Here is a 57,671-nt window from a genome sequence, read left to right on the forward strand (position 1 = left end):
AAAGCATGTCCTCTATGCGACAGGCACGACAGGAAATCTCATTCAACGCGCGACCGGCATGGATGTCAACGCCATGCTTAGCGGTCCAATGGGCGGCGATCAGCAGGTCGGCGCACTGATCTCTGAAGGGAAAATTGATGTGCTGATCTTCTTCTGGGATCCACTCAACGCCGTGCCTCATGATCCGGATGTTAAAGCCCTTCTGCGCCTGGCCACAGTTTGGAATATTCCGGTTGCCACCAACGTATCTACCGCCGATTTTATTATCCAGTCGCCAAACTTCAACGATGCAACGGACATCCTGATCCCGGATTACGCCCGTTATCTGGCAGAGCGCCTCAAATAATCGCCAGACAGGCGGCCGCCGTCGCCGCCTGTTCTTCAGGGTTTTCTCGCTACCTGGACATCCAGTTGTTTTAGTTCATCAACAAAACAGGATGGCGCGTCTTTATTAAACAGCAACCACACCCGATGCCGGGCACGGGTAAGTGCCACGTAGAGCAACCTTCTCTCTTCTGCATCCGGAAAATCCTCGACCATTGGCAGTAATGCTTCTTCCATAATCGACTCACGGGCCGGGGCCGGAAAACCATCGTTGCCATCATGAAGCCCAACGACAATGACATAATCCGCCTGCTGTCCTTTACTGGCATGAATAGTCATAAAGTCCAGCTGTAGTTTGGGCCAGCGGGTCGCTGCTTTCTCAAGACTGGCAGGTTTGAGGTGGTGATATCGCGCCAGCACCAGTATGCGTTCTTCTGCTTTCGCAAAGCCGGATAGCTTATCCAACAGCGCATCCAGCTGACTTTCATCGAGCAGAGTGACGGCTTTCCTGTCGCCTGCTGTCAGGCTATTGAGCGGTTTTTTAAGCTGATGCGGGTTTTGCTGGATAAACCGATTGGCTATTTCGCCAATACGACTATTAAAACGGTATGTCGTATCCAGATCGCAGCGATCGCCCTCACCAAAGTGTTGCCGGAAGGCGGTAGTTAACGAAAGTTGTGCACCACTGAAACGGTAAATGGCCTGCCAGTCATCCCCTACGGCAAATAGCGTGGTCTGTGAGTTTTGCTTGCGCAATGCGGCTAACAGGGCGGCGCGCTGTGGGGAGATATCCTGAAATTCATCAACCAGGATATGCTTCCAGGGGCTGATAAAGCGTCCCTTCTCCAGAATGACAATCGCCTGATGGATCAATCCAGAAAAATCGACGGCATTCTCTTCTTTCAGAGCACTCTTCCAGGCCTTGAGTAACGGCGCCATCAGCTTTATACGTTTGCTGAACAGGTCGCGGATCGCCTCAGGCGCATTGGCGATCATCTCCGCCTGTGCTCCACCATGCATACGCATCAGGCTAACCCAGCGATCCAGACGTGAGGCCAGGCGACGTTGTAATTTTTCATCGTCCCAAAAATTGCCTTCTGGCACGGACCACTGCATCTCTTCTTCCAGCCACTGTCGCCAGCCTTTAGCCTGGGCTTTTTTCTCGCTGCACTGCTGACGCCATGTGGCGATAAAAAGCTTATTTCTGGCGGCAGTATCATTTTCGAGTTTGCTGACTGTCGGAACTTTTTTGCTACCCTGTTGAATAATATGCAACGCCAGTGAATGAAACGTCCGCGCGGTGACGTCTTGCGTATTCAGTCGTTCGCGAATGCGCTCATCCATTTCCTGAGCGGCTTTGCGACCAAACGCCAGCAGCAAGATTTGTTCAGCGGCCGCTTCTCCCCGCGCCAGCAACCAGCCCGCACGCGCAACCAGAACGGATGTTTTGCCACTTCCTGCCCCCGCAAGCACCAATAGCGACTGCTCGCCATTCACCACCGCACGAGCCTGGGCTGGATTCAGCGGTGAAGACTCAATCTTCTGGAAAAACTCGGTATGCTCCGCCAGCATCGCATCGGTGTATGCCTGATTGTGCTGTAAGCGACAGGCTTCAATGTCCTTCAACCATGCCTGGCATTGGTGCAACGCCTCACGGCAATTATCAAATTCTTCCAGTCGGTTGATCGGGAGCGGGAGCGCGGCAAAGGCACGGCGGATCTGCTGCTGCAGCCCTGACGTTTGTTCGCGCGTCAGCCATTTGTTATCACTGGTACGCGCCGCAATCGCATCCAGCTGTTGCTGTAAAACTCCCGCAGCGACGTCGCTCATCTCCTGGCTCCACTGCTGCCAGAGGATGTTCAGATGATGGTGGAAACGTTGGGTTTCCGCCCATTCAGTGCCGTGAAGGCGTACAACTTTATCATCAGAAAGCACAAATTCCAGCTCACCCCATACCAGGCCCCTTTTACAATGGATAGCCAGTAACTGATTGAATGGAATAAGATACTCATGACGGTCGCCAGAGACTTTAATGCCGGCATTGAGAATAACGGCCCGATCGTAAGGGTGTTGCGCCAGACGTTTTCCCAGAGAAGTTGCTTTCAGTTCCATAAGACTTACGCGGATCCACACGAAGAGGTTTGCTTATCAGTGTAACCGCCAGAGAAAACGTGCTCCAGCCCAAAAAAACGTTACAATTGCCAAACTCACAGAAAACCAGAGTTAACCGAGGGTTTATGCGTACTGTTCTGAATATTTTAAATTTTGTGCTTGGGGGATTCGCCACCACCTTAGCCTGGTTACTGGCGACGTTAGTCAGTATCGTGCTTATCTTCACACTACCCTTGACCCGCTCCTGCTGGGAAATCACACGCTTGTCGCTGTTCCCCTACGGTAATGAGGCGATTCACGTTGATGAACTCAACCCGGCGGGTAAAAACGTGCTTCTGAATACCGGCGGTACGCTGCTCAACATTTTCTGGCTGATTTTCTTCGGCTGGTGGCTGTGCCTGATGCATATTGTTTCCGGTATTGCCCAGTGCATTACGATTATTGGTATTCCGGTTGGTATTGCGAACTTTAAAATCGCCGCAATTGCACTCTGGCCCGTTGGTCGTCGCGTGGTTTCAGTCGAAGTTGCCCGTGCCGCACGCGAAGCCAACGCGCGTCGTCGCTTTGAATAATCGGAACTGATGGCCTTTATGTTAAGTCCACTGCTTAAACGCTATACCTGGAACAGCACCTGGCTGTACTACGTGCGGATTTTTATCGCGCTCTGCGGCACTACGGCGCTGCCGTGGTGGCTGGGTGACGTCAAACTGACCATCCCGCTCACGCTGGGCATGGTTGCTGCCGCGCTGACCGATCTGGACGATCGGCTCGCGGGTCGTCTGCGCAATTTGATCATTACGCTGATCTGCTTTTTTATTGCCTCGGCCTCCGTCGAATTGCTCTTCCCATGGCCATGGCTTTTCGCAATTGGATTAACGCTTTCCACCAGCGGCTTTATACTACTGGGAGGCTTAGGCCAGCGTTATGCGACCATCGCCTTTGGTGCATTACTGATCGCCATTTACACCATGCTGGGAACATCACTGTACGACCAGTGGTATCAGCAACCGATCCTGCTGCTTGCAGGCGCCATCTGGTATAACCTTCTGACGCTCATCGGTCACCTTCTGTTCCCGATTCGTCCACTGCAGGACAATCTGGCACGCAGCTACGAACAGTTGGCACACTACCTGGAGCTGAAATCCCGCCTTTTTGATCCCGACATTGAAGATGAAAGTCAGGCCCCCTTGTATGAGTTAGCGCTGGCCAATGGGCAACTGATGGCGACGCTGAACCAAACAAAAGTATCATTACTGACCCGTCTGCGCGGTGACCGCGGACAGCGAGGAACCCGCCGCACACTGCATTACTATTTTGTCGCGCAGGATATTCACGAACGCGCAAGTTCCTCACATATTCAGTACCAGACGCTACGCGACCATTTCCGTCACAGCGATGTGATGTTTCGTTTCCAACGACTAATGTCGATGCAGGGACAAGCCTGTACGCAACTGTCTCGCTGCATTTTGCTACGCACCCCTTACCAGCACGATCCACACTTTGAGCGAGTCTTTACACATATAGATGCTGCCCTTGAGCGCATGCGTGCAAGCGGTGCTCCTGCAGATCTGCTCAATACGCTGGGATTCTTACTATCGAACCTGCGGGCTATCGATGCGCAACTGGCCACCATTGAGTCTGAACAGGCTCAGGTACTCTCGCGCAATGAGTCAGAAAATCAGCTTGCCGATGACAGTCCGCACGGATTCAGTGATATCTGGCTGCGTCTGAGTCGCAATTTTACGCCAGAGTCGGCGCTGTTTCGCCACGCGGTTCGCATGTCTCTGGTGCTCTGCGTCGGGTACGCCATTATCCAGATAACGGGCATGAACCATGGCTACTGGATCCTGCTGACCAGCCTGTTTGTCTGCCAGCCCAACTACAACGCCACACGACATCGTCTGGCGTTAAGGATTATCGGCACATTAGTCGGGATAGCGATTGGACTGCCCATCCTGTGGTTCGTCCCATCGCTGGAAGGGCAATTAATACTGCTGGTGATCACCGGCGTGCTCTTTTTTGCTTTCCGCAATGTTCAGTACGCACATGCCACAATGTTTATCACGCTGCTGGTATTGCTGTGCTTTAACCTGCTTGGTGAAGGGTTTGAAGTCGCACTGCCGCGCGTCATCGATACGCTGATTGGTTGTGCCATCGCATGGGCAGCCGTCAGTTTCATCTGGCCAGACTGGCGCTTTCGCAACCTGCCACGGGTGATTGAACGGGCGACCGATGCAAACTGTCGTTACCTTGATGCCATTCTCGAACAGTATCATCAGGGGCGAGACAATCGTCTGGCATACCGTATTGCGCGCCGCGATGCGCATAATCGTGATGCGGAGCTGGCATCCGTGGTGTCGAATATGTCGAGTGAACCGGATGTCACTGCCCAAACGCGCGAAACGGCATTCCGCTTGCTGTGCCTCAACCATACCTTTACCAGTTATATCTCAGCACTGGGCGCACACCGTGAACAGTTAACCAACCCGGACGTTCTGGCATTACTGGACGATGCCGTTTGCTATGTTGATGATGCACTTCATCACCAACCCGCTGACGAGCAACGCGTATACCAGGCGCTTGAAGGACTGAAGCAACGGATTCAGCATCTTGAACCACGCCCGGACAGTAAAGAACCACTGGTCGTACAGCAAGTTGGCCTATTGATAGCGCTACTACCAGAAATCAGACGATTACAGCAGCAAATTGCCGCATTGCCGTCTAGTACACCGGTTCAGGCGTAAGAGAACTCACCCACTCCACAAGCTCCTGGCGACGAATCGCCGGGAGCGCCGCCTCATGAATTCCCCCAATTGCGCCTTCAAGGGCATAGAGTATTTTCACCGTCAGCGCGGGATTAACCTGTCGCAGTTTCAACCAGCACATTTTTGCCCCCAACATGCGTAATGTGCTTTCATCTTTTATACCTGCTTCATTCAGCAGGGTTTCCAGATGGAATGTCATGTTCGGCAGTCCACGCAGGCGATGCTGTGCAAAACGACTTTGCTTTTCTTTTAACGCCGCATCCAGTGAATACCGTGATAGCGACACCAGTTGTTGCTGGTTTTGCCACAGCGTATCGTTCACCTGATAATAATTGAGCACCACCGGACGTCCACGTTTTATAAATGTCAGCCAGACAGGGGAATGTTTTACACAGTACTGCGCACTCTGTTCACAGGCCCGAAGATATAACTCGCCACTGGCGACCATGGCGAATACCGTGTCCTCAACCGTCAGGCTATAACCCCCAAACAGCGATCGATAACGAATAGTCCCCAATGACGCCAGATATTCTTGTGATTTATAGATCCTTGCATAAGAAAGTTTTTTCATAAAAATCCTTTTAAATCATAACGTAATAAAATGATTTGCAGTAGCGGATCCGTTAATGACGAAAATAGGCAACTTATTCGCAAGGGGCAAGATGAATTTTGTTTTTCCCGTAACAACAACCAAAAACTGCGAACCTGTTTCAGAAAATAAGGTTGATCTTTGGTGATAGCAGGGTTACTGTATATCCATACAGTAACTCACAGGGCTGGATTGATTATGTACACTTCAGGCTATGCAAATCGTTCTTCGTCGTTCTCTTCCACAGCAAGCAAAATTGCGCGCGTGTCGTCAGAGCACACTACCGCTGGGCTTATCAGTGAAGTGGTCTATCGCGAGGACCAGCCCATGATGACGCAGCTCCTGCTGCTTCCCCTGCTTCAGCAATTAGGTCAGCAGTCGCGCTGGCAGCTGTGGCTGACGCCTCAGCAAAAACTAAGCCGGGAGTGGGTGCAGTCGGCCGGGCTTCCATTGACGAAAGTCATGCAAATTAGCCAACTCTCTCCCTGCAATACGCTGGAATCTATGGTTCGTGCGCTACGCACGGGTAACTACAGCGTCGTAATTGGCTGGCTGACGGAAGAATTAACCGAAGATGAACATGCCGAGCTGGTAAAAGCAGCAGATGAAGGCAATGCGATGGGATTTATCATGCGTCCTGTACGCGCTCAGACACTTGCGGGGAGACAGCATTCCGGGCTAAAAATTCACTCGAATTTGTATCATTAAGTAAAATTAGGATTTATCCTGGAATTTTTTTTCACCCTCAAATTCGGCTTTGAGCTTTAACACCTTTTTTGTGAGAACGCCTGTGTGAAGCGGTTTCCGCGATAGTAGCTGTACAATTAATCATCCACAAATGTTAAATATTGTGTATACAAGCCTTTTTTTTTCATATGCCTGACGGACTTCACACTTGTAAGTTTTCAACTACGTTGTAGACTTTACATCGCCAGGGGTGCTCGGCGTAAGCCGCAGATATCGGTAGAGTAACTATTGAACTGGTCCCCGGGTGAAGGATTTAACCGTGTTATCTCTCTGGAGATATTCATGGCGAATTTTGGATGATAACGAGGCGCATAAAATGAAAAAGACAGCTATCGCAATTGCAGTGGCACTGGCTGGTTTCGCTACCGTGGCGCAGGCCGCTCCGAAAGATAACACCTGGTATACTGGTGCTAAACTGGGTTGGTCCCAGTTCCATGACATCGGCAACAATCAGATCAACAACAACGGACCGACCCACGAAAGCCAACTGGGTGCTGGTGCGTTCGGTGGTTACCAGGTTAACCCGTACGTTGGTTTTGAAATGGGTTACGACTGGTTAGGTCGTATGCCGTACAAAGGCAACACTGAAAATGGCGCATTCAAAGCTCAGGGCGTTCAGCTGACCGCTAAACTGGGTTACCCAATCACTGACGATCTGGACGTTTATACCCGTCTGGGTGGTATGGTTTGGCGTGCAGATGCTAAAAACAACGACGGCTTCAAAGACCACGACACTGGTGTATCCCCAGTATTCGCTGGCGGCGTAGAGTATGCAATTACTCCTGAAATCGCTACCCGTCTGGAATACCAGTGGACCAACAACATCGGTGACGCGAACACCGTTGGTGGTCGTCCAGACAACGGTCTGTTGAGCGTTGGTGTTTCTTACCGTTTCGGCCAGCAGGAAGAAGCAGCTCCGGTAGTTGCTCCGGCTCCGGCTCCGGCTCCAGAAGTACAGACCAAACACTTCACTCTGAAGTCTGACGTTCTGTTCAACTTCAACAAAGCGACTCTGAAACCAGAAGGCCAGCAGGCTCTGGATCAGATGTACAGCCAGCTGAGCAACCTGGATCCGAAAGACGGTTCCGTCGTTGTTCTGGGCTTCACTGACCGCATCGGTTCTGACGCTTACAACCAGGGTCTGTCTGAGAAACGTGCTCAGTCTGTTGTTGATTACCTGATCTCTAAAGGTATTCCTTCTGACAAAATCTCCGCACGTGGTATGGGCGAATCCAACCCGGTTACCGGCAACACCTGTGACAACGTGAAAGCTCGCGCTGCGCTGATCGACTGCCTGGCTCCGGATCGTCGTGTTGAGATCGAAGTTAAAGGCATCAAAGACGTTGTAACTCAGCCTCAGGCTTAAGTTATCGTCTTATAAAAAAACCCCGCCTGGCGGGGTTTTTTTTCACCTACATATCATGTAAAAGCACAGACACATTCCATATTGACGTTACCCGTCCCCTACTCTTTACCCAGTAACGCCTGTAGATCCTGTTTCAATGTCGACATCTTGTTCGCATACTTTTCTTTATGTTCCGCATCTTCAATCAACTGCACAATCGTTTCTGAGAGCGTTTTACCACGTCGCTGCGCAAGCCCGGCTAAACGCTGCCAGACCATAAACTCCAGATCGATCGATTTCTTACGCGTATGCTGATGTTCTGCATTAAAGTGCCGCTTACGCCTCGCCCGGATCGTTTGCTTCATACGATTGAGCAGTGCTGGGTTCATGTATTCTTCAATCCAGGCGTTGACCCGAACCGGTTCATTTTCGAGGGTTAGCAACAAATCAACGGCTTCTTTGGCAGCGCTGGCTTCCACATAGCGGGTAATCAACTCCCCCTCGCGATGCTTCTTCACCAGGTACTTCCATTTCCATCCGCTTTCAAGATTTTCAAGTTGTTGATATTTCATTGCGATCTCAATGTTACCGTGTAACTCTTATCAGAATATCAGCTTTTTCGGCATCTGAAGAAAAGAATATCCAGCCTGTGAACTGTCGCTCGTCATCACATTCGTTTAGCGGCGCTTTCCACGTGTGCAGTGCTGATGGTTACGGTATAATCTCGTTTTTTACAACAGACTAAAAAACATCAACTTTGACCATTACGAAACTTGCATGGCGTGATCTGGTTCCTGATACCGATAGCTATCAGGAAATATTTGCACAGCCGCACGTCACTGACGACACCGACACCTTACTCAGTGATACTCAGCCACGTTTACAATTCGCGCTAGAGCAACTTCTTCAGCACTGGGCTACGTCCTCGTTTATGCTGGTGAAAGCGCCCGAAGAGCTGGAGTATCTCAATCTTATTGCAACGGCTGCACGTACCTTGCATGCGGATGCCGATAAGTTAACCGGGGGGCATTACGATGTATCCGGCCACACTATTCGTTACCGCGCAGCAGAGAAAGCAGACGACAACTTTGCGACGTTAACTCAGGTGGTTAATGCTGACTGGGTTGAGGCCGAACAACTGTTTGGCTGTCTGCGCCAGTTCAATGGCGAAATTACGCTGCAACCGGGACTGGTCCATCAGGCCAACGGCGGTGTGCTGGTTATCTCATTGCGCACACTTCTGGCTCAGCCGTTGTTGTGGATGCGCCTGAAAGCCATTGTCAGCCACGAACGTTTTGACTGGGTGGCTTTTGATGAGTCTCGCCCCCTGCCAGTCTCCGTCCCTTCTATGTCGCTTAAACTGAAAGTGGTGTTGGTCGGCGAACGTGAATCGCTGGCAGACTTCCAGGAAATGGAACCAGAACTGGCAGAACAGGCTATCTACAGCGAATTTGAAGATAACTTGCAGATAGTGGATGCCGAAACCATGACACAGTGGTGTCAGTGGGTAACGCATACTGCCCGCCGCAACAATCTGCCCTATCCCGCTGCCGATGCCTGGCAGGTTCTCATCCGCGAAGCCGTTCGCTATACCGGCGAACAGGATACGCTGCCGCTTAATCCGCTATGGATCACCCGCCAGCTCAAAGAAGTGGCCCCTCTTTGCGACAGTGATACCTGCACTGCGGAGCAATTGAGCCTGATGCTTGCTCAGCGTGAATGGCGAGAAGGATTCCTCTCTGAACGGATGCAGGATGAGATCCTGCAAGAGCAGATCCTCATTGAAACGGAAGGCGAGCGTATTGGGCAAATAAACGCCCTGTCGGTGATCGAATTTCCAGGTCATCCCCGCGCATTTGGTGAACCTTCACGTATCAGTTGCGTCGTGCATATTGGCGATGGCGAATTTACCGATATTGAACGTAAAGCCGAGCTGGGCGGAAATATTCATGCCAAGGGTATGATGATTATGCAGGCGTTCCTGATGTCGGAACTCCAGCTTGAACAGCAAATACCGTTCTCTGCCTCTCTGACATTTGAGCAATCATACAGTGAAGTAGACGGTGACAGCGCCTCTATGGCAGAACTGTGTGCGCTAATAAGCGCCCTCGCTGACGTTCCCGTCAATCAAAGCATCGCGATAACCGGTTCTGTCGATCAGTTTGGTCGTGCTCAACCTGTCGGCGGTCTGAATGAGAAAATTGAAGGCTTCTTTGCCATCTGCCAGCAGCGTGAATTAACGGGGACTCAGGGTGTGATTATCCCTGCAGCCAACGTCAGACATCTGAGCCTGCCACCCGCACTGTTGCAGGCTGTTGAAGAAGAAAAATTCACTATCTGGGCAGTAGACGACGTGACCGATGCGCTGCCACTGCTATTAAATTTGGTGTGGGATGGAGAAGGTCAGACGACGCTGATGCAAACTATCCAGGAGCGTATTGCTGCGGCAACGCAACAGGAAGGCCGTCACCGTTTTCCATGGCCGCTACGTTGGCTGAATTGGATTATTCCGAACTGATCGGACTTGTTCAGCGTACACGTGTTAGCTATCCTGCGTGCTTCAATAAAATAAGGCTTACAGAGAACATGGTAGATAAACGCGAATCCTATACAAAAGAAGACCTTCTTGCCTCTGGTCGCGGTGAGCTGTTTGGTGCTAAAGGCCCACAACTGCCTGCACCAAGCATGCTGATGATGGATCGTGTCATCAAGATGACCGAAACCGGCGGCAACTTTGACAAAGGTTATGTGGAAGCTGAACTGGACATCAACCCGGACCTGTGGTTCTTCGGATGCCATTTTATCGGCGATCCGGTAATGCCAGGTTGCCTGGGTCTGGATGCCATGTGGCAGTTGGTTGGATTCTATCTCGGCTGGTTGGGCGGCGAAGGTAAAGGCCGTGCACTGGGCGTGGGCGAAGTGAAATTCACAGGTCAGGTTCTGCCGACCGCGAAGAAAGTCACTTACCGCATTCACTTCAAACGCATCGTTAACCGCCGCCTGATCATGGGTCTGGCTGATGGTGAAGTGCTGGTTGATGGTCGCCTGATCTACACCGCAAATGATCTGAAAGTGGGTCTGTTCCAGGACACCTCGGCGTTCTAATCGCAGACATCTGTAGGTCTGGCAGTGCGACATGGCCGAATGGCAGCGCACGTTATTTTGCCGGTCTACAAAAGGCGAAACCTCCGCTTAGCGGAGGTTTCTTTTATCTAAAGAGACAGAATCAGGCCATTAAAACCCTATCCCCCATGGCTTCTCGCCAGCCTCCCAGCCAGTATGACCTCTGATTCAGCGTCTGATAGGGACACATTTCTTTTGAGCGTCCGGCAATGCCGGCCTGATATCCACGTTGATGTGCCCGTTCCAGGCGATCTCGTTTTTGTCTCTTCATGCCTCGTTTCCCTCATTTTTAGGTCTGGTGGAAAAGAAAACAGTGATTACTAAGTGTGCAATCACACTAAACGAATACCCCTAAACATTAGACTCGTCAATGCGCAAAATTCACGCCAGTGTCATATTTGTGAGCTAGCCTCTAAATCATTTGTACAAAAATAGTCAGTCAGAACAGCTATCTCCACGGCTAAAAAAATAAAAAAACCGCCCCGGGCGGTGAGCCAGGGGCGGCATAATTTACAATTATTTAAGCTTATGGGATACGTTTCAGCTCTTGAGCAATGGCCGTCGCTTCCTGACTCCAGGCGTTGGCAAGAACTTTCACCATTTCATCGTAGCCATCCTGCGTCTGTACAACTTCGATATGGAACGGACGCTTGATTAATTGCCCCTGGTGATTCAGCAACCATTCACCGCTGACAATCACTTTGCCGTCGTAACGTCCGTGAAAGCCTGTCACCGTCACGTTAAGCGTATCCTGAGTGCTTCCCAACGGCTGAGAAGCGACCACCCAACCAGGAAGTTGCATACTGAGATTTGCGACAAGGGTATTACGCAGCTGCTGATCCAGTGGGCTGGCCCAGAGATTGTTATTTGCTATCACATACTTCACGTCGCTGGTCTGGTACACCACACCATTCCCCGCCAGGTAATCAGGTACTGCAACCTGTTCAACCCACAACAGGCGATTGCCCTGATTAGCTGAACTTTGTCCCCCCCCTTGCGCAATGGGGAGCTGATAATAGCTTTTACTCTCTCCGCTGGAGCTGCATGACGTCAGCCAGACCGCCATCATCACCACTAGCCACTTTTTCATTGTTTCGCCCTCTTCGGCTCTGGATCTTTTTTGTCCTTCGCTTCAAATACCAGCGCGTTGCTCTTGTCGTTCAGCGTTTTCAGTACCGGTTGCAGTTCACGTAGCACCTGATCAAGACGCTGCATATCCGCCACCATCTTGTTATAGGCCGCAGAACCCGGCTGGAAGCCCTGCATGCTGCGATTCAGTTCACGTAACGTATTCTGCATATCCGCAGGAAGTTGCTGCATCGACTGGCTGGACGTGATCTTATTCATGTTATCCAGCGTAGTTTGCAGATGCTTCATCGTGCGCTGGCTTTCCGACAGCGTATTGGTTGCCTGCTCAATCATCGGGTTCAGCGGCAGGCCATTAATCTTATCCAACGCTTCCATCAGACGTTGCTGAATCTGCGCCAGACCGCCACTCACTGTTGGGATAATTTGATAACCATTAAACTCGCGTACCCCTGTAATTGGCGGCTCTTTCGGGTAAAAGTCGAGATCGACATACAGCGCGCCGGTCACCAGGTTCCCCGTCTTCAATGAGCCTCTCAGCCCACGTTTGAGCAACTCAGCAAGATGAGCCCCCACATCGGTGTCTTCACCCAACTGCGCTTTCAGCCGTTCAGGTTCAATACGCACCAGAACAGGAATGCGGTAATCATTGTTAAATACCTGGCGCATATTTGGCGCGAAGAAAGGCACTTTACTTACTGTACCCAGGCGTATACCACGGAATTCCAACGGCGCACCCGGCTGCAGACCACGAATTGAATCCTTGAAGAACATCAGGTAATCAATGTGATCGGTATACAAGGAATCCTGAATACTTTTTTGATCGTCATACAGATTAAAAGAGGAATGCTGTTCAACCGGTTGGCCTTGCTCCAGCCCTTCCGGTACGTCAAAGCTTACCCCACCGCCAAACAGCGTCGTGAGCGAGCCCATTTCTACTCGCATACCTGCCGAAGTGAGATCGACGGCAATACCGCTGTCTTTCCAGAAACGGACATTACTGGTTACCAGTCGATCGTTTGGCGCATTGATGAAAAGCTGGTAGCTGATCGTGCGTTTTTGAGCATCAAACGTGCTGGTCTCAACCGAGCCCACGCGATATCCACGGAACAGCACCGGGTCACCCGGACTCAATTGACCGGCTTTTTTACTGTCCAGGATCACGCGGATCCCTTTCGCATCAGGCGGCGCCAGCGGTGGAGAATCGAGCAATTGGTAATTTTCCAGCTTGCTGCCTTTATTACCGGGTTGCAGCTCAATATATGCCCCGGACAACAGCGTTCCCAGGCCACTGATACCTTCACGCCCCACCTGCGGCTTCACAACCCAAAAAACAGAATCTTTATGCAGCAGCTTTTCCATACCGGAATTAAGACGCGCTTTAATCTCCACATGGGTCAGATCATCCGTCAGGGTTGCGCTCTCAACGATGCCGACGTCCACACTGCGGCTCTTAATCGTCGTTTTGCCCCCTTCAATACCTTCGGCATTGGTCGTAATCAACGTGACTTCCGGCCCCTGATGGCTGTAGTGGTAAAACAGAACCCATGCGCCAATGAGTGCAGTGACGATCGGGAATATCCACACGGGCGACCAGTTTTTTACCTTCTGCACTTTGGCTTCCCCACTTTTAGATTCCATGCTGTCAGGACTCCTCATGGCCTGGTTCTGGTTCACGGTCCCACGACAGACGCGGATCAAATGTCATCGCAGAAAACATTGTCATAATGACGACTAAAGCAAACATCAAAGCACCCATTGCAGGATAAATGTTCATTAACCCTCCCATGCGCACCAGCGCAGAGAGTACCGCAATAACAAAAACGTCGATCATTGACCAGCGACCGACAAATTCCACCACCTCATAAATCAGGTGCATACGTTCGCTGTCGCGTTTGCCATGCCCTTTGGCATCCCAACATAGCCAGGCAATGGCGATCATTTTTAAGGTCGGCACCATAATACTGGCGATAAAGATAACTGCAGCCACGGGATAAGAACCTTCGCTCCAGATTAAAACCACGCCCTCAAGAATGGTTGATGGCAGTTTTGACCCCAGCAGATCGGTGATCATAATCGGCAGAATATTGGCAGGAAGATAAAGCATGATCGACGTGAACAGTAGTGCCAGTGTCCATTGCAAACTGTTTTTACGACGCACATAGCCTTTCGTTTGACAACGCGGACACACCAGCTCATCAGCCGGAAGAATAGCCGTGCAACAGGAGCAGGAACGCAACCCTTGTCGGATACCGGGAACACCTGGCTTTAAGACCTGTTTGATAGCCGGCATCGGCGCAATATCATCCCACAGCCAGCGACGATCGACACACTGGAATGCTCGTAACTGGAGAAGACAAAAGAAGCACCACGGGATGAAACTACTGCCCACACCGATATCGCCATAGGCCATTAGTTTAACAAAGCTCACCAGCACGCCCGCAAGGAAGATTTCTGCCATTCCCCAGCTTTTTAACTGAAACAAAATGCGCGCCAGCCATGCTTTAAGCCGCTCGGGCATCTGAACCCGGTTTACCAGTAGCAGGATCGTCAGCAGACAAAAGGCCGGAACCAACTGAACGAATAAGATAAAGAAGGTGCCGAGACTGGCGTAATCTTCAGAAAAGAGCACGCTGGGAATTTGCAGCAACGTCACTTCACTACTCACCCCTGCGACGTTCATATTCACAAAGGGAAACAGGTTTGATAAAAGCAGCATGAACAATGCTGCTAACACATAGGCGGTAGGACGCTGCCGTGGCGCGTCCCACTCAACCGTTAACGTAGTGCCACATCGTGGACATGCCGCTTTCTGACCATGCTCAAGGCGAGGAAGCGCCACCAGCATGTCACACTGCGAGCACAAAATATGCTTCGCGGCATGGTGATGTTCGCACATATGTGCTCCTTTAATTATGCGCCATTCTTCAAAGACTCAAGATACTCCCAGCGCTCAAAGGCTTGCTCAAGTTCTTGTTCTGCTTCGTTCAGATTAGCTAACACCTGTTGCGTTTGCTCGTGCGGCTGACTAAAAAACGCGGCGTCAGCAACCTGAGTCTGTAAGGCTTCCAGCTTAGCTTCCAGTTCTTCAAGCAGCGCAGGAAGTTGCTCCAGTTCGCGCTGTAGTTTATAGCTTAGTTTGCTGGTGCCGCGTTTTACAATTTCTGCTTTAGGCGCAACAGTTTCCTCCGTTTTTTTCTCAACGGGTTGTTTAAACGCCACATACTGTGTTTGTTGGCCACGCGCGTCATGATAGCCGCCCACATAACGACCAATTTTGCCGCCACCTTCAAAAATCCAGCACTCGGTAACAGTATTGTCAACAAACTGACGGTCGTGGCTTACCAGCAATACGGTCCCCTGATAACCGTCAATCAACTCTTCGAGCAGTTCCAGCGTTTCGACGTCGAGATCGTTGGTGGGTTCATCGAGAATTAACAGATTGCTGGGTTTCAGGAACAAACGCGCCAACAGCAGGCGATTGCGTTCCCCGCCAGAGAGCGCACGTACTGGCGTCATCGCACGTTTCGGATGGAACAGGAAGTCCTGAAGATAGCCCAGCACATGGCGCGGCTTACCGTTCACCATCACCTCTTGCTTACCTTCAGCAAGGTTATCCATCACGGTTTTATCCGGATCCAGTTCAGCACGGTGCTGGTCGAAATAGGCAACTTCCAGTTTCGTCCCGACGTGGATGCGACCACTGTCGGCCTGTAATTGTCCCAGCATCAGCTTCAGCAGCGTTGTTTTGCCGCAGCCGTTAGGCCCAATTAAGGCAATTTTGTCGCTGCGCTGCACCTGCGCGGAGAAATCTTTCACCAGTTGCTTCCCGTCAACCTGGTAATCAACATTCTCCATTTCGAAAACAATCTTGCCTGAGCGGCTCGCTTCTTCGACCTGCATCTTCGCTGTGCCCATCACTTCACGCCGCTCGCCACGCTCGCGACGCATGGCTTTCAGCGCACGCACGCGACCTTCATTGCGGGTTCGACGCGCCTTAATACCTTGACGGATCCAGACTTCTTCCTGCGCCAGTTTGCGGTCAAATTCCGCGTTTTGTAACTCTTCTACGCGCAATGCTTCTTCTTTATCCAGCAGATACTGATCGTAGTTCCCGGGATAGGTCACCAGCTTGCCGCGGTCGAGATCGACAATGCGCGTCGCCATATTGCGAATAAATGAACGGTCGTGGGAGATGAAAATGATTGTCCCATTGAAGGTTTTCAGGAACCCTTCCAGCCAGTCGATGGTTTCAATATCCAGGTGGTTCGTCGGTTCATCCAGCAGCAGTACGCGCGGGTTACTTACTAACGCACGGCCCAGCGCCGCCTTACGTAACCAGCCGCCGGAAAGCGATGCCAGCTCCATGTCTGCTTCCAGGCCAAGCTGTTCCAGTACTTCATTAATACGGTTTTCCAGCTGCCACAGATTATGGTGATCCAGCTGTTCCTGAACCTTCGCCAGTTCCTGGAGGTTTTTATCACTCGGGTCGGTGATCACCAGATGCGAGATATCATGATAACGCTTGAGGTAAACCGCCTGTTCTGCAATCCCTTCGGCGACGAAATCGTAGACGCTACCCTGCACGTTGCGCGGCGGATCCTGCTGCAGACGCGCCACAACCAGATCCTGCTCATAAATAATACGCCCATCGTCAAGACCCTGCTCACGGTTCAGGATCTTCATCAGCGTCGATTTGCCCGCGCCGTTACGGCCTACCAGACAGACGCGTTCGTTATCCTCGATATGCAATTCTGCATTATCAAGAAGTGGCGAATCGCTGAACGACAGCCATGCGCCATGCATACTGATCAATGACATTTATTTTTCCTTTCAGGCTGCGGTAATCAGCCAGCAGTTGTGGATCTGGCGGTTACGGGCAAAGTCCTGGGAAAGCGTTTTTTGGGTAATTTCTTGTGCTTTCAATCCCAGTTCAGCCAGACCGTCGAGGTCCATACGGAATCCACGTTTGTTGTTGGAGAACATAATCGTGCCGTCTTTACGCAGCAGGCGTTTCAGATCTTTCATCAGCGCCAGATGATCGCGCTGCACATCGAACGAGTCTTCCATACGCTTAGAGTTAGAGAACGTCGGCGGATCAATGAAGATCAGATCAAACTGTTCATTGGCATCACGCAGCCAGCCCAGGCAGTCGGCCTGAATCAAGCGGTGCGCACGTCCGCTTAACCCGTTCAGTCGCAGGTTACGCTCTGCCCATTCCAGATAGGTACGCGACATATCTACCGTTGTGGTGCTGCGCGCACCGCCCAATCCCGCATGTACGCTGGCGCTGCCGGTATAGGAGAACAGGTTAAGGAAGTCTTTCCCTTTGCTCATCTGCCCCAACATGCGGCGTGCAATTCGGTGATCGAGGAACAGGCCGGTATCCAGATAATCGGTCAGGTTTACCCACAGGCGCGCGTTATACTCGCTCACCTCAATGAACTCGCCCTTCTCGTTCATTTTCTGGTATTGGTTCTTCCCTTTCTGGCGCTCACGGGTTTTCAGCACCAGTTTATTGGGCGCGATTTCCAGTACCGACAGCGTTGCGGCGATAATGTCGAACAGGCGTTGACGTGCTTTCTGCGCATCAACCGTCTTCGGCGGCGCATATTCCTGAACCACGACCCAGTCACCATAGCGGTCCACTGCAACGTTGTATTCCGGCAGGTCAGCGTCATACAGGCGATAGCATTCAATCCCTTCCTGACGTGCCCATTTTTCCAATTTCTTAATATTCTTGCGCAGGCGGTTGGCATAATCTTCCGCCACCGTTGCAGGTTTGCTGTCAGCGGTCGTTTCTGCAACGTGATAGTTCTTCTGTACGCAATCCAGCGGACCATTTTTCGCTTTAAACTGTTTATCCGCACGCAATTGCAGGCTGCTGAGCAGATCCGGCGAGGCGCTGAACAGCGACAAATTCCAGCCGCCAAACTGGTTTTTCATCGTGCGTCCCAGCAGGCTGTGCAGAGCTATCAACGCCGGTTCGCTATCCAGACGTTCGCCGTATGGCGGGTTGCTGATAACCGTCCCATACGGTCCTTTCGGCAGCGGGTTGCTCAGTTTAGCGACATCTTTAACGTCAAACGTCATCAGATCGGCAATACCGGCGCGGCGGGCATTACTGCGCGCTTTTTCAATTACCCGCGCATCGCTGTCAGATCCATAGAAGTGCGAGGTATAGTCCGCCAACCCTTTGCGTGCACGAACCTGTGCTTCGGCTTTGACTTCTTGCCAGACGACTTCATCGTGCTGCGCCCAACCGTTGAAGCCCCAGTAGCCACGGTGCAGGCCCGGCGCGCGATCGGTTGCCCACATCGCCGCTTCAATCAGCAGTGTGCCGGAACCACACATCGGATCGAGTAACGGGGTTCCCGGCTGCCAGCCAGAACGCATAACAATAGCGGCGGCCAGCGTTTCTTTAATCGGCGCCTGACCCGCGCGATCGCGATAACCACGCTGATGCAGGCCGTCACCGCTCAGATCGAGGGCGATGCTGGCGGTATCTTTGTTCAACCAGACGTTAATGCGCAGATCGGGTGATTCACGATCTACGTTCGGACGCGGCAGGTTTTTACGGGTAAAGGCATCGACAATCGCATCCTTTACTTTCAGTGCACCGTACTGACTATTACGAATCGTCTCGTTCAGGCCGCTAAAATGCACGGCAAAGGTGGCACCAGGATTAAATATCTCTGTCCAGTCGATTGCCTGAACGCCGAGGTACAGATCAAGATCGCTGTAGACCTTGCATTCTCCCATCGGCAGGATAATGCGCGAGGCCAGGCGGCTCCACATCAGGCTCTGGTAAACAAGCCGCGTGTCGCCCTTAAAATGGACCCCACCCTGAACGACCTGGCACTCCAGCGCGCCGAGGTTTTCCAGTTCAGTTTTTAACAGCTCTTCCAGCCCGCGGGCCGTACTGGCAAACAGAGAATTCATAATGTCACTTTTACTCCAAGAAAATTGCTGCGCATTATAGCTAATATGGGCTGTATGTCATAAAGTTGAAGGCTTATTTTCATTCGAGGGGCTGTACAGTGGTCACGTTAACCCGACTTTTTATCCATCCGGTTAAATCAATGCGCGGCATTGGGCTAACGCACGCCCTGGCAGATATCAGCGGCCTTGCCTTTGATCGCATATTTATGATCACTGAACCTGACGGAACGTTCATCACTGCCCGACAGTTCCCGCAAATGGTCCGCTTTACCCCTTCTCCTTTCCACGATGGACTGCATCTTACGGCGCCAGACGGCAGCAGCGCGTTAGTGCGCTTTGCCGACTTTGCCACCCAGGATGCACCAACAGAAGTGTGGGGAAACCATTTTACCGCGCGAGTAGCACCAGCGGATATCAATCGCTGGATCAGCGGTTTCTTTTCCCGTGATGTGCAGTTGCGTTGGGTTGGCCCGCAACTGACGCGCCGGGTAAAGCGCCACGATGACGTTCCCTTATCCTTCGCCGACGGTTATCCCTACCTGCTGACCAATGAAGCGTCGCTACGCGATCTGCAACAGCGCTGTCCGGCAAGCGTCAAAATGGAACAGTTTCGCCCTAATCTGGTGATTTCAGGCGCTGGCGCCTGGGAAGAAGATACCTGGAAAGTGATTCGCATCGGCGACGTCATTTTTGATGTGGCAAAACCCTGTAGCCGCTGTATTTTCACTACCGTTAGCCCGGAAAAAGGCCAGAAACATCCGTCTGGCGAGCCACTGGCAACGCTGCAAACCTTCCGCACGGCGGCGGACAACGGTGATGTCGATTTCGGCCAGAATCTCATCGCCCGTAATAGCGGCGTAATTCGTGTAGGTGATGAAGTCGAAATACTGGCGACCCGACCCGCCCGGCTGTACAGCGCGGCGGAATCTGATGATACGGCTTTGCAACAACAACCCGATGCAACAGTGATGATTGACTGGCAGGGTCAAACGTTTCGCGGAAATAATCAGCAGGTATTGTTGGAACAGCTGGAAAACCAGGGGATCCGTGTTCCCTACTCGTGTCGTGCGGGAATTTGCGGATGCTGCCGGATTCGGCTGGTAGAAGGCGAAGTCAACCCACTGAAAAAATCAGCGATTGGCGATGACGGAACGATTCTTTGCTGCAGTTGTGTACCCAAGGCAGCAATCAGGCTGGAAAGTTAGACCGCCTGCTCAAGGTTGAAACTGTCGACAATTGCCTGTGGTTTCAGTCTGTCATTCATGATTTTAATCGCATCGCCAAGTTGCATGGTGCGACCAGCAATGACCACTCCGGGCTGCGCAAGCAAACACAGTGCGGCATTTTCACCCGGCTCTACCACTAACAGATTTACCTGTTCTTCGGTATCGCTTAAATCCACACTGGCGGCGTCACCCACGGTTGGCGACCAGTTAATACCGTGCGCAACAAAGTGCCAGCTTTTTGGCATTTGCGGTTTAAGATACCGAATAGCCACCAGCGCATTTAGCACCAGTTCCGCTTTTTGTTCTTTAGCTAAATCCAGATAACGGCATTTTTCTTCGAAGGAGAAATAAAGCGCGGCGTCATCAACACAAAAACCAGATGGAGAAAAAGCATCAGGCGTGAGCATTTTACGCGCAAAACGCGAGCGGAATAACATGCCATTGGCTAAATCGAGCATCATACGATCGTGCTCTTCATCATAATACCAGCGCCAGTTATCGTCGGGTTTAATTCGCATCAGTTTCTCTCCTTTCCTTAATCATCGCCATTACGACAGTATCCTTTTGCCGCTTCGTTTATTGCCTTAATAATAAAAGCTCAGAATGTTTAAATAAGCAACAGTAAAGGAATATAAAACAACCAGGGCCAGAAATAAAGCCCTGGTTGTCGGATTAAGGCATAGATCAGATATTGCTGACGATTTCTTTAATCAACGGCGGACCTTTAAAAATAAAGCCCGAATAAATCTGTACGAGGCTTGCGCCGGCAGCCATTTTTTCCCGCGCGGCAATCACCGAGTCGATCCCGCCAACACCAATAATTGGCAACTGCCCTTTTAATTCCTGAGACAACTGGCGAATAATTTCTGTACTTTTTAATTGCAATGGTCGCCCGCTCAGACCACCCATTTGATCGCAATTTTTCATTCCCTGAACGAGCGAACGATCGAGCGTGGTGTTAGTCGCAATTACGCCATCAATATTATGCCGAACTAAACTGTCAGCAACCTGGGTCAGTTCTTCCACAGAAAGATCCGGCGCGATCTTTACCGCCACCGGCACATATTTATGGTGGATCGCTTGCAGATCGTTTTGCTTATTTTTAATAGCCGTCAGCAGATCGTCCAGAGCCTCGCCGTATTGCAGCGTACGTAATCCCGGCGTATTCGGTGAAGAGATATTAATCGCAATATAACCTGCATAAGCATAGACTTTTTCCATACAAATCAGATAGTCATCTTTGCCATTCTCTACTGGAGTATCTTTATTCTTGCCAATATTAATCCCCAGAATACCGTCAAAATGCGATTTTTTAACGTTCTCAACCAGGTTATCAACACCCAGGTTATTAAACCCCATGCGGTTGATCAAACCTTCTGCATCAACCAGACGGAACAGACGCGGTTTATCGTTACCCGGCTGAGGACGCGGCGTCACGGTACCTATTTCAATTGAGCCGAATCCCATCGCGCCAAGTGCATCAATGCACTCCCCGTCTTTATCCAGTCCGGCAGCAAGACCGAGCGGGTTTTTAAACGTCAGCCCCATACAGGTAACCGGTTTTGCAGGTACCTTCTGGCGGACAAGCGCTTCAAGCGGCGTGCCGGTAATGCGACGTAACTGCTGGAATGTCAATTCATGAGCGCGCTCTGGATCGAGCTGAAAAAGGGCTTTACGAACGAAGGGGTAGTACATGAACTCTCCTGGATTCCCGGTGTGCAAACCGGGGGCGTATTATGTGCGATCGCGAGCAAAAAGGGAATTGACCTGCGGCAATAAATAGCAATCGTTTTCCTGGCCCCTGCCTTTTTATTCAATTTCCAACTTTTCTATCCCGTATAAATCATTTCGATAAACAAAATCTCTCTGCCAGACTGCATAAATTGTTATCAATGTTAACTAAAAGCAAACAATTAGTTATAAGGAGAGGTTGAAATTATGCGCGTCATTACTCTGGCGGGAAGCCCACGCTTTCCTTCTCGCTCCAGTGCGTTACTGGAATATGCCCGAGAAAAACTGCACGGTCATGATGTCGAAGTCTTTCACTGGAGCCTGCATAACTTTGCCCCGGAAGACCTAATCTATGCCCGTTTTGACAGTCCGGCGCTGAAGACATTTATTGAACAACTGCAAGATGCTGACGGGCTGATTGTCGCCACGCCGGTCTACAAAGCCGCTTACTCTGGCGCACTGAAAACGCTGCTCGATCTGCTCCCCGAGCGGGCGCTGGAAGGAAAAGTGGTGTTGCCGCTGGCGACCGGCGGCAGCGTGGCGCATTTACTGGCCGTCGATTACGCGCTGAAACCGGTACTGAGTGCGTTAAAAGCCCAGGAGATCCTGCACGGCGTATTTGCCGATGATTCGCAGGTCATCGATTATCAGCATAAACCGCAGTTTACGCCCAACCTGCAGCAGCGCATGGATAGTGCGCTCGACACCTTCTGGCTGGCATTGCATCGTCGCGATATCCAACTCCCTCAACTGAATGCCCTGCGAGGTGCCGCCCATGCTTAATCTGCTCAAACGTCACACGTCGTGGTTCACACTGGCTGGGCTGCTGTCACTGTCAACGCTGGCGCACGCCGCAGAACCTGCGCCCGATGCTCTACGCATTGGTTATCAGAAAGGGAGCGTCAGCATGGTGTTGGCCAAAAGCCATCAGCTACTTGAGAAACGCTACCCGCAAACCAAAATCTCGTGGGTTGAGTTCCCTGCCGGGCCACAAATGCTGGAAGCGCTCAATATCGGCAGTATCGATCTCGGCAGTACGGGTGACATTCCACCCATTTTCGCCCAGGCCGCGGGGGCAGATCTGGTTTACGTGGGCGTTGAGCCCCCCAAACCGAAAGCTGAAGTGATTCTGGTGCCGAAAAATAGCCCGATCCAGAACGTCGCGCAGCTTAAAGGACATAAAGTCGCTTTCCAGAAAGGTTCCAGCGCCCACAATTTACTGCTCCGTGCACTGCAACAGGCTGGACTGAAATTTACCGATATTCAACCGACCTATCTGACGCCAGCCGATGCGCGAGCGGCCTTCCAGCAAGGAAACGTTGATGCGTGGGCTATCTGGGATCCCTACTATTCCGCCGCATTATTGCAAGGTGATGTACGCGTGCTGAAAGACGGCTCAGACCTCAAGCAAACCGGTTCGTTTTATCTCGCCGCACGTCCTTATGCCGAAAAAAATGGCGCTTTTATTCTTGGCGTACTGAATACCTTTAGCCAGGCCGATGCGTTAACCCTCAGCCAGCGGCAGCAAAGCATTGCCCTGCTGGCTAAAACCATGGGCCTGCCTGAGCCGGTAATTGCCTCTTATCTGGATCACCGCCCGCCAACCACCATTACGCCCGTCAGCGACTCTGTTGCTGCGCTACAGCAACAAACCGCGGATCTGTTTTATGACAACCGTCTGGTGCCGAAAAAAATCGATATTCGCCAGCGTATCTGGCAACCCACTCAGCAGGCAGGAGAAAAATTATGAGTCTGAACATGTTCTGGTTTTTACCCACCCACGGTGACGGTCATTATCTTGGAACGGAAGAAGGTTCGCGCCCGGTCGATCACGGATATCTGCAACAAATTGCGCAAACGGCCGACCGTCTGGGGTTTACCGGCGTGCTGATCCCCACCGGTCGCTCCTGCGAAGATGCCTGGCTGGTCGCCGCCTCGATGATCCCGGTCACCCAGCGGTTAAAATTTTTGGTCGCGCTACGCCCAAGCGTTACCTCGCCGACGGTTGCCGCGCGTCAGGCAGCAACGCTCGACAGGCTTTCTAATGGTCGGGCGCTATTTAACCTGGTGACCGGCAGCGATCCGCAGGAGTTGGCTGGCGACGGCGTGTTCCTCGATCACACCGAGCGCTATGAAGCCTCTGGCGAATTTACTCAGGTCTGGCGGCGCTTGCTGCAAGGTGAAACGGTGGATTTCAACGGCAAACATATTCATGTTCGCGGGGCAAAACTGTTCTTCCCGCCGATCCAGCGGCCACATCCTCCACTCTATTTCGGCGGCTCGTCTGACGTCGCACAAGATCTGGCCGCCGAACAGGTTGATCTCTACCTGACCTGGGGCGAACCGCCTGAACAGGTGAAAGCGAAGATTGAACAGGTGCGGGCCAAAGCAGCGGCGCTCGGGCGCAAGATCCGCTTCGGTATTCGTCTGCATGTGATCGTACGGGAGACAACGCAAGAGGCGTGGCAGGCAGCGGATCGTCTGATAGCCCATCTGGATGACGACACCATCGCCAAAGCCCAGGCCGCCTTCTCAAAAACGGATTCGGTTGGTCAGCAGCGAATGGCTGCACTGCACAACGGTAAACGCGACAAACTGGAAATTAGCCCGAACCTGTGGGCAGGGGTAGGACTGGTGCGCGGTGGCGCAGGGACCGCACTGGTCGGAGATGGTCCTACGGTCGCAGCGCGTATTAACGAGTATGCCGCGCTGGGAATCGACAGCTTTGTGCTGTCCGGGTATCCGCATCTGGAAGAGGCATACAGAGTTGGTGAGCTGCTGTTCCCGCATCTGGATGTCGCGATACCCGAAATTCCGCAACCGCAGCGCCTGCAACAGCAAGGCGAAGCGGTTGCGAACGAATTCATCCCGCGTAAAGTCGCACAAAGCTAAGGAGCGGCTAATGGCAACACAGAAAAATAGGTGGTTATTGCGCCTCGCGCCCTGGTTTTTACCGGTAGGTCTGGTGGCGCTCTGGCAGCTCGCATCATCAATGGGCTGGCTGTCCAACCGCATCCTGCCCTCACCGGAGGGCGTGGTCGAAGCTTTCTGGACGCTTTCCGCCAGCGGCGAACTTTGGCAGCATCTGGCGATCAGCGCCTGGCGCGCGCTGATCGGATTCTCTATCGGTGGATCGATTGGCCTGACGCTGGGACTGATCAGCGGTCTTTCGCGTTGGGGAGAACGCCTGCTGGATACCTCGGTGCAGATGCTGCGTAACGTACCGCATCTGGCGCTGATCCCGCTGGTGATTTTGTGGTTCGGTATTGATGAATCCGCCAGGATCTTTCTCGTCGCCCTGGGCACGCTGTTCCCGATTTACATCAACACCTGGCACGGGATACGCAATATCGACCGCGGGCTGGTTGAAATGGCGCGCAGCTATGGGTTGTCTGGTTTTTCACTGTTTATTCATGTGATCCTCCCCGGCGCCCTGCCCTCGATTATGGTTGGGGTGCGTTTCGCTCTCGGGCTGATGTGGCTGACGCTTATCGTCGCAGAAACCATTTCAGCCAATGCCGGTATTGGCTACCTGGCGATGAACGCCCGCGAATTTCTGCAAACCGATGTGGTCGTGGTGGCCATTATTCTCTACGCCCTGCTCGGCAAGCTAGCCGATGTCAGTGCCCAACTGCTGGAGCGAATCTGGCTGCGCTGGAACCCGGCTTACCATGTGAAGGAGGCTACCATATGAACACCGCTCGCCTGAACCAGGGCACACCGCTGTTGCTAAGCGCCGTAACGAAACAATACGCCGCCAATACGGTGCTCAATCAGTTAGATTTGCATATTCCGGCCGGACAGTTCGTTGCCGTGGTAGGCCGCAGTGGCGGAGGTAAAAGTACGTTGCTGCGCCTGCTGGCTGGACTGGAGTCGCCCACCTCTGGCGCATTACTCGCCGGAACCACCCCGCTGGCAGAGATTCAGGATGATACGCGAATGATGTTTCAGGATGCGCGTCTGCTGCCATGAAAGACGGTTATCGATAACGTCGGTCTGGGTCTGAAAGGTCAGTGGCGCAATGCAGCCCGAGATGCGCTGGCCGCAGTTGGGCTGGAGAATCGTGCTCAGGAGTGGCCCGCAGCGCTTTCTGGCGGACAAAAACAGCGCGTGGCTCTGGCGCGGGCATTAATTCATCGCCCCGGTCTGCTTCTGCTGGATGAACCCCTCGGCGCGCTGGATGCCTTAACCCGCCTTGAAATGCAGGAGCTGATTGTCTCTTTGTGGCAGGAACACGGCTTTACCGTACTGCTGGTCACCCATGACGTCAGCGAAGCGGTGGCAATGGCCGATCGTGTCTTGCTGATTGAGGATGGAAAAATCGGACTGGATTTAACGGTGGATATTGCGCGACCACGCCGGATTGGCTCTCTTCGTCTGGCAGAACTGGAAGCCGAGGTGTTGAATCGGGTGATGCAGCGTGGCGAGGCAGAACAATCAATCCGACTGCATGGATAAACATTCAGGACGTTGTAGGCCCGGTAAGCATGAGCGCCACCGGGCATTTTGCCGGATGACGGCGTTACCGCCTTATCCGGCCTACAAAACTACAGGTCAACGTCTCAGGCCAACGCTTTAGTAATTTTCTCGAACAGATCGCCTGACAGATTCTCCAGTCCTTTCAGCTGTTCCAGCGCCGCACGCATCTTCGCCTGACGTTTTGCATCATAGCGTTTTAAACGAATCAACGGCTCAATCAGACGTGACGCCACCTGCGGGTTACGGCTGTTGAGCTCAGTCAGCATGTCAACCAGGAACTGATAACCGCTACCATCTTCCGCATGGAATGCAGCCGGGTTGCTGCCCGCGAAGGCACCGATCAGCGAACGGATGCGGTTTGGGTTACTCATGCTAAAAGAGCGATGCTTCAACAGGCCGCGTACCGTTTCCAGCACGTTTCTAGCCGGGCTGGTGGATTGCAGGATAAACCATTTATCCATCACCAGACCGTCATGGTGCCATTTGTCGTCGTATTCCTGCATCAGCGCGTCACGACACGGCAACTGTGCTGCGACCGCCGCAGACAGCGCCGCCAGCGCATCGGTCATATTGTTCGCTTCACGGTACTGCTTGCTTACCAGCGTGTCAGCCAGATGGGTTTCGCCAAAGGCCAGGAATCGCAGGCAGGCGTTGCGCAGCGTACGTTTGCCAATATCGCCATGCTCAACGCGATACTCATCAAGATGATTAGCGTTATAGATGGCGAGGAATTCATCCGCCAGCTCGGCCGCCAGCGTGCGGGTTAACGCTTCGCGTACCTCGGCGATCGCCACCGGATCAATGATGTCGAACAGTTCGGCAATTTCATTTACTGAAGGCAGCGTCAGGATCTCTGCCGCCAGTGCCGGATCGATTTTCTCATCGAGCAGAATCGCGCGGAATGCATCGGCCACGTGGACCGGCAGCGACAGCGGTTGTCCCTGCTGATGACGGGCAACGTTGAGCTTAATATAGGTCGCCAGCAGGCTTTGCGCCGCATCCCAACGAGAGAAATCGTTACGCGCATGGCGCATCAGGAAGGTCAGTTGCTGATCGCTCCATTTATATTCCAGTTTCACCGGCGCGGAGAATTCGCACAGCAGCGCCGGAACCGGCTGGAAGTAGACGTTATCAAAGACAAACGTCTGCTCTGCCTGGGTCACGTTGAGTACGGAATTCACCGGGTGCCCGCCTTTTTGTAGCGGGATCACTTTCCCTTCGTTGTCATACAACTCAAGGGCAAAAGGAATATGCAAGGGCTGCTTTTCAGCCTGATCCGGCGTGGCTGGCGTACGCTGGCTGATAGTCAGTGTGTACTGTTCCGTTGCTGGATTGTAGTCATCTCGCACGGTCAAAATCGGCGTACCGGACTGGCTGTACCAGCGGCGGAAATGGGAGAGATCGACGTTCGACGCATCTTCCATCGCCTGCACGAAATCATCACAGGTCGCGGCGCTACCATCGTGACGCTCAAAGTACAGCTGCATCCCTTTCTGGAAGTTAGCCTCACCCAGCAGGGTGTGGATCATACGAATCACTTCCGCACCCTTCTCATATACGGTCAAGGTATAGAAGTTGTTCATTTCAATGACCATATCCGGACGGATAGGATGCGCCATCGGGCTGGCGTCCTCAGCAAACTGCAGGCCGCGCATGGTACGCACATTGCTGATGCGGTTTACCGCACGTGAGCCGAGATCGGAACTGAACTCCTGATCGCGGAACACAGTTAAACCCTCTTTCAGGCTCAACTGGAACCAGTCGCGACAGGTCACGCGGTTGCCGGTCCAGTTATGGAAATATTCGTGACCGATGACGCGCTCAATATCGAGGTAATCTTTGTCGGTGGCGGTATCGGTACGCGCCAGCACGTATTTGGAGTTAAAGATGTTCAGACCTTTATTCTCCATCGCGCCCATGTTGAAGAAATCCACGGCGACAATCATATAGATGTCGAGGTCATACTCGAGGCCAAAGCGCTCTTCATCCCATTTCATGGAGTTTTTCAGCGAGGTCATCGCCCATGGCGCGCGGTCCAGGTTACCGCGATCGACGTACAGTTCCAGCGCCACTTCACGCCCTGAGCGGGTAGTAAAAGTGTCGCGCAGGACGTCAAAATCACCGGCCACCAGCGCAAATAAATAGCACGGTTTCGGGAATGGATCCTGCCACTGTACCCAGTGACGACCATTTTCCAGTTCACCCTGCGCCACACGGTTACCGTTGGAGAGCAGGAACGGATATTGCGTTTTATCGGCGATTATTTTGGTAGTAAAACGCGCCAGCACGTCCGGCCTGTCGAGATACCAGGTAATATGGCGAAAGCCTTCTGCTTCGCACTGGGTACACAGCGCGTCACCTGACTTGTAAAGCCCTTCCAGCGCGGTATTCGCCGCTGGGCTAATTTCATTCACGATACGCAGCGTAAAACGTTCCGGCAGTTGATTGATGACCAGGGCGCCCTCTTCTTCTTTATATGCTGTCCACGGTTCGTCATTCACGTGGATTGACACCAAGGTCAGATCTTCGCCATTCAGGCGCAGGGGCGCATCGGACGTGCCATGACGGACAGCCTGGCTCACTGCGGTGACCACGGTTTTTTCAGCATCCAGGTCAAAGGTCAAGTCAATATCAGTAATCTGGTAATCCGGCGCACGGTAGTCGTGGCGGTATTTGGCTTGTGGCTGTTGTGTCATAAAAAAACCTTTAGCATCTTTGGTAGAGTCTCGGCTTCAGTCTATTCCTGTTGCGTAAATCACGCTACGCAGAATGTTCATCTTTTCAGGCACAAACGCCCTTTTTGCTACATTTTTATAACACGCGGCACGAATTGCCCTCGACCAGAAAGACAGCTTATGGTGTGATCGGGGTTCAATAAATCGCTAAACAGGGTATACTCCAGCGGTTTTCTTAGTTGTTTATTGTACTAAACGCTCCCGTGAGAGGATGCTACTGCGCACCTATGACACAATTCGCTTCTCCTGTTCTGCACTCGCTGCTGGATACAGACGCTTATAAGTTGCATATGCAGCAAGCCGTTTTTCACCACTACTATGATGTACAAGTAGCGGCTGAATTTCGTTGCCGTGGCGATGACCTGCTCGGTATTTATGCCGATTCTATTCGCGAACAGGTGAATGCTATGCAGCACCTGCGACTGCAGGAGGACGAGTACCAGTGGCTCTCCGGCCTGCCTTTCTTCAAAGCTGATTACCTCACCTGGTTACGTGATTTCCGCTATAACCCGGAACAGGTTTGCGTCACCAATGACAACGGTAAGTTGAACATTCGCTTAACCGGGCCATGGCGCGAAGTGATCATGTGGGAAGTTCCGCTGTTAGCGGTGATAAGCGAGCTGGTACACCGTTATCGCTCGCCCGAATCAGGCGTCCCACAGGCGCTGGCTGAGCTGGAAAACAAATTAGCAGAATTCTCTGCTTTAACGAAAGATGTCGATATGTCCCGCTTCCATCTGATGGATTTCGGTACGCGTCGTCGTTTTTCACGTGAAGTCCAGCAGGCTATCGTTAAACGCCTGCAGCAAGAGCCGTGGTTTGTTGGCACCAGCAACTACGATCTTGCCCGTCGTTTGTCATTAACGCCGATGGGAACCCAGGCGCATGAATGGTTCCAGGCACACCAGCAAATCAGCCCTGAGCTTGCCACCAGCCAGCGCGTTGCCCTGGCCGCCTGGCTGAACGAATATCCCGACCAGCTCGGCATCGCCCTGACCGATTGCATCACCATGGACGCGTTTTTGCGCGACTTTGGCGTTGAGTTTGCGACCCGCTACCAGGGTTTGCGCCACGACTCTGGCGATCCGGTGGAATGGGGTGAGAAAGCCATCGCCCATTATGAAAAACTGGGCATTGACCCGCAAAGCAAAACGCTGGTGTTCTCCGATAACCTCGATCTGAATAAAGCGATTGAACTCTACCGCCACTTCTCTTCTCGCGTGCAGTTGAGCTTTGGTATCGGGACACGCCTGACGTGTAACATCCCCCAGGTTAAGCCGCTGAATATCGTTATCAAGCTGGTCGAATGTAACGGCAAACCGGTGGCGAAGTTATCTGACAGCCCGGGTAAAACCATCTGCCATGATAAAGCGTTTGTGCGCGCGCTGCGCAAAGCCTTCGATCTCCCGCATATTAAAAAAGCCAGCTAGTCCTTCCAGGGAGCCACTTTGGCTCCCTTTTCACGTTTATTTCCGAAATCTTTCACTCCAGCTACGAATTCTGCTTGTCTGATTGCAGATGCCAGGTAACATAGGTATCCCCCCATTACGGGTGGACATGTGTTTATATATCCGACTATTAACAGAGAGAATATTATGAGCGTTGTGCCTGTAGCCGACGTACTCCAGGGCCGCGTAGCCGTTGACAGCGAAGTCACCGTGCGCGGATGGGTGCGTACCCGCCGAGATTCAAAAGCTGGCATCTCCTTCCTCGCCGTTTATGACGGTTCCTGCTTTGATCCTGTACAGGCCGTCATCAATAATTCTCTGCCCAATTACAATCAGGACGTGCTGCGCCTGACGACGGGTTGTTCAGTTATCGTAACGGGTAAAGTCGTTGCATCACCTGGACAAGGACAGAGCTTTGAAATTCAGGCTACTGAAGTTGAAGTCGCGGGCTGGGTTGAAGATCCTGATACCTACCCAATGGCGGCTAAGCGTCACAGCATTGAGTATCTGCGTGAAGTGGCGCATATGCGTCCGCGCACCAATATGATTGGTGCGGTAGCGCGCGTACGTCATACGCTGGCGCAAGCGCTGCATCGCTTCTTCCACGAGCAGGGTTTCTTTTGGGTATCTACTCCGCTGATCACCGCTTCCGATACGGAAGGTGCGGGTGAAATGTTCCGTGTTTCTACGCTGGATCTGGAAAACCTGCCACGTAACGATCAGGGTAAAGTCGATTTCGATAAAGACTTCTTTGGTAAGGAAGCGTTCCTGACCGTTTCCGGTCAGTTGAACGGTGAAACTTACGCCTGCGCCCTGTCCAAAATTTATACCTTTGGACCGACTTTCCGTGCGGAAAACTCCAACACCAGCCGTCACCTCGCAGAGTTTTGGATGCTTGAGCCGGAAGTCGCTTTTGCCGATCTGAACGATGTTGCAGGTCTGGCTGAAGCAATGCTGAAATACGCGTTCAAAGCCGTACTGGAAGAACGTGCGGATGATATGAAGTTCTTCGCCGAACGTGTCGACAAAGACGCGGTATCACGCCTGGAACGTTTTATTGATGCTGACTTCGCGCAGGTGGATTACACCGATGCGGTAAGCATCCTGGAAAAATGCGGCAAACAGTTTGAAAACCCGGTTTACTGGGGTGTTGATCTGTCTTCTGAGCATGAACGCTATCTTGCCGAAGAACACTTTAAAGCGCCGGTGGTTGTTAAAAACTATCCGAAAGATATTAAGGCGTTTTATATGCACCTTAACGACGACGGTAAAACCGTGGCGGCAATGGACGTGCTGGCACCGGGAATCGGTGAAATCATCGGTGGTTCTCAGCGTGAAGAGCGTCTGGACGTGCTGGATGCCCGTATGCTGGAGATGGGTCTGAACAAAGAAGATTACTGGTGGTATCGCGATCTGCGTCGCTACGGTACCGTTCCGCATTCCGGTTTTGGTTTGGGCTTTGAGCGTCTGATCGCTTATGTCACCGGCGTACAGAACGTCCGCGATGTTATTCCGTTCCCGCGTACACCGCGTAACGCCAGCTTCTAACGTTGTCGCTTTAATCATAAAGGCCAGCACTGCTGGCCTTTTTCGTTCAGCGCATTGCTGTATTTGTCGCCTTAGATGGACTCTCATCCCGCACTAAACTCAACCCGTAAATTCCCCCTTCCTGTTACGCAATGTTTCACTGCAACATTTGAGAACAAAAAATAATCACCATTTTTATTGTGGATTAGCACTTCATGATCAAATAGAGCATTTATTACCCATTCGCACGGCATTCTGGACGGCCAAAATATGCATTTGTAAAAATGGTTCTTTTTTGCGGGGCTAGATAAAAATGTCGTTAGCAAAATTAAGTATAAGAAAATCATATAAATAGATAAAACCGAGCAAAATTCAATCGCAGGGACACCTGAAATTTGAAGTTGTTCACAAAGTTGCATAAAAATAACATTTTGTTACACATTTTTTCTTTTTGAAACCAAATCTTTATATTTGTAGCACTTTGAGAGTAGCGAAACGGTAGTTTGAATGGAAAGATGCCTGCAGACACATAAAGACACCAAACTCTCATCAATAGTTCCGTAAATTTTTATTGACGGAATTTATTGGCGGCAGTGGCAGGTGTCATATAAAAACCGATGAGGGTAATAAATAATGATGAAGCGCAATATTCTTGCAGTGGTTATCCCTGCTCTGCTGGTAGCCGGGGCAGCTAACGCTGCAGAAGTTTATAACAAAGATGGCAATAAAGTAGACATCTACGGTAAAGCTGTAGGTCTGCACTATTTTTCCAAGCACAACGGTGACAACGCCTACGCACCTAATGGCGATCAGACTTACGCCCGTCTTGGTTTCAAAGGGGAAACTCAGATTAACGACCAACTGACCGGTTACGGCCAGTGGGAATACCAGTTCAGCGGCAATAACTCCGAAGGCGGTGACGACTCTCAGAATGGGAACAAAACCCGTCTGGCGTTTGCTGGTCTGAAATTCGGTGACGCAGGTTCCTTCGATTACGGTCGTAACTACGGCGTCGTATACGATGCACTGGGTTACACCGATATGCTGCCAGAATTCGGTGGCGATACTGCGGCTTCCGACCAGTTCTTCTCTCAGCGTAACGGTGGCCTCGCGACTTACCGTAACTCCAACTTCTTCGGTCTGGTTGAAGGCCTGAACTTCGCTGTTCAGTACCTGGGTAAAAACGAGCGTGATGACGTTCGTCGCTCTAATGGTGACGGCGTTGGCGGTTCTGTAAGCTACGAATTCGAAGGCTTCGGTATCGTCGGTGCATACGGCGCGGCTGACCGTACCGATGCCCAGCAAAACCCGCTTCTGCGCGGCCATGGCGACAAAGCTGAGCAGTGGGCTACCGGCGTGAAATACGATGCTAACAACATCTACCTGGCAGCGAACTACAGCGAAACCCGCAACGCAACCCGCATTTCTAACGGTTATGCGAACAAAACTGAAGACGTACTGTTAGTTGCTCAGTACCAGTTCGACTTCGGCCTGCGTCCGTCCCTCGCCTATACCAAATCTAAAGGTAAGGATATCGAAGGTATCGGTGACGTAGATCTGGTGAACTACTTCGAAGTGGGCGCGACTTACTACTTCAACAAAAACATGTCCACCTATGTTGATTACATCATCAACCAGATCGATTCTGACAACAAACTGGGCGTAGGCTCTGACGACACCGTTGCAGTGGGTATCGTTTACCAGTTCTAATAGCAGACCTCTTTGCTAAATGCCTAAAAAACAGGACTTCGGTCCTGTTTTTTTATATCCGCCAGCGGATTCTTGCGTCTTCAAAAAACACCCCTGCTTTTCGTCACTAACGGTTGGCATTTTGTAAATCTACCGTTAACCTGATAGCGGACTTCCCTTCTGTAACCACAATGGAACCTCGTCATGTTTGAGAACATTACCGCCGCTCCTGCCGACCCCATTTTGGGCCTGGCTGATTTGTTTCGTGCCGATGACCGCCCGGGGAAAATCAACCTCGGAATCGGTGTATATAAAGATGAGACAGGCAAAACGCCGGTACTGACCAGCGTTAAAAAAGCCGAGCAATATATCCTGGAAAATGAAACCACCAAAAACTATCTTGGCATTGACGGTATTCCAGAGTTTGGTCGCTGCACTCAGGAATTACTGTTTGGTAAAGAAAGTGCTCTGATTAATGAAAAACGCGCGCGTACCGCACAGACCCCTGGTGGTACGGGTGCCCTGCGTGTGGCCGCTGATTTCCTGGCAAAAAACACCAGCGCAAAACGCGTGTGGGTCAGCAACCCAAGCTGGCCGAACCATAAGAGCGTATTTAATTCTGCTGGTCTGGAAGTGCGTGAATATAACTATTACGATGCTGCAAACCATTCACTGGACTTTGATGCGTTGCTGGCAAGCCTGGCTGAAGCACAAGCTGGCGACGTCGTATTATTCCACGGATGCTGCCACAATCCGACCGGTATCGATCCGACGCTGGAGCAGTGGCAAACGCTGGCTCAGCTGTCAGTCGAAAAAGGTTGGTTACCACTGTTCGACTTCGCCTACCAGGGCTTTGCGCGTGGTCTGGAAGAAGATGCAGAGGGTCTGCGTGCATTCGCCGCGCTGCATAAAGAGCTGATTGTCGCCAGCTCCTATTCCAAAAACTTTGGTCTGTACAATGAGCGCGTAGGTGCCTGTACACTGGTTGCAGCTGATGCTGAAACCGTTGATCGTGCCTTTAGCCAGATGAAATCGGTAATTCGTGCGAACTACTCCAACCCGCCAGCCCACGGTGCATCCGTAGTCGCCACAATTCTGAGCAACGATGCGCTGCGTGCCATCTGGGAACAGGAACTGACTGACATGCGCCAACGTATTCAGCGCATGCGTTTACTGTTTGTCAATACGCTGCAGGAGAAAGGTGCAAACCGCGACTTCAGCTTTATCATCAAACAGAACGGTATGTTCTCTTTCAGCGGCCTGACAAAAGAACAGGTTCTGCGTCTGCGTGAAGAGTTTGGTGTCTATGCCGTCGCTTCCGGACGTGTAAACGTCGCAGGAATGACGCCAGATAACATGGCACCGCTGTGCGAAGCGATTGTCGCAGTGCTGTAATTTATTGCGCATAAAAAGGCCGCAATCGCGGCCTTTTTATTTATCTGCGGTGTTACCAGACTGGCATTTCATCCTGCAGGAACGGGTTATGTAGCCGTTCGTTACCCAGCGTAGAAAGTGGGCCGTGACCCGGGATAAACGTCACGTCATCACCCAATGGCAAGAGTTTACGTTTAATCGAATCAATCAATTGGCTGTGATCCCCACGCGGGAAATCACTGCGCCCTACGCCGCCTTTGAAAATCACGTCACCCGAAATCAGTAACTTTGATTGCTCATCAAAGAAGACCACATGTCCCGGTGTATGACCCGGGCAATGCAGCACCTGTAAGGTTACGTTGCCGACGCTAATCCGATCGCCTTCGTTTAGCCAGCGATCGGGCGTCAACGGCTCACAGTCACCCAGGCCAAACATGCGGCTTTGCGCAGGCAGCCCCTGCAGCCAGAACTCATCTTCTTTTTCCGGCCCAATAACCGGTACACCGTAATGCTGTGCCAGTTCAGCCGCTGCCCCTACATGGTCAAGATGTCCATGGGTAAGCAGGATCTGCATGAGCGTCAGACCGCTGGCATCGACTTCCTGTTTGATTTTCTCGGCATCACCGCCGGGATCGACCAGTGCGGCCAGACGCGTCTGCTCACACCAGATTAGCGAGCAGTTCTGGGCGAATGCAGTGACCGGAATAATACGATAGTTCATACAGCTCCTGTTTCATTAAGCTTACGGATCACCAGTGCCGTGCAGGCCCGGTGTCGATATGCACAAAGTTACTGCTGGGGTAGTATCCTACACCACCTGCGCGCATAGATAACGCAGCTTTGCGAATATTGCTTAATGCGATGCCTTCAATGTGGAAATCCATGGCCTGGCCTTTCGTGTGGTAGCTTTTCTTTGCCACACCGCGACTGCGTGCACGGAGTTCATTATTGGTATCGATGGAACGATAGCCGGAGATCAGTTGTACGGGTTTACGCGTACCCAGCAATCCCTGCAGACGGAAGAGTTGATCAAACAATCCCGGGTCGATGGATTTCACTTTATTCGCCCGAAAGTCACGGAAAAAGTGATTAAGTTTTGCTAATTCGTCCTGAATATAGCCCCTGCCATCAAAAAACTCTGCTTTAATTGACTCACCGGTATGCAGGTTATTCAGAGTCAATATACGCGGACGTGGGGTGGAGAGTGTAGCAAACGCAGGCGTAGGCAGGATGGCAGCGCCGAGGGCAATGCCACCAAGCGCCAGCAGTTTGCGGCGATTAGCGTCAAATTTGTCCATGGTATTAAGGTCTACAGGTCAATGTTATCGTATGTATGCTCTAGCGCACGCGGGAAACCTTATCTGGCTAAGTAGTCCACGTCAAGGCTCCCAAACCCAGGAAATACGGGGCTTGCAGCCATCCTGCCCCGTTTTCGTCATAACTTACGACAATCATTTTCCTCGAACTGCTTCATTTATCTGATTAATTGCTCAGCTTTCGACATGATTTGTGCGCTGGATCGCGCTGTCTGATCGTAATTGTAAATATCTGTTCGATACTGCGTACGTCCATCGCTTCCCACAAAGGCAGTCAAATAGTACAGGTTGACCGGAATATTCTGGCGGATATTTACATACCGCGTATCCCCTTGCTTCAGGGCATCCGAGATGCGCGTATCATTCCAGCCAGCATCCTGCAGCAGCATATTCGCCAGTTCCGAGGCCTTATTCACGCGCACACAGCCAGAACTTAGCGCCCGAGTATCCTTCTGGAACAAATTATGGTTTGGCGTATCGTGCAGATAAATGGCGTCCGAACTCGGCATATTGAATTTATAGCGACCCAGCGAATTACGCGCGCCCGGTGCCTGCTGGAAGCGGAACGGCAGATTTGAGGCGGTGATTGTAGCCCAGTCAACCTGCCACGGATCTATCGTCTCTTTGCTGTTCCAGCCGCGCATTACAGTATACCCGTGACGCTCAAGGTACCCCGGATCGTTCCACAATTTAGGCAGAATATCTTTTCGGGCCAGCGTCGGCGGCACGTTCCACGGTGGATTTACAACCACATTATTCAACGCGCTGCTCATCATCGGCGTTTTACGATCGGGACGTCCGACAATAACACGGGAAGCCAGCACCTGATTTCCGTTCTGATAATAAACCAGCGAGTAGGCTGGGATGTTTACCATGATGCCGGTAGACAGATCGCTCGGCAGCAGGCGCAAACGCTGAATATTTAACGCCAGTACGCCCGCGCGTTGAGCAGGCGTCACGTTCAGCCAGTCACGCGTCGCAGGGCCAATCGTGCCATCGGCCCCCAGCCCCTGCCATGTCTGAAAACGTTTCACCGCGTCAACAAGTTCGCGATCGTAGGCGCTACGCCCTTCTTTGGCAGAAGTGCTGACACCGGCGTTCAGCATTCCGGTACGACGCAGAATTTCGCGCAGCGCCGGGATATCATTACTCCATTCACCGGGACGCAACGTCGTGGTGCTGGTTAACCGTGGCCAGGGTCGCGAATCCCCCACCAGCTTCAGCAACGACTCATGCATCGCAGCATACTGTGGATGCTGAGGTGTAAGGCTGGTGATAAATGAAGTTAGCTGACCGTTGTCCAGCGCTACCTGCCATTGGTTAACAACGGAGAGCGGTGGCGTTGCCAGTGCATAAGGCTTATCGCTGTAGAGCCAGCGGCTACCTTTGACGGGGATATTGGCAATAAAGTGCAGATAGCCCATCATCGCATCAGAAAGTACAGTATCACGTGCCAGGCCTGTGACTGCCGGGTCAGTTAGTAACGCAACCCAGGCGTTAAACTGCGGCTGAAACCCGGCAATCGCCACCTCGGCTAACTGTTGTTGAAAGGCTTTTACCGCATCACGATTTTCCCACATCGGTTTCATTTCGCGTGCGGCATACAGTAATTCCAGCTGGCTCATATAAACCGGCGTATAGCCTGCTGGTAGCTGAGATTGCAATTCAGCGCGGGCTTTGTCCACAGATGTGCCATTGGGCAGAGACTGAATTCCCGCCATCACACCTGTCGCGTAAGATTGTACCTGCGGTTGCGATAACGCTGTAGGCTGTTCGCTGACGGCAGCAGAGCTGTCGCCAGGAATCATTTCAGGCTCATCAGCCTGCGCGTTGAACAGTGGAGCGAATGTTACGGCCAGGCACAAACTGATTGCCGACAGCCGACGACCACACATTTTATTAAGCAACATCCCTTGCCCCCTGTTTTCTTTATCATACTTTGAGTAGCCAGACCGCCTGTATTCCCCGTTACTCTCAAGGGAGCGGGCCTGTAAAACGCCAATACATTCTGAAGTATGACGAGCAAGCCCGGTGACGCGTTAGGCTTACCTTCAGTATATAAACATCAAATCATTTTTGCCTAACCTAATGTAAAGAAGTCTAAAGAAATTACACCAGGTATCATGTGCATATCGGAAAAGAAAAAGGCGGCTTTAGCGCCGCCTTTTTACTTAGCTTGCCTGCGAAGAGGCATCTTCTATCCCAGGTAAGGGTTCAGGTAACTGAGGGGCAAAACCACGCAGACCCACCACATGAACGTGTTCGGTGTTCTGGAAGACTTTACGCACCAGTTTGTAGGTTGTGCCTTTCTCCGGGCTGATATTTTCCGGCGCAGCAATAATCAGCTGCATCTGCAAACGCTCGCACAGTTCAAACAGGGTTGCGATGGAGCGGGCATCAAGTCGTGCGGCTTCATCAAGGAACAACAGGCGGCATGGCGAGATATCTTTCCCACGCAGTCTACGCCCTTCATCTTCCCAGCTTTGAACAACCATCACGAGGATTGACATCCCGGTACCGATCGCTTCCCCTGTGGACAGGGCGCCCGATTCGGCACGCAGCCAACCGTCAGAACCACGGTTAACCTCAACTTCCATTTCCAGGTAGTTGCGGTAGTCGAGCAGTTCTTCACCAATGGTTTGCGGCGTACGCTGTCCCATGTCAATCTGCGGATTCAGACGCTGATACAGCTTCGCCAGCGCTTCAGAGAAGGTCAGACGATTGCTGTTAAACAGATCCTGGTGCTGCTCATGCTGCTCGGAGAGTACGTCCAGCAAGGTGGCATGCGTCTCGCGTACGTTGACGTTCAGACGAACGCTGTTTACCTGGCCAAACGACACGCTTTGCAGACCCTGGTTCAGCATGCGAATACGGTTCTGTTCGCGCTGAATCGTCTTACGGATAATATTCGCCACGCTGCGAGAGCTGATCGCCAGCTTCTGTTCGCGGGAGGTTAATTCTTCCGTCAGACGGCTCAATTCAATCTCCATCTGCTCGATGGCTTCAACCGGATCGTCGGTACGGATAATATCCTGGCGAATACGTTCACGCAGATGCTGGTAAACCGCGACGAAAAACTGGATTTTTCGCTCTGGGCGTTTTGGATCTTCAGACATACGCAACACATCGCGCAGGTGTTCGTTATCCGCAACCGCCAGACGTAGCGCACCGAGCGCCTTATCCGACATCGAACGCAGTTCGTCACCAGAAAGATAGGCCAACTCGCGACGGTGCAGACGACGTTCCACACCGTTATCTTTCACCATCCGCATCACCGCACACCAGCCGGCTTTGGCGGTGACTACCTGCTCACGCATTTCATGGTAATCGCGCTCAAGCTTGCGCAGCTTGCGGGTCAGGTTTTCCATCTCCGCTTCGCAGAAGGTTAGCGCTTTTTCCAGTTGGTTGCGACGAGCGCGGTTATTACTGAGCTGCGCATGCAGTTCATCACGACGAATACGCGCACGCTCTTCAGCGCCGCTGTCTGCGCGAACGCCGATATCCTGCAGTTCGCGTTGTAAATCGTTCAGTAGCTCTTTCTTGGTGTCATAAGAACTTTTCAGCGAGGCCATAACCTGATTGTACTGGCTCAACTGCGCGGCATGGCTGCGCAACGCTTCACGGGCGCGGGTACGTTCAGCTTCCGCCTGTTCCAGACGCTCACGCAGTTTCTCATTCAGATCGCTGTTACCGCTGAGCATTTCGGCGGAGTCGGAATAGCTAAAGTGCGCCCGGCGCTGTACGACTTCAGTCAGCGCAAAAGCCTGCTGACGTGCGTCGCGCTGCATCTGCTGGGAATACGCGTAGTCTTCTTTCAGCTGTTCAAACTGCTCCGGGTCATTTTGCAGAACCGAAACCATCGGTTCCAGTTTGGCTAACTGGTTGCCGTGCTGCTGCACAAAACGCGCCGCTTCCTGGGCTTCATCCAGACGCTCACGAATTTCGTCCACACGATCGGCCAGCGTGTCATCTGCCAGCAAATTCAAACGCGGCAGCAGGCGGTTAAGAGCAGAAACCCCCTCTTTCGCCTGTTCAAACTGCATACGGCTTTGCTGATTATCATTTTCATGATTGGTCAGCGCACGTTCGAGTTCAACGCGACGGCTGTTCAGTTGGCGAATTTCCGCTTCCGGATCGGCTTCAAATGCCACCGACAGATGGCTGCCAATAAAGCGGCTAAACGCCTGGTGCAGACGCTGGGTTTTCTGGACGTCAAAGGAGAGCGTTGCAAAACGTTCAGACAGCCCTTCACGCTCGGCATGCAGGGTTTCGATACGGCTTTCGCGCGCAGCACGACCAAAAATCGGCACCGTCGGGAAGCGGGAATAACGCCACTGACGCTCGGCGGTTTTCACCACCACCGCTTTTTCAAGTTCATCGACGCTGAAGACGCTGTCATCAAACGACTGCGGATCCCCTTCGATGAAGTAGAGGTCTTCCGGGCAATCCGTCAGCCCATCAAGTTGCTCAGTAATCAGTGATAGATCCGGCACCACGATGGCATGGCGCGAAGGACCGTACAGCGCAGAGAAGTACGGCGCATCTTCAAGGCTAACATCGTCATAGATTTCAGACAGCAGCACGCCGCCGAAGCGTTCCGCCAGCGCATTGAGGCGCTGATCTTCCGCCCCGCCCGGCTGACTTAAACGTTCAATCTCTTCATCAACCGCATTTTTGCGCGCGCCGACTTCATCCCGCTCAACAATGGCTTCACGCTCGCGCTCCAGCAATTGTTGCAGATACTCGGTCACATCCTGGCTGGAGGTAAACTCTTCGCCACACTGCTCGCTAAGCTGATTCAGGCTATTTTGCGCAGCCAGCCAGACAGGCGCGCGTTTCATCAGATGCTGGATACGCGATTGCAGCTGCTCCTGCTCCTGACGCAGCGTCATACGCTGTTCGCTGGCAGAAGAGACGCTGTCCGACAAGGCGGCGATACGCGCTTCCAGTTCCTGGTGCAGCGCTTCCAGCTCATCGATATCGAACTGTTTACCCTGACGCTTGCAGAATTCAGCCAGCAGACGCTCGGCTTCCTGCTGTTCGCGCAGACGCTGTTCCAGCTCGCTCAAACGCATGCGCAATGGCTGAACCTGTTCCGCCAGGTGGCGCTGTTCAACGCCTTCGCGCAGCAGCTCACGTGCCACGCTCCAGGCTTCACCACGCGCCAGCGGGCCGTTGATAGCCGCCACCAGCTGGTAAGCCTGTTCGAACTGGCTGTGCGCAGTTTGCGCCACGCTCATTTTTTGTTCCAGCGTCAGCAACTTCTCGGTCGCTTCCTGCTCTTTGGCCTTGAAGGTTTCCAGCCATTCAGCGGCGCAATCGGCGGTCAGATCCGGTAAGTGGCAAAGCTCTTTGGCTCGGCTCAGTGCCTGAATCGCCTGAGTGTACTGGATGGCGCGCGTTTGCTGGACGTCCAGCGCCTGCTGGTAATCGGCAAGCTGGCTTTTCAGCTCATCCACTTCCAGCTCGGCGGCTTCCGCACGGGCTTCATTCTCATCCTGACGATCGACAGCTTCTGCCACGACTTCATTTTGTTCTTCGAGACGGATCTGCAACTCTTCGAGATCCGCTTCGTAGCGTTCAATTTTTTCCTGCTGACGCAGTGCGGTTTGCACCAGATTCAGATGATCGCTCGCAGCCTGATAATCGGCTTCCAGATCGCCTTCCGCGCCGTTATGCTCGCCCAGTTCACGCGCCATATCCACATGCTTATACTGCTCTGCAGCCAGCTGCTGGCGCGAGGTATACAGTTCACGACGATATTCCAGCGCTTTGTCGAGGTGAATACGACGTTCATTAGCGTGGCGCATATAATCTGCCGCCACATAGTTAGTCGCTTCGCTGATCAAATGCTTAAACAGGTCACGATCTGACTGGGTGACGCGAATCGCTTCCAGCGTCATGCGGTTTTCACGCAGCGCCGCTTCCATATCCTGGAACGCTTTACGCACGCCGCTGTTTTCTGGCAGCAGGTAATCGCGCAGTGAGCGAGTAATGGCGCTGGAGATACCGCCGTACAGCGAGGCTTCAATCAGACGGTAGAATTTACTACGATCAGACGCTGAGCGCAGACGACGGGCAATGATGCCCAGATCGAACATCAGCGAATGATAATCGGTTATCGAGTTGAACTGCTTAAACTGCACGCCTTCCATCTCATCAAGCTTCTCTTTTAGCTCAGCAAGAGACAGAACGCGAGCCTGCCGTTCGTTCAACGTTTCCGTGACCAGTTGGGTTGGCTGCACCGACATCGGTAACCCCTGAATCGCAAATGGCTTGATGTCCACTTTACGATCGCGCCCGGCAACCTGCTGCAGACGCACGCCAACGACCACACGCTGATGGCGCGAGTTGAGCACGTCAAGCATCGAGTAACAGACACCTGCTTTCAGCTTTCCGTGCAGACCTTTATCGCGTGAGCCGCTGGTTGCACCGGCTTCGGTGGTATTACGAAAATGCAGCAAGGTTAAGTCCGGGATAAGCGCTGTAACGAATGCCGCCATGGTGGTGGATTTACCCGCCCCGTTCCCGCCCGACAGCGTGGTAACCAGCTCATCAAGGTCAAACGTACGGGCAAAAAAACCATTCCAGTTAATCAGCGTAAGTGAGCGAAATTTACCGCGTTCAATCATTATTCTTCTTCTCCACTGTCCGGCTGATTCTCTTCGGGCTCATCGTTGAGCTGCAGGCGGTTCTCGACCGGCATCGCTTCGCCATCACGAATTAAGCGACGCTGCGCTTCGCGCGGATCGTCACCGCTGCGCACGTCCGCGCCAAAGCGGAAGACTGATTCCGTAATACGGAATTTGCTGCTGTCGTGACCCATAAACCACACCATGCCTAAACGACGCAGGCGGTTAAGTGAAGAACGCACTTTTTCCTGGAGTTTCTGGCGATCAACGTCCGAACCGGTCGAACGGTTGTTCACCAGCTTCAGCAGTTTGGCTTCATCCGCCAGCGTTAGCAGCTCGTCGTACAGCTCTTGCTGAGTAAAAATCCCTTCGTTCGCCAGACGTTCCGGGCTGAGATAGAGATAGCAAAGAATTTTACCGACCATCATGTCCAGTTCAGACAGGACCGAACGGGGAATGAGCGTCGTTGAACGCGGACGAAGGTAGAAGAACCCTTCCGGCGCACGGATCAATTCCACGTTATAGCGGCTGTAAAACTCTTCAAAATATTCCTGAAAATCCATCAGGAAGGCATGATTATCCAGTTCATCCAGGCCGATATGGCGACCCGAACGTAACGCGCTATCCAGCGCCGGAAATAACGGATTCGCCAGCGCCTGCGCCAGCTTGACCGGCATCACTTGTTCAATATTTGTCAATGACATGCGCCTGTACCTTGGCTCCGTAATCATTAATCGGCTGCCATTTGGCTGGCAGTCCGGTGAAGTCTGCTTGCGCTACGCCAAGACGTACCGCCTGATCGATAACAATACGCGCAACGTCGAAGTGACGCGCACGTGGATATTGCGCCAGATACTCGCGCACGACCAATCCGAGATCCAGTGGCGTTTGTCTGGATTTATAGATAGCCAACTGCTCTTCGATAATTGCCGCCAGCTGTTCGCGGATCTCATTAAATTCTTCATATTCCAGATCGGCCGGGAGCTCACCGGTGACCTCTTCATCACGCAGCACCATCTCTTCGTCACGCATATCCAGTAGACGATCGGCATTGGCATAGGTCAACGCCCACGGATCGTCAAAATAGCTCTGGACAGACTGACGTAAACGCTGGGCAAAGACGCGATTTTTGTCCATATCAATAGCGGTACGGATAAACTTGTGCACGTGACGATCGTAGCCGATCCACAAATCGATGGATTGCTGACCCCAGCTGATAATACGGTCGAGCTTGCTTTGCAGGTCGAACACCAGCCGGTCGACGAAATGCAAATCGTCATGTGCCATCGTCGCGTCCTGAATACATAACAGGTTAGCCTGCAGCTTATCCCCCGCCGCTTCCAGCGTATCCTGCAGTTCACGCAGCGTACCAGACGTTTCAGACAGCAGCATTTCACAGCTGGAAATTGCCGCCCGCCAGTCTTTGTTTAGCAACTGTGCGATGTCGTCTTTTACCTGCTGCTGCTGTTCATCCATGATGCGCTGGGTCAGATCGATACTGTCGAAAATTTCCGCTACCGAATACTTCAATGGTGCATAGACGTTGCGGTGCCAGTGGAATTCATCACCACCTTCTGCGGCGGCATCTGCCGCGCGCTTCAGCTCACCAGCAACAATCGACAACTGCATCGACAAACGCAATGTAGAGAATTCGCGCTGACGAATATAGTAATCCGTGATGCCAATCCCCAGCGGCGTTAAACGATAAATAGCGTTACCTTCCGCCTGCTCGCTGGTAAAGCGGTTCAGCAGACGTTGACGTACCATGTCGTTAATCGCGTTATTGGCGCGAACACCGATGGTTTCGCTGGTTTGCTCAAACGCATCACTCACATGGCGGAACGCATCCACCAACTCGCCTTCGCTCATCTCACCGTCAAGTCGCTCACCGTTCAACGTGGCTACCGCCAGCAGGAACGAAAGTCTGTCTACCGGCAGAGAGATGGAGAAGTCATTTTTTCTGGCCCAGGCAACCAGTTCGGGGACTGTCTGGGAAAATTCACTCATAGGTTATCCTTGCATCTGCGGTTTGCGCGCGGTGACATGAATATAGCGGCCAAGGCTGATATACGGTTCCTGGCGGCAATAGCGCGTTTCTAACTCAAGTAACATTTCATAACCGTCACGCTGTTGATGCTTATCTCGCAGATAATCATGAAACACGCGCACGCCTGTCTTACCGGTTATCTGCCAACCGATCTCTTCCAGCCACTGGTAAACCTGTCCTGGTTCACGCGGATAGTCTGGTGAAAGCGTACGTTTTTTACGTTTTGGCATCCCAACCTGCACATAGTCGAAATTCCCTGCGACCATGTTGTGCATCAGCAGACCGTTAGCATTGTAGAACATTAACGATAACGCGCCGCCGGGACGTAATACCGACCACAGGGTTTGCAGCACGCAAACCGGTTCGGCCACCCATTCCAGCACAGCATGAAACAATATCAGATCAACCGGGCTTTCCAAATGCGCAGCAACATCCTGAGCGGCGCATTGTATGAAATGCATGTTTCCGCTCACACCTTTTGCCTCTGCTGCCTGTTGCGCACGGGCGATCATCTCACCGGACAGGTCACATAATGTCACGAAGTGACCGCGCTCCGCCATTTTGATGGCCGTTTGCCCTTCGCCCCCACCCGCATCCAGAATATGTAATTTCTGTTCACCGAGCGTGGGCAGTAAGCGATCCAAATCCTGCCAGAGAATAGCCTGTCTTAATTGACCTTTGGTGGTGCCGTAAATGTTACGGGAAAACTTCTCTGCAATGTCATCAAAATTGCGATCCCGCATCGGGCTCTCCACAGGCTGGCTTTAGGGCGACTAAGTAAAACCGCTATTTTGTCACACCCACGCCGAGAATGAACCTTCCTGGTGTAATATCGCTGCAGATCCCCTGCTATATGGTTAAAAAAGGAACCAAAAAGGATGCTTTTTACGCTGAAGAAAGTGATTGGCGGTATGATGCTGCCGCTTCCGTTGATGCTGCTTGTGATGGGCATCGGCCTGGGGTTAATCTGGTTTAGCCGCTTTCAGAAAACGGGGAAAGTGTGTATCAGCCTGAGTTGGCTCGCACTTTTACTGCTTAGCCTGCAACCTGTCGCCGATCGTCTGCTGAAACCGCTTGAGGATAGTTATCCAACCTGGCAGGGTACGCAAAAAGTGGAGTACATTGTGGTGTTGGGTGGCGGATATACGTGGAATCCGCAGTGGGCGCCAAGTTCAAACCTGATCAACAACAGCCTTCCACGTCTGAATGAAGGTATTCGCCTATGGCGCGCAAACCCGGGCTCGAAGCTTATTTTTACCGGCGCTGCCGCAAAGACCAATAATGTCAGCACGGCTGAAGCTGGCGCTCGCGTGGCGCAGTCGCTGGGCGTGCCCCGCAGCGAGATCATTACGCTGGACAAACCTAAAGATACCGAAGAAGAAGCGATAGCAGTAAAACAGGCCATTGGCGATACGCCGTTCCTGCTGGTGACATCCGCATCGCACTTACCGCGTGCGATGATTTTCTTCCAGCAGGCCGGACTGCATCCGTTGCCTGCACCCGCTAATCAACTGGCCATCGATTCACCACTCAATCCGTGGGAGCGAGCAATTCCTTCGCCTGTCTGGCTGATGCATAGCGATCGTGTTGGTTACGAAACGTTGGGGCGCATCTGGCAGTGGCTAAAAGGTTCAGGCGAGCCACGGCAGCAGTGATTTCGTTGCCAGGTCAAAGTTGGAACGATTAAAACGTCCGGTATTGACCAGTTGCGCAACCTCATCCCATAACACATACAGCCAGCGCCGCCAGATGAACGACTCCGCCACTGGCGCGCGCTGCAGGTATTGCCATAGCAGGCTTTCCGCCAGCGCATTATCCATTAAGCGGAACAGTTCATATTCCCTGGGCGCCCACAGCATCAACCCCGGCCCCACCATTGCCAGAAGCTGATCGCTACGGGCGTCTTTAAGCATGCTGCGTAAGCTGAAATTACCGTGGATCAGCACGCAGTTATCATTGAATCCTTCAAATAAAGCGGGCAAACACTCACGGGTACGAAACAGGATCCGTTTGTCCTGCATTGTCAGCCCGGTATTGTTGAACTGACTTAACGTAGTCCACAGCACCTCAACTCGCTGACGATACCAGGATGGCCAGATATTCTCTTGCGTGTTATCCACCATTCCCACACAGCCGCGGCTATCCTGTCGATGCCATGAAAGCAGACCTTCTACAATCTGATCCTTTAGATGTTCCCAGCGTTCGGGCGTTCTGGCTGGCGCTTCTACCGGCACACCGCGTAAACGCTCAAGCAACAGGACATCAGGGCCGGGATGTTCTTCGTGCGTTAAGACCCCATAAATGACTGGCATACGCACAGTCCCGCTGCGTGCCAGCATGGTGGTTTTCCATGCTAACTGCTGCGCCATCCCCGGTGTGGTGAAACTTCTCGCCATCAGTGGCATCGGATTTCCCTGGCTGTCATACAGTGACCACAGGGCCGTATCCACTTTTTCATTTACGCATTCAATACGACTGAGTTTTTCACCCAGCAGATGGCTGAGTTCGGCACGCAACTGTTCCATTTCAGATTGCCCTCATTAATGCTACTGCTTTCATAATGAGCGTCGTGCAGACAGATGTCACCCGGATGAGATCAATTGATGAAAAGAAAAGTGGAGGGAAAGCGTAACGATACGACACTCCTCCCAAAAATCGCATCACCGGGGGGAGTGTCATGAGAAAAACTAACGCATTTCAGCGCGAACGCGCTCAAGGTCTTCGGCAGTGTCTACGCCGGTTCCTGGGACTTCTTTTGCGACGGCAACGTGAATTTTCTCGCCGTACCACAGCACACGCAGTTGCTCCAGCATTTCAATATGCTCAAGTGGACTCGGCTGCCAGTTTACATAACGGCGAATAAATCCGGCGCGATAACCGTAAATGCCCAGGTGACGCAGGAAGGTATCGCCCACCGTTTCGAGGCTTTTGGAAAAACGGTCGCGATCCCATGGGATCGTCGCACGGGAAAAATAGAGAGCATAACCTTCGGCATCCAGCACAACTTTTACCGCATTCGGATTAAACGCCTCTTCCGCGCTGTGAATCGGGGCTGCAAGGGTCGCCATACCAACCTGGCGCTGCGCCAGATTCTCAGCGACCTGACGAATAATGACCGCCGGGATCATCGGCTCATCACCCTGGACGTTCACAATAACGGTATCATCGCTAAAGCCACATTTCTCGACAACTTCCGCCAGTCGCTCCGTGCCAGACTGGTGATCGGCACGGGTCATGCACACTTCGCCACCCACCGCTTCTACCGCACGAGCGACATCTTCATGATCGGTGGCAACAATAATACGCTCGGCGCCAGATTCACGCGCACGTTCCAGGACATGCACAATCATGGGCTTGCCGTTGATATCCAGCAGCGGCTTACCCGGCAAACGTGTGGACGCATAACGCGCAGGAATAATGACCACAAAACTCATGATTTACTCTCATCAGCAGTCAGAACACGGGCTTCGGTTTCCAGCAAAACTGGAATGCCGTCGCGCAGTGGGAAAGCAAGGTTATCCAGTTTACAAATCAGTTCCTGTTTTTCCTGGTTAAACCAGAGTTTGCCATTGCATACCGGGCAGGCAATGATTTCAAGCAGACGATGATCCATAGTTCCTCCAGATGGACCGGATTGTGAATCCGTAAATATTAACATAATCAATTAAGAGGCTGGGTCTATTTCCCAACCGTGCCGAGATTCAGCAAATAAACCGTCCGGGCAATTCCCCAATGTCACTCGCGTCGCCTGCTGCCAGCGGGCAAAATCATCAATCGCCTGAAACAATCCTTTTTGCAGAGTAACCCCTGGTTTGATGCCATCCTGCAACCACAGCGAAATAACCTCCAGCACGCCGGTTTTACGGTGCATTTTGGCGTCCATGCGCCCAACTAACTGCCCGCGATGCAGCAACGGCAAGACGAAATAACCATACTGACGTTTCGGCGCTGGCGTATAGCATTCCAGTCGGTAGCTAAAATCAAACAGCTGTTCTGCCCGTTTACGATCCCAGACCACCGGATCAAACGGGGATAAAACAGCGTTGTGGGTGGCAGTCAACTTTCCCGCCAGAGCAAGTTCCAGTTGCGGCTGAAGGTGGCTGTGCAACCACAAGGTGCCCAGCCCTTCTACATCAACAGGAATTATATGTCGCTGTTCCCTTCGCATATCGCACCAGTTTTTTAACGCCGGACGCTTCAGGCGATAGTAGTCCGCCAACCACTGCTCACGGAAAATACCCAAACTACGGGCGCTATTATCCAGCATCACAATTTCGGCTTCATCCTGCGACAGCCGGTCACGCTCGTCATCCCAATGAGGCATGACGCGATGCGTTAAATCATACACTCGCTGAAAATTACGCCGCTCCACCACCATCACTTTCCCGGATGTAAAAAGCCCTTCCAGATGCCGCTTTTGTGGTTTCCATTCCCACCAGCCGCTGACGCCCTTACGCGGATGCTCGAAATCGGCTGAACGTACCGGCCCGTTATGCTGGATATGCTGTAACAGTTGCTCAATTTCATGAGCATGCTCTTTCATCCACGCCGCTTTGTATTTCCAGCCCATTTTTTCCGGAGCCAACATACGATGGCGTATCAGCATAAAGTCGCTGCGCGGTAAAAAACAGGCTTCATGCGCCCAATACTCCATCAATTCGCCCTGCAGTAAGGACTCATCCAGCCATTGGGGGGAATAGTCACCCAAACGACTAAACAGCACCAGATAGGGACTGCGCGCCACAATATTGATGGTATCGATTTGCAGTAACGACATACGCGAAATGGTGGGAAGAATATCTGCAGGCGTTGCCCGGCGGCGTGTTTTTTTCAGTAGCCCCTGGGCAGCAAGATGAAGATGACGGGCATCCGTCAGAGTAAGACGCGGCAACGACATTTATGACCTCATAAATGATTCGCTGCCGCAGCGTGAATCAGTCAGCGAGTCAGCGAGATTAAGCTATCCAGCAACACATCAGGCCGTTCGCCTGACAGATGAGCGTCAACCGGTAAATACCACCAGTTTTCATCGGCAAACGCACGACATTTAACCGCATCTTTTTCCGTCATCACCAGCGTTTGTCCTTCTGCTAACAACGCACTGACGTCACTGTAGGTCAGAGACTGATGGTCCGCCAGTGCGACACATTTTTGTAACCTGGCGCCACATGCCTCAAGCGTGGCAAAAAAACGGGGTGGATGACCGATACCCGCCATGGCGACAATATCAGGCAGTTGCGCCACATCGCGACGTTCACCGGTACGTAAATTAACGGCCGGCCCCGGCTCAAGATGCATGGGAATTTCACCCGGTCGCGCAACGCCGCCATTAACGATCGTGGCATCTACCGATTTAAGGCGACCTGCGCGTTCACGCATTGGCCCAGCAGGGAGCCACCAGCCGTTACCAAACCGACGCACACCGTCAATCACCACGATTTCCACATCACGAGCCAGACGATAGTGCTGTAACCCATCGTCTGTCACAATAATCTGCACGTCATGGTGAGCAAGGATCGCTTTTACCGCATCCGATCTTACCGGAGATACCGCTACGGGTACGCCGGTACGTTGAAAGATAAGCACAGGCTCATCACCCGCTTCTGCGGTAGTGGTCTCTGCGGTCAATAACAACGGGTAAGCAGCCGCTTTCCCACCGTAACCACGCGACACCACGCCCACGCGAATCCCGCGTTGCTGCAGTTGTTCAACCAGCCAAATCACTACCGGCGTTTTACCATTGCCGCCCGCGGTAAGATTGCCAACCACCACCACCGGTACTGGCGCACGCCATGCACGTTTAAGCCCAAGCTTGTAGCATAGGCGGATCCCGCCACTCACCAGGCCATACAGCCAGGAGAGTGGAAGTAACAGTCGCCATAGTGGCGACTCACCCGACCAGATTCGCGCGATCATTGACCAAATTGCATCTTATGTAATTGTGCATAAACCCCACGCTGCTCAAGCAGTTCGCTATGGGTTCCACGCTCAACAATCAGCCCATCCTCCACCACGATGATCTCGTCTGCCTGTTCAATGGTTGAAAGACGGTGAGCAATAACCAGAGAGGTACGGTTTTTCTGTAGCTCATCCAGCGCAGACTGAATCGCGCGTTCGGATTCGGTATCCAGCGCCGACGTAGCTTCATCGAGGATCAGGATCGGACTGTCGCGCAGCAAGGCGCGAGCGATGGCGATACGCTGGCGCTGACCACCTGAAAGCAGCACGCCGTTTTCGCCAATCACCGTATCCAGACCATCATCCATCTTGTTGATGAAATCCATGGCGTAGGCCATCTGTGCCGCTTTTTCGATCTGCTCGCGGCTGTACATATCGGTACGCGCGTAGGCGATGTTGTTGGCAACCGTATCATTGAACAGGTGAACGTTCTGCGATACCAGCGCCACCTGATCGCGCAGCGATGACAGGGTGTATTCACGCAGGTCGTGCCCATCCATCAGAATCTGCCCTTCATCGATATCGTAGAAGCGCGTGATCAGGCTGGCGATAGTGGATTTACCAGAACCCGAACGACCAACCAGGGCAACGGTTTTGCCCGCCGGAATATTCAGGTTGATGTTACGTAGCGCAGGAATGTCACGGCCCGGGTAGGTAAAGGTCACGTTACGGAACTCCAGATCGCCGGAAGCGCGCTCAATGACGCGTTTACCTTCATCTTTCTCTTGTTCGCTATCCAGTATCGTAAATAAGGTCTGGCATGCCGCCATACCGCGCTGGAACTGCGCATTGACGTTAGTCAGTGACTTCAGTGGACGCATCAGGGCGATCATTGAAGAGAAGATAACGGTGATTGTCCCTGCCGTCAGGTTTTCCATCACGCTTGGGAAACTGGCCGCATATAACACGAAGGCCAGAGCCAGAGACGCAATCAGCTGGATGATAGGATCGGAGATAGAAGAGGCAGAAACCATCTTCATACCCTGCAGACGCATCTTGTTGCTGACTTTGTCAAAACGCTTGGTTTCAACTTCCTGGCCACCAAAAATCAAAACTTCTTTGTGGCCTTTCAGCATCTGCTCCGCACTTGTCGTAACCTGCCCCATGGTGTTTTGCATGTTTTTACTGATGCTACGAAAGCGCTTGGAAACCACTCGGATTGCCACTGACACAATTGGCGCCAGCACAATCAGGATCAATGACAGCTGCCAACTGTAATAGAACATCATGATAAACAGGCCAATAATCGAGGCACCTTCACGTACTACGGTGATTAGCGCACCAGAAGATGATGACGCGACCTGCTCTGAATCATAGGTAATACGAGACAGCAGCGTACCGGTAGACTGTTTATCAAAAAAGGCGACAGGCATACCCATCATATGACCAAACAGGCGGCGGCGCATGGTCATGACCACTTTGCCTGACACCCATGAAATACAGTAGCTGGAGACGTAGCTCGTAATACCGCGAACTATCATTAGCCCAATGACCACCAGAGGCATCCACAGCAGCACAGAGCGATCAGTTTTACCAAAACCATCATCCAGTAATGGCTTGAGGAGCGATAACATGAAGGTATCGCTGGCCGCGTTAAGGACTAACGCTATACCCGCCACGATCAGACCCGATTTAAAAGGCGCTATGGTTGGCCATAGTCGGCGAAACGTCTGCCACGTAGAGAGATCTTTATCGTTATGCATTCAAAAAACCAGCATTTGTTAGAATAGCCGCATATTCTACCCGTTATCCTCCAACACGCCAAACCACTGATGATACCAACGGGGTAAAATCTGATCCCGTAAGCTGCGTATGCGCCAACTTTTTTGATAAATATCTAGCGTGATTTGCCCCTGGTGGGGTGTGTCCAGCCACTGATAATTTTGTTTCCGGTAACGCTGTCGGACTTTCCATGACGGTAGACGCCAGGCATTGTAGCGGGATGCTGAGGCTATTGCGGCCTGTCCGCCAACGCGTTGAATCAGCGCCAATGAGGATGACGTGTTACTCCCGTGGTGTGGAACCTGCACAAACGTAGCCTGCAGATGCTGCCAGTAGTGACTTAGCATTTTTTGTTCAGCAGGGGATTCAATATCACCAGTCAGGAGAATACTCTGATGTCCGTCATCCACCTTTACCACACAGGAATGGTTATTCCCCTGCTCTTTATTTCCACTGACTGGCCAATGTGCACTAAATGTTAATCCCTGCCATTGCCAATGCTCCCCGCGAAAACAAGGGAGATGCCCTTTCCAGCCCAACGGACTTCTGATCCACAGTGACGGCCAGGCTTGCTGTAGCGATTGCAACCCTCCACGGTGATCCAAATGCTCGTGACTTAGAATTACCCCTTGCGGTTCCAGGTTGTGCCAACGTAGCCAGGGAATAATCAGCTGTTGCGCGCTATCACCTTCAGGCCATGCCAGACCAGTATCATAAAGCAGTGCTTTACCATTACGCGCAATCACCATCGCCAGCCCCTGCCCGACGTCCAGCATATGTACCTGCCACAAATCAGCGCGGGGTGTCCTCCAGAACGGTCCACTCAATAACAAAAGCCCGGTAAAACAGGCAACCGGTAGCGTTTCCCAGGCATTTAATCGCCATGCAATAAGCATCAGCCATGGGGACAGTGCAAGCCATTGCCAACGCGCATCAATGTTGAGCCATCCTTCCGGTAAGCTATTGAGACCCCAAAATAACAGCTCCAGAGAACGGTCAGCGAGATACCACAGCCCTGCCTCGATCATCACCTGACCGGTTAAATGCACGACCATACCCGCTAATATCAGAGGAACTGAAACAAATGTGACCAGCGGTACCGCAAATAAATTGGCCAGCAATGAGCTCAGGCTAACACCGTGAAATAATGCGATTTGGACAGGCAGAAGCAGTACCGTAATTCCCAGTTGAAGATGAGCAAGCGCCAGCACTGCACGTCCGATACGCGAGAGCGGCCAGCACGGCATCGGCATCCACTGAAACCAGAATAGCAGCGCCGCTACGGCGAAAGCAGACAACCACAGACTTTGTGAAATCACCGCGACCGGATCTACTACCACAATTGCTGCCAGACAGGTAATCCAGACCGCCCAGCCACTCCACTGCCTGCCGCTTAGTTTTAGTGCCCCCCATACCATTAGCGCGATGACCGTGCGTAATGCCGGTGGTTGCAGCCCCGTCAGCCAGGCATAAAATGCAGCGCAGAGCACACCCCCGACTAGCGGAGCCTGCCAGCAGATCCAGCGTGCTGGCATAAAAAATTGTCCGCCTCGTATCAATCCGCCAGCGAGGAGTGCGGCAAAAGCAATATGCAGCCCGGAAATGGCCATCAAATGTGCTGTTCCGGTATCACGCATTATATTTTTTACCGCCTGCGATACAGACAAACGTTCCCCCATCCCCAGCCCCAGTATGACTTGCTGCCAGGGATAGGCGGCAAGCGTGGTTTTTAGCGAGGAGAGATAACGTGCACGCAGACTGCATTGCGGTGTAATCACTGAGGCCTGCAGAAATCGCCCCGTTAGCGGCTGATGCTGTGCCAATGCATAGCGCTGGCTATCAAATCCACCTTCATTCAGTTGCCCATGCACAGCGCGAACTTTCAGCATCATCGCCCATGTCTGACCTGCGCAAACATCGCCAGGTAAGTACTGTCCATACAGTACGACGCCAACGGCAGGAAAGATTCGTTTCCCCTGAAGGTGAGTGATTTGGCCGTAGTGCGTTGTCATATTGTCAGTTCCGGTTATCCTCACAATGGCTTGCTGGGTTTTCGCAGGCAGCGTATTACCGGCCCAGATAACCTCTTTCGCAGCCAGTATTCCCCACAGGAAAAACAGCAGGACTAATCCAGCGTAATGCATATATCGATGAGGAATGAGACAAAGCAGACACGCCAGACCAAATACCAAGCTGACACACAGCATGTCAGGTAATACGGGTAATACCGTCAGCGGGAGAATGCCGCATAACGCACACGTACTGATTGTTGTTAGTTTCATATGACACCTCCCTGTGACAGGGAGTGTGCAGGACAACTCAGCAGATGTCTGGCAACTATTTACCGGTAAACGAGGTGCGTTCCGATGTTATTTAACTGCAGATGTAACATACAAATATGTTGGGAGAGAGATTCCAGAACAGGGAGGTGAAAATGAAAAAAGCACCCATACAGGTGCTTTTCTCGGGGCTAAGTCTTGCTGAGGACTTAACCGTAAATATTGGCGCGATCGCGCAGTTCTTTACCCGGCTTAAAGTGCGGAACATATTTTCCTTCCAGATCCACTTTATCGCCAGTCTTCGGATTACGTCCGGTGCGTGGTGCGCGGTAATGCAAAGAAAAACTGCCGAAACCGCGGATTTCAATACGCTCGCCCTGCGCAAGAGTCGAGGCCATATGTTCCAGCATCTCTTTTACTGCATCTTCAACCGCTTTCGCGGGAATATGAGGTTGCTGGGTTGCAAGTCTTTCAATCAATTCTGACTTGGTCATGATTCCTCCGGTTCCTTAAAGGCAAAATTAGCTGCTGCATTGATTAAGGGCGGCCGTAGCCGCCCTTTGTCATTGATTACAGGACGAATCCTGTAATCTGTCAAGCTACTCGTTACCCTTTGTGCTGTTAACAGCACAAAGGATTTATACCCGTCATACTTCAAGTTGCATGTGCGGATATAGAGTACTCGATATTACTCGCCTTTAGCTGCTTTGAAAGCTTCAGCCATTGCGTTGTTAGAGAAGTTTGCATCTTCCTGTTTGTTAACAGTTGCGATTGCATCTTTCTCATCAGCTTCGTCTTTAGCACGAACAGACAGGCTGATTGCACGGTTCTTACGATCAACGCCGGTGAATTTAGCTTCAACGTCGTCGCCTACGCTCAGAACCAGAGTTGCATCTTCAACGCGGTCGCGGGAAGCTTCAGAAGCGCGCAGGTAACCTTCAACGCCGTCAGCCAGTTCTACGGTTGCGCCTTTAGCGTCAACTGCAGTGACTTTACCGTTTACGATTGCGCCTTTCTTGTTCAGTGCAACCCAGTTGTTGAACGGATCTTCTGCGAGCTGTTTAACGCCCAGAGAGATACGCTCACGCTCTGCGTCAACCTGCAGAACAACTGCTGCGATTTCGTCGCCTTTTTTGTATTCACGAACTGCTTCTTCGCCTGCAACGTTCCAGGAGATGTCAGACAGGTGAACCAGGCCGTCGATGCCGCCGTCCAGGCCGATGAAGATACCGAAGTCAGTAATAGACTTGATTTTACCTTCAACACGGTCGCCCTTGTTGTGGGTTTCCGCGAACTGCTGCCATGGGTTGTTTTTGCACTGCTTCAGACCCAGGGAGATACGACGACGTTCTTCGTCGATATCCAGAACCATAACTTCCACTACGTCGCCAACGTTAACAACTTTGGACGGGTGGATGTTTTTGTTGGTCCAATCCATTTCGGAAACGTGAACCAGGCCTTCAACGCCTTCTTCGATTTCAACGAAGCAGCCGTAGTCGGTCAGGTTGGTCACGCGACCAGTCAGTTTGGTACCTTCCGGATAACGCTTAGCGATAGCTACCCATGGATCTTCGCCCAGCTGTTTCAGGCCCAGAGATACACGAGTACGCTCGCGGTCGAACTTCAGCACTTTAACAGTGATTTCGTCGCCAACGTTTACGATTTCGCTCGGATGCTTAACGCGTTTCCATGCCATGTCGGTGATGTGCAGCAGGCCGTCAACGCCACCCAGATCAACGAATGCACCGTAGTCAGTGAGGTTCTTAACGATACCTTTAACTTCCATGCCTTCCTGCAGGTTTTCCAGCAGTTGATCGCGTTCTGCGCTGTTTTCGGATTCGATAACGGCACGACGGGAAACAACAACGTTGTTACGCTTCTGATCCAGCTTGATTACTTTGAATTCAAGCTCTTTGCCTTCCAGGTGCAGCGTGTCGCGGACCGGACGAACGTCTACCAGGGAACCCGGCAGGAACGCGCGAATACCATTCAGCTCAACAGTGAAGCCACCCTTGACTTTGCCATTGATAACACCAGTAACGGTTGCAGCTTCTTCGTAAGCTTTTTCCAGCGTGATCCAAGCTTCGTGACGTTTAGCTTTTTCACGGGACAGCAGGGTTTCACCGAAGCCGTCTTCTACTGCATCCAGAGCAACGTCAACTTCGTCACCAACCTGGATTTCCAGCTCGCCCTGGGCGTTTTTGAACTGCTCTGCCGGAATGGCGGACTCAGATTTCAGACCGGCGTCAACCAGTACTACGTCTTTGTCGATAGCAACAACAACACCACGAACGATGGAACCCGGGCGGGTTTCGATTTCTTTTAAGGATTCTTCAAACAGTTGAGCAAAAGATTCAGTCATGTTTAATCTTCAGGTTTCATATTTAACGTCCACCTGGCTCCATGCCGGATGGGGTTGTTTAACATACCCGCTGTCAATCCATTGCAACGGGGGTACTGCAAATTCGGTCGCAC

45 protein-coding genes and 1 pseudogene (1 of these 46 only partly in view) are annotated in these 57,671 nt (G+C 52.2%); 18 read left to right on the top strand and 28 right to left on the bottom strand.

All coding sequences use genetic code 11. From position 1 onward, the window contains the following. Positions 1–346 carry the 3' portion of a methylglyoxal synthase gene (mgsA, locus tag OGY19_RS16270; RefSeq protein ID WP_048212106.1) on the top strand. It extends 113 nt beyond the left edge of the window, so 346 of the gene's 459 nt are visible here — the last part of the coding sequence; its start codon lies off the left edge, out of view; it ends in the stop codon at positions 344–346. Positions 347–381: 35 nt separating this feature from the next. Here the strand turns inward: mgsA and helD are convergent, their stop codons facing one another. Beyond that, entirely contained in the window at positions 382–2,436 is a 2,055-nt protein-coding gene (helD, locus tag OGY19_RS16275; protein ID WP_115602289.1) for a DNA helicase IV, read from the bottom strand. 125 nt (positions 2,437–2,561) lie between these two features. Between helD and OGY19_RS16280 the strand changes: the two genes are divergently transcribed. Next, positions 2,562–3,008, top strand: coding sequence for a YccF domain-containing protein (locus OGY19_RS16280; protein ID WP_005123514.1), 447 nt, complete (start codon positions 2,562–2,564; stop codon positions 3,006–3,008). A gap of 18 nt (positions 3,009–3,026) precedes the next feature. After that, positions 3,027–5,180 carry a YccS family putative transporter gene (gene yccS / locus OGY19_RS16285; RefSeq protein WP_005123516.1) on the top strand — a complete coding sequence of 718 codons (2,154 nt, stop codon included), beginning with the start codon at positions 3,027–3,029 and terminating at the stop codon, positions 5,178–5,180. Here yccS and OGY19_RS16290 read toward each other — a convergent pair. Beyond that, complete coding sequence (locus OGY19_RS16290; RefSeq protein WP_048212109.1) at positions 5,158–5,772, bottom strand: TfoX/Sxy family DNA transformation protein; 615 nt, start codon at positions 5,770–5,772, stop codon at positions 5,158–5,160. The two genes, yccS and OGY19_RS16290, sit on opposite strands and share 23 nt — an antisense overlap. Positions 5,773–5,988: 216 nt before the next feature. Between OGY19_RS16290 and sulA the strand changes: the two genes are divergently transcribed. Together sulA and ompA are read left to right on the top strand one after the other, a co-directional pair. Continuing rightward, positions 5,989–6,498, top strand: coding sequence for an SOS-induced cell division inhibitor SulA (sulA, locus tag OGY19_RS16295; RefSeq protein ID WP_040231828.1), 510 nt, complete (start codon positions 5,989–5,991; stop codon positions 6,496–6,498). A gap of 355 nt (positions 6,499–6,853) precedes the next feature. After that, entirely contained in the window at positions 6,854–7,903 is a 1,050-nt protein-coding gene (gene ompA / locus OGY19_RS16300) for a porin OmpA (protein ID WP_048212110.1), read from the top strand. 98 nt (positions 7,904–8,001) lie between these two features. Here the strand turns inward: ompA and matP are convergent, their stop codons facing one another. Next, positions 8,002–8,454, bottom strand: coding sequence for a macrodomain Ter protein MatP (gene matP / locus OGY19_RS16305; RefSeq protein WP_005123520.1), 453 nt, complete (start codon positions 8,452–8,454; stop codon positions 8,002–8,004). Between the two features lie 185 nt (positions 8,455–8,639). Between matP and OGY19_RS16310 the strand changes: the two genes are divergently transcribed. Further along, complete coding sequence (locus tag OGY19_RS16310; RefSeq protein WP_115602290.1) at positions 8,640–10,400, top strand: AAA family ATPase; 1,761 nt, start codon at positions 8,640–8,642, stop codon at positions 10,398–10,400. Between the two features lie 68 nt (positions 10,401–10,468). Next, entirely contained in the window at positions 10,469–10,987 is a 519-nt protein-coding gene (gene fabA / locus OGY19_RS16315) for a bifunctional 3-hydroxydecanoyl-ACP dehydratase/trans-2-decenoyl-ACP isomerase (protein ID WP_003035875.1), read from the top strand. A 121-nt stretch (positions 10,988–11,108) separates the two neighbouring features. Here fabA and rmf read toward each other — a convergent pair whose 3' ends face one another. From rmf to rlmKL, 6 genes are all read right to left on the bottom strand, one after another. Further along, on the bottom strand, positions 11,109–11,276 hold the full coding sequence (gene rmf / locus OGY19_RS16320; protein ID WP_003035871.1) for a ribosome modulation factor: 168 nt from the start codon (positions 11,274–11,276) through the stop codon (positions 11,109–11,111). A gap of 255 nt (positions 11,277–11,531) precedes the next feature. Continuing rightward, complete coding sequence (gene pqiC, locus OGY19_RS16325; protein WP_115602291.1) at positions 11,532–12,095, bottom strand: membrane integrity-associated transporter subunit PqiC; 564 nt, start codon at positions 12,093–12,095, stop codon at positions 11,532–11,534. Further along, a complete protein-coding gene (gene pqiB / locus OGY19_RS16330; protein WP_048212114.1) occupies positions 12,092–13,732 on the bottom strand; it encodes an intermembrane transport protein PqiB in 1,641 nt (546 codons plus the stop codon). Before pqiB ends, pqiC begins: the two co-directional genes overlap by 4 nt. 4 nt (positions 13,733–13,736) lie before the next feature. Next, the gene (gene pqiA / locus OGY19_RS16335; protein WP_048212115.1) at positions 13,737–14,990 is read right to left on the bottom strand and encodes a membrane integrity-associated transporter subunit PqiA; all 1,254 of its coding nucleotides are present in this window, start codon (positions 14,988–14,990) and stop codon (positions 13,737–13,739) included. A gap of 14 nt (positions 14,991–15,004) precedes the next feature. Continuing rightward, complete coding sequence (locus OGY19_RS16340) at positions 15,005–16,912, bottom strand: ABC transporter ATP-binding protein (protein ID WP_101742826.1); 1,908 nt, start codon at positions 16,910–16,912, stop codon at positions 15,005–15,007. A 12-nt stretch (positions 16,913–16,924) separates the two neighbouring features. Next, a complete protein-coding gene (rlmKL, locus tag OGY19_RS16345; protein WP_061067637.1) occupies positions 16,925–19,033 on the bottom strand; it encodes a bifunctional 23S rRNA (guanine(2069)-N(7))-methyltransferase RlmK/23S rRNA (guanine(2445)-N(2))-methyltransferase RlmL in 2,109 nt (702 codons plus the stop codon). A gap of 98 nt (positions 19,034–19,131) precedes the next feature. Between rlmKL and OGY19_RS16350 the strand changes: the two genes are divergently transcribed. Beyond that, positions 19,132–20,238 carry a YcbX family protein gene (locus OGY19_RS16350; RefSeq protein WP_115602292.1) on the top strand — a complete coding sequence of 369 codons (1,107 nt, stop codon included), beginning with the start codon at positions 19,132–19,134 and terminating at the stop codon, positions 20,236–20,238. Here the strand turns inward: OGY19_RS16350 and zapC are convergent. Both zapC and pyrD read right to left on the bottom strand, forming a co-directional pair. Then, on the bottom strand, positions 20,235–20,777 hold the full coding sequence (zapC, locus tag OGY19_RS16355) for a cell division protein ZapC (protein ID WP_115602293.1): 543 nt from the start codon (positions 20,775–20,777) through the stop codon (positions 20,235–20,237). The genes OGY19_RS16350 and zapC overlap by 4 nt on opposite strands. Positions 20,778–20,943: 166 nt before the next feature. Beyond that, complete coding sequence (pyrD, locus tag OGY19_RS16360; protein WP_115602294.1) at positions 20,944–21,954, bottom strand: quinone-dependent dihydroorotate dehydrogenase; 1,011 nt, start codon at positions 21,952–21,954, stop codon at positions 20,944–20,946. A 243-nt stretch (positions 21,955–22,197) separates the two neighbouring features. On the opposite strand from pyrD, the gene ssuE reads away from it, so the two are divergent. The 5 genes and pseudogenes from ssuE (at position 22,198) to ssuB (ending at position 26,448) form a co-directional block, all read left to right on the top strand. Further along, positions 22,198–22,773: an NADPH-dependent FMN reductase gene (gene ssuE / locus OGY19_RS16365; protein ID WP_115602295.1), complete on the top strand. Its 576-nt coding sequence runs from the start codon at positions 22,198–22,200 to the stop codon at positions 22,771–22,773. Continuing rightward, positions 22,766–23,740, top strand: a complete 975-nt coding sequence (locus OGY19_RS16370) for a sulfonate ABC transporter substrate-binding protein (RefSeq protein ID WP_061067632.1) — start codon at positions 22,766–22,768, stop codon at positions 23,738–23,740. Before ssuE ends, OGY19_RS16370 begins: the two co-directional genes overlap by 8 nt. Continuing rightward, positions 23,737–24,882, top strand: coding sequence for an FMNH2-dependent alkanesulfonate monooxygenase (gene ssuD / locus OGY19_RS16375; protein ID WP_115602296.1), 1,146 nt, complete (start codon positions 23,737–23,739; stop codon positions 24,880–24,882). The genes OGY19_RS16370 and ssuD overlap by 4 nt, the downstream gene beginning before the upstream one ends. Before the next feature lie 10 nt (positions 24,883–24,892). After that, the gene (gene ssuC, locus OGY19_RS16380; protein WP_115602297.1) at positions 24,893–25,684 is read left to right on the top strand and encodes an aliphatic sulfonate ABC transporter permease SsuC; all 792 of its coding nucleotides are present in this window, start codon (positions 24,893–24,895) and stop codon (positions 25,682–25,684) included. Then, a pseudogene (ssuB, locus tag OGY19_RS16385) lies at positions 25,681–26,448 on the top strand (aliphatic sulfonates ABC transporter ATP-binding protein). The gene ssuC and the pseudogene ssuB overlap by 4 nt, the downstream one beginning before the upstream one ends. Before the next feature lie 104 nt (positions 26,449–26,552). Here the strand turns inward: ssuB and pepN are convergent. Further along, on the bottom strand, positions 26,553–29,165 hold the full coding sequence (pepN, locus tag OGY19_RS16390; RefSeq protein ID WP_115602298.1) for an aminopeptidase N: 2,613 nt from the start codon (positions 29,163–29,165) through the stop codon (positions 26,553–26,555). A gap of 266 nt (positions 29,166–29,431) precedes the next feature. Between pepN and pncB the strand changes: the two genes are divergently transcribed. From pncB to aspC, 4 genes are all read left to right on the top strand, one after another. Continuing rightward, positions 29,432–30,634, top strand: coding sequence for a nicotinate phosphoribosyltransferase (gene pncB / locus OGY19_RS16395; RefSeq protein ID WP_101742835.1), 1,203 nt, complete (start codon positions 29,432–29,434; stop codon positions 30,632–30,634). Between the two features lie 165 nt (positions 30,635–30,799). Continuing rightward, entirely contained in the window at positions 30,800–32,200 is a 1,401-nt protein-coding gene (gene asnS, locus OGY19_RS16400; protein WP_286596824.1) for an asparagine--tRNA ligase, read from the top strand. 612 nt (positions 32,201–32,812) lie between these two features. After that, the gene (gene ompF / locus OGY19_RS16405) at positions 32,813–33,889 is read left to right on the top strand and encodes a porin OmpF (protein ID WP_048212129.1); all 1,077 of its coding nucleotides are present in this window, start codon (positions 32,813–32,815) and stop codon (positions 33,887–33,889) included. Positions 33,890–34,072: 183 nt separating this feature from the next. Further along, positions 34,073–35,263, top strand: a complete 1,191-nt coding sequence (gene aspC / locus OGY19_RS16410; protein ID WP_061067624.1) for an aspartate transaminase — start codon at positions 34,073–34,075, stop codon at positions 35,261–35,263. A gap of 52 nt (positions 35,264–35,315) precedes the next feature. On the opposite strand, the gene OGY19_RS16415 is transcribed toward aspC, so the two are convergent. The 7 genes from OGY19_RS16415 to cmoM form a co-directional block, all read right to left on the bottom strand. Next, complete coding sequence (locus OGY19_RS16415) at positions 35,316–35,963, bottom strand: MBL fold metallo-hydrolase (RefSeq protein WP_003831949.1); 648 nt, start codon at positions 35,961–35,963, stop codon at positions 35,316–35,318. A gap of 28 nt (positions 35,964–35,991) precedes the next feature. Next, complete coding sequence (gene mepK / locus OGY19_RS16420; protein WP_003831948.1) at positions 35,992–36,540, bottom strand: peptidoglycan L,D-endopeptidase MepK; 549 nt, start codon at positions 36,538–36,540, stop codon at positions 35,992–35,994. 176 nt (positions 36,541–36,716) lie between these two features. Next, entirely contained in the window at positions 36,717–38,468 is a 1,752-nt protein-coding gene (gene ldtD / locus OGY19_RS16425; protein WP_115602301.1) for a L,D-transpeptidase, read from the bottom strand. 261 nt (positions 38,469–38,729) lie between these two features. Beyond that, positions 38,730–43,190, bottom strand: a complete 4,461-nt coding sequence (mukB, locus tag OGY19_RS16430) for a chromosome partition protein MukB (protein WP_115602302.1) — start codon at positions 43,188–43,190, stop codon at positions 38,730–38,732. Further along, positions 43,190–43,894 carry a chromosome partition protein MukE gene (gene mukE, locus OGY19_RS16435; RefSeq protein WP_016152457.1) on the bottom strand — a complete coding sequence of 235 codons (705 nt, stop codon included), beginning with the start codon at positions 43,892–43,894 and terminating at the stop codon, positions 43,190–43,192. The genes mukB and mukE overlap by 1 nt, the downstream gene beginning before the upstream one ends. After that, positions 43,875–45,197 carry a chromosome partition protein MukF gene (gene mukF, locus OGY19_RS16440; protein ID WP_115602303.1) on the bottom strand — a complete coding sequence of 441 codons (1,323 nt, stop codon included), beginning with the start codon at positions 45,195–45,197 and terminating at the stop codon, positions 43,875–43,877. The genes mukE and mukF overlap by 20 nt, the downstream gene beginning before the upstream one ends. A gap of 3 nt (positions 45,198–45,200) precedes the next feature. Then, the gene (gene cmoM / locus OGY19_RS16445; protein ID WP_040231810.1) at positions 45,201–45,980 is read right to left on the bottom strand and encodes a tRNA uridine 5-oxyacetic acid(34) methyltransferase CmoM; all 780 of its coding nucleotides are present in this window, start codon (positions 45,978–45,980) and stop codon (positions 45,201–45,203) included. Positions 45,981–46,115: 135 nt separating this feature from the next. On the opposite strand from cmoM, the gene elyC reads away from it, so the two are divergent. Beyond that, positions 46,116–46,892, top strand: a complete 777-nt coding sequence (elyC, locus tag OGY19_RS16450; RefSeq protein WP_048212135.1) for an envelope biogenesis factor ElyC — start codon at positions 46,116–46,118, stop codon at positions 46,890–46,892. On the opposite strand, the gene OGY19_RS16455 is transcribed toward elyC, so the two are convergent. The 9 genes from OGY19_RS16455 to rpsA form a co-directional block, all read right to left on the bottom strand. After that, a complete protein-coding gene (locus OGY19_RS16455) occupies positions 46,869–47,762 on the bottom strand; it encodes a YcbJ family phosphotransferase (protein WP_005123553.1) in 894 nt (297 codons plus the stop codon). The genes elyC and OGY19_RS16455 overlap by 24 nt on opposite strands. 162 nt (positions 47,763–47,924) lie before the next feature. Further along, the gene (kdsB, locus tag OGY19_RS16460) at positions 47,925–48,671 is read right to left on the bottom strand and encodes a 3-deoxy-manno-octulosonate cytidylyltransferase (RefSeq protein ID WP_048212136.1); all 747 of its coding nucleotides are present in this window, start codon (positions 48,669–48,671) and stop codon (positions 47,925–47,927) included. Beyond that, positions 48,668–48,850, bottom strand: coding sequence for a protein YcaR (ycaR, locus tag OGY19_RS16465; protein WP_003035793.1), 183 nt, complete (start codon positions 48,848–48,850; stop codon positions 48,668–48,670). Before ycaR ends, kdsB begins: the two co-directional genes overlap by 4 nt. Positions 48,851–48,901: 51 nt before the next feature. Next, positions 48,902–50,134 (bottom strand): winged helix-turn-helix domain-containing protein, encoded by a 1,233-nt coding sequence (locus tag OGY19_RS16470; RefSeq protein ID WP_200044198.1) that lies wholly within the window; start codon positions 50,132–50,134, stop codon positions 48,902–48,904. A gap of 41 nt (positions 50,135–50,175) precedes the next feature. Beyond that, on the bottom strand, positions 50,176–51,153 hold the full coding sequence (gene lpxK / locus OGY19_RS16475; RefSeq protein ID WP_115602304.1) for a tetraacyldisaccharide 4'-kinase: 978 nt from the start codon (positions 51,151–51,153) through the stop codon (positions 50,176–50,178). Beyond that, the gene (gene msbA / locus OGY19_RS16480) at positions 51,150–52,898 is read right to left on the bottom strand and encodes a lipid A ABC transporter ATP-binding protein/permease MsbA (RefSeq protein WP_286596828.1); all 1,749 of its coding nucleotides are present in this window, start codon (positions 52,896–52,898) and stop codon (positions 51,150–51,152) included. The genes lpxK and msbA overlap by 4 nt, the downstream gene beginning before the upstream one ends. A gap of 36 nt (positions 52,899–52,934) precedes the next feature. Next, on the bottom strand, positions 52,935–55,199 hold the full coding sequence (locus OGY19_RS16485) for a ComEC family protein (RefSeq protein WP_115602305.1): 2,265 nt from the start codon (positions 55,197–55,199) through the stop codon (positions 52,935–52,937). 206 nt (positions 55,200–55,405) lie between these two features. Beyond that, the gene (gene ihfB, locus OGY19_RS16490) at positions 55,406–55,690 is read right to left on the bottom strand and encodes an integration host factor subunit beta (RefSeq protein ID WP_003035780.1); all 285 of its coding nucleotides are present in this window, start codon (positions 55,688–55,690) and stop codon (positions 55,406–55,408) included. Between the two features lie 194 nt (positions 55,691–55,884). After that, positions 55,885–57,558 (bottom strand): 30S ribosomal protein S1, encoded by a 1,674-nt coding sequence (gene rpsA, locus OGY19_RS16495; protein WP_003035776.1) that lies wholly within the window; start codon positions 57,556–57,558, stop codon positions 55,885–55,887. Between the last annotated feature and the right edge of the window lie 113 nt (positions 57,559–57,671).

It is taken from the genome of Citrobacter sp. Cy070, from assembly GCF_030332245.1.
Lineage (GTDB): Bacteria > Pseudomonadota > Gammaproteobacteria > Enterobacterales > Enterobacteriaceae > Citrobacter > Citrobacter youngae.

Coding starts and splice junctions, on each gene's coding strand:
- lpxK (WP_115602304.1), bottom strand. CDS start 51,153: ATGATCGCGCGAATCTGGTCGGGTGAGTCGCCACTATGGCGACTGTTA.
- msbA (WP_286596828.1), bottom strand. CDS start 52,898: ATGCATAACGATAAAGATCTCTCTACGTGGCAGACGTTTCGCCGACTA.
- pyrD (WP_115602294.1), bottom strand. CDS start 21,954: ATGTACTACCCCTTCGTTCGTAAAGCCCTTTTTCAGCTCGATCCAGAG.
- pqiC (WP_115602291.1), bottom strand. CDS start 12,095: ATGAAAAAGTGGCTAGTGGTGATGATGGCGGTCTGGCTGACGTCATGC.
- ompF (WP_048212129.1), top strand. CDS start 32,813: ATGATGAAGCGCAATATTCTTGCAGTGGTTATCCCTGCTCTGCTGGTA.
- OGY19_RS16470 (WP_200044198.1), bottom strand. CDS start 50,134: ATGTCGTTGCCGCGTCTTACTCTGACGGATGCCCGTCATCTTCATCTT.
- mukB (WP_115602302.1), bottom strand. CDS start 43,190: ATGATTGAACGCGGTAAATTTCGCTCACTTACGCTGATTAACTGGAAT.
- rpsA (WP_003035776.1), bottom strand. CDS start 57,558: ATGACTGAATCTTTTGCTCAACTGTTTGAAGAATCCTTAAAAGAAATC.
- OGY19_RS16415 (WP_003831949.1), bottom strand. CDS start 35,963: ATGAACTATCGTATTATTCCGGTCACTGCATTCGCCCAGAACTGCTCG.
- aspC (WP_061067624.1), top strand. CDS start 34,073: ATGTTTGAGAACATTACCGCCGCTCCTGCCGACCCCATTTTGGGCCTG.
- ssuE (WP_115602295.1), top strand. CDS start 22,198: ATGCGCGTCATTACTCTGGCGGGAAGCCCACGCTTTCCTTCTCGCTCC.
- pncB (WP_101742835.1), top strand. CDS start 29,432: ATGACACAATTCGCTTCTCCTGTTCTGCACTCGCTGCTGGATACAGAC.
- zapC (WP_115602293.1), bottom strand. CDS start 20,777: ATGCGAATTAAACCCGACGATAACTGGCGCTGGTATTATGATGAAGAG.
- mepK (WP_003831948.1), bottom strand. CDS start 36,540: ATGGACAAATTTGACGCTAATCGCCGCAAACTGCTGGCGCTTGGTGGC.
- cmoM (WP_040231810.1), bottom strand. CDS start 45,980: ATGCGGGATCGCAATTTTGATGACATTGCAGAGAAGTTTTCCCGTAAC.
- pepN (WP_115602298.1), bottom strand. CDS start 29,165: ATGACACAACAGCCACAAGCCAAATACCGCCACGACTACCGTGCGCCG.
- kdsB (WP_048212136.1), bottom strand. CDS start 48,671: ATGAGTTTTGTGGTCATTATTCCTGCGCGTTATGCGTCCACACGTTTG.
- mukF (WP_115602303.1), bottom strand. CDS start 45,197: ATGAGTGAATTTTCCCAGACAGTCCCCGAACTGGTTGCCTGGGCCAGA.
- OGY19_RS16340 (WP_101742826.1), bottom strand. CDS start 16,912: ATGTCATTGATCAGTATGCATGGCGCATGGCTGTCGTTCAGCGATTCG.
- elyC (WP_048212135.1), top strand. CDS start 46,116: ATGCTTTTTACGCTGAAGAAAGTGATTGGCGGTATGATGCTGCCGCTT.
- OGY19_RS16370 (WP_061067632.1), top strand. CDS start 22,766: ATGCTTAATCTGCTCAAACGTCACACGTCGTGGTTCACACTGGCTGGG.
- sulA (WP_040231828.1), top strand. CDS start 5,989: ATGTACACTTCAGGCTATGCAAATCGTTCTTCGTCGTTCTCTTCCACA.
- OGY19_RS16290 (WP_048212109.1), bottom strand. CDS start 5,772: ATGAAAAAACTTTCTTATGCAAGGATCTATAAATCACAAGAATATCTG.
- ldtD (WP_115602301.1), bottom strand. CDS start 38,468: ATGTTGCTTAATAAAATGTGTGGTCGTCGGCTGTCGGCAATCAGTTTG.
- pqiB (WP_048212114.1), bottom strand. CDS start 13,732: ATGGAATCTAAAAGTGGGGAAGCCAAAGTGCAGAAGGTAAAAAACTGG.
- yccS (WP_005123516.1), top strand. CDS start 3,027: ATGTTAAGTCCACTGCTTAAACGCTATACCTGGAACAGCACCTGGCTG.
- matP (WP_005123520.1), bottom strand. CDS start 8,454: ATGAAATATCAACAACTTGAAAATCTTGAAAGCGGATGGAAATGGAAG.
- OGY19_RS16280 (WP_005123514.1), top strand. CDS start 2,562: ATGCGTACTGTTCTGAATATTTTAAATTTTGTGCTTGGGGGATTCGCC.
- ssuC (WP_115602297.1), top strand. CDS start 24,893: ATGGCAACACAGAAAAATAGGTGGTTATTGCGCCTCGCGCCCTGGTTT.
- OGY19_RS16485 (WP_115602305.1), bottom strand. CDS start 55,199: ATGAAACTAACAACAATCAGTACGTGTGCGTTATGCGGCATTCTCCCG.
- ihfB (WP_003035780.1), bottom strand. CDS start 55,690: ATGACCAAGTCAGAATTGATTGAAAGACTTGCAACCCAGCAACCTCAT.
- OGY19_RS16455 (WP_005123553.1), bottom strand. CDS start 47,762: ATGGAACAGTTGCGTGCCGAACTCAGCCATCTGCTGGGTGAAAAACTC.
- ycaR (WP_003035793.1), bottom strand. CDS start 48,850: ATGGATCATCGTCTGCTTGAAATCATTGCCTGCCCGGTATGCAATGGC.
- mukE (WP_016152457.1), bottom strand. CDS start 43,894: ATGTCATTGACAAATATTGAACAAGTGATGCCGGTCAAGCTGGCGCAG.
- fabA (WP_003035875.1), top strand. CDS start 10,469: ATGGTAGATAAACGCGAATCCTATACAAAAGAAGACCTTCTTGCCTCT.
- rlmKL (WP_061067637.1), bottom strand. CDS start 19,033: ATGAATTCTCTGTTTGCCAGTACGGCCCGCGGGCTGGAAGAGCTGTTA.
- helD (WP_115602289.1), bottom strand. CDS start 2,436: ATGGAACTGAAAGCAACTTCTCTGGGAAAACGTCTGGCGCAACACCCT.
- ssuD (WP_115602296.1), top strand. CDS start 23,737: ATGAGTCTGAACATGTTCTGGTTTTTACCCACCCACGGTGACGGTCAT.
- ompA (WP_048212110.1), top strand. CDS start 6,854: ATGAAAAAGACAGCTATCGCAATTGCAGTGGCACTGGCTGGTTTCGCT.
- asnS (WP_286596824.1), top strand. CDS start 30,800: ATGAGCGTTGTGCCTGTAGCCGACGTACTCCAGGGCCGCGTAGCCGTT.
- pqiA (WP_048212115.1), bottom strand. CDS start 14,990: ATGTGCGAACATCACCATGCCGCGAAGCATATTTTGTGCTCGCAGTGT.
- rmf (WP_003035871.1), bottom strand. CDS start 11,276: ATGAAGAGACAAAAACGAGATCGCCTGGAACGGGCACATCAACGTGGA.